Here is a 55,895-nt window from a genome sequence, read left to right as displayed (position 1 = left end):
GGAGGACGAGCTCCTGAACGCCGACGTCGTCACCGACGACTCCTACTCCCTGGTAGTCACCGAGGGCGGCTACGCGAAGCGCACCCGCATGGACGAGTACCGGGTCCAGGGACGCGGCGGACTCGGCATCAAGGTCTCCAAGCAGGCAGACGAGCGCGGCAACCTGGTCGGGGCCGTCGTCGTGAACGAGGACGACGAGGTGCTGGTGGTCATGGAGAGCGGCAAGGTCGTGCGCTCCCGCGTGGACCAGATCCCCGCCAAGGGTCGGGACACCATGGGCGTCATCTTCGCGAAGCCGGACAAGAAGGACCGGATCATCGCCGTGGCCCGGAATACCGAGCGTGGCCTCTCAGGAGTCTCCGGGGATGATGAAGTACCGTTGGACCCGGAATTGAACGACGACGCAGCGCAGAACGACGACGCCCCCCGGGAGGCGCCGGAGGCCGCGGCAGACGCGGGCACGGCAGATGCGCCCGACTCCGCGAGCGAAGCAGCAGAGATTGACGGAGGTAATGCGTGAGCACCCCCAACACCCCGCGCCCGGGCTCGGCCCGGCCCGAAGGTAGCCAGGCTCCACGCACGTCCGGAGACCAGAAGACGGCCAGCGGCGCGGCCGCGAAGCGGCTTGCGTCCGGGACCAAGGAGCCGGCGGCCGGCAAGCAGGCCGGCTCCGGCCGGCCCGGGCCGGCCCAGAGCTCCTCGCCTGCACCGAAGTCGGCTGCCCCCAAGTCCGGCGCAGCGAATGCGGGCCCCGGGAGCGCGGGCGCTGCCAAGAGCGGGCAGCGTCCCGCCCCCCAGTCGGGCCAGCGTCCGGGCCAGCAGCGCCCAGGCCAGCAGCGTCCGGCCCAGCCGGCGGGCCAGCGGCCCGCCGGGCAGCCCGGTCAGCAGGGCGCCGGCCAGCAGAAGCTCGTGCGCCCGGCGCCCAAGGCGAAAGTCCGCAAGGCACGTCTGCTGGTCAGCCGCGTCGACCCGTGGTCGGTGCTGAAGCTGTCCTTCCTCCTGTCCGTCGCGCTCGGCATCGTGACGGTCGTCGCCGCCGTCGTGCTGTGGACGGTCCTGGACCTCACCGGCGTCTTCGACAGCGTCAACAGCCTGCTCGCAGAGATCGCCGGCTCGGAGTCCAGCTTCAGCCTCGCGGACTTCGCGTCGCTGGGCCAGGTCGCCGCCTTCGCGACGATCGTCGCCGTCGTGAACGTCGTGCTGATCACGGCGATCTCGACGCTCGCCTCCGTCCTGTACAACATCTCCTCGTCGCTCGTCGGCGGTATCGGCGTGACGCTGACCGACGACTGACCTGCAAGGATGGTGCCCCGCCGGTAACGTTCCCCACACCGGCGGGGCACGATTTGTTGGACTGCAAATCCATGTTGTAAAGTTTTATCTCGGTCCAAGCGGCCATTGGGGGCGTATAGCTCAGGCGGTTAGAGCGCTTCGCTGATAACGAAGAGGTCCCAGGTTCAAGTCCTGGTACGCCCACGCAATCCCCACCGGCAGGAGTGAGCATGAGACGGATCCTCGTTCTCGTCGCAGCGGCCGCCGGTGCTCTCGCGTTCAAGAAGTGGCGCGAGTCGGAAGCAGAGAAGAAGGTCTGGGATCAGGCGACTGATCGCGTAGACTGACCCGCACGGGGGCATGGCGCAATTGGTAGCGCATCTGCTTTGCAAGCAGAGGGTTAGGGGTTCGAGTCCCCTTGCCTCCACCATCGGGAGATCCCCGGTCCATCTGGACCGGGGATCTCTTCGTTTCCGGGACGGTTCGCTCCCCCGGCCGCCACCGTCCGTCCCCGTGCCGGCAGGCCCGTCGCCCGAGTGCTTCAGCCCTTCGAGGCCGACCGCTCCCCCGCCCCCTGGGCCGTGTGGAGCAGGCGGATGAGCTTGGCCGGGAAGTAGATGGACAGGAAGATCACCATCGGGATCCGCAGCACCGGCTCGCGGACGCTGTGGGCCCGGTAGGTGCGCTCGAAACGGTCCACATAGGAACGGTAGGCGCGTGGCGAGTCGTCGAGCCGACGTGCGGACATGCCGGCGACCAGCTCGGGGACGTAGCGGACGAGCATCCCCCGCTGGGCCATGTGCACTGACAGGTCGATGTCCTCGTGCAGCTCGTCGTCCTCGTCCCGGCACGCCTCCCGGCGGAGGACCGCCCAGGCCGATGCCCGCAGTGCCATGTTGGAGCCGAAGAGGAAGTGGTACCGGCCGGAGGCCGCCCGCAGGGCGAAGCGGCGGAGGCTGTCGTCGGCCTTCAGCCCGAGCCGGCGGAGCGGCATGTCGTAGTAGTGGACGGGGCCCGTGACGCCCATGACCTCCGGATCCGCGAAGCCGGAGACCACGCGCTCGACCCAGTCCGGCTCCAGGATGGAGTCTGCGTCGATGCGGCCGAGGATGTCGCCCGTGGCCGCATCCAGGCCGGCATTGCGCGTCGGCACCAGGCCCTGCTCCGTGTCCTGCCGGAGCAGGCGCAGGGTCCCCTGCGGGCGTTCGGCCATCAGCTGCTCGACGATCGCCCGGGTGCCGTCGGTGGAACGGTTGTCGACGACGATGACCTCGTCGGCGGGGACGGTCTGCTCCAGCGCCGCCGAGACGCAGCGCCGGATGATGCGCTCCTCGTTGTAGGCCGGGATGATGATCGAAACGCTCGGTCCGCAGCTCACAGGGACAATCTACCCAAGACAGCAGAAGGGCAGGTGCCGGACGGTCTCCCGTCCGCCACCTGCCCTGTCGGCCGGTGTGCGGCCTACTTGCTGTTGTCGCCCTTGAGGACGTCGCGGACCTCTTCGACGGCGGCCTCGGTCTCGCCGACCGCCTTGTCAGCGGCCTCGCGCACGGGCGACTCCTCCACGGAGTCGGCCGGGACCGGGGCCGGATCCACCGGGCTGGGGGTCTTCCAGGGGTCCTCGACCGGCTTGGACGCGCGCCAGGCGGCGACGCCCGCGGCGACGGCCGCAGCGACCACGAGGAACACGATGAAGCCCTTGCCCCGGCGCTTCTTCGACTTCTTCAGGTCCTTGGCGGCCTGCCGGGCGGCGGACGCGGCGGCCTTGCGGGCCTTCTTCAGGGACTTCTTGTCCTTGGTCACCGTGGCGACGGCCTCCTGCAGGGGCGCGGCGACCTTCAGGTGCTCGAGCTTGTGGGCCGTGAAATCGGCCGCCTCGCCGAGCTTGGAGCTGGCGGCGGGGAGGTAGCTGCCGACGACGGCGTCACGGGCGTTGTGCAAGGCCGGCGTCGCCTTGTCCAGCGTGCGCTGGAGCTTCGGGGAGGTCTCGTCGACGAAGCGGGAGATCTTCGGTGCGGCCTGCTGGATCGAGTCCTGGAGCTTCGGCGTCACCTTCGCCACGCCGTCGGACAGCTCGACGGCGGCGCGGGCGATGCCCGCCTGGAGCTTCGGCGAGGCGACCTCGATGCCCCGCTCGATCCGCGGGGCGGCCCAGTTCACCGCCGCGTCGACGCGCGGTGCAGCCCACTCGCGCGCGCCATCGACCGTATGCGTGACGGAATCGCCCAACTCACGGGTCACTCGTTCTGTCTTCTTCACAGGTTTCCTCCCGAAGTGCTTGCGGTTCTGGCCCCAGCCTACGCCGTACGCCCGGGCCGGACCACGATTCTCAGGACACTGCCAGAGGCGTCCCCGGGATTTTCACTCACCGCGTAGGAGACTCCCAGATCCGGGCCCCCGCAGCGCGGGAGGCCCGTGGAAGAATGGCGGTATGACTGCTATCCCCACGCACAAGGCAACCATCCACACCAACGAGGGCGACATCCAGGTCGACCTCTTCGGCAACCACGCCCCCAAGACGGTCGACAACTTCGTCGGCCTGGCCACGGGCGAGCGCGAGTGGACGCACCCGGAGACCGGCGAGAAGAAGACCGGCACCCCGCTCTACAACGGCACCATCTTCCACCGCATCATCGCGGACTTCATGATCCAGGGCGGCGACCCGCTCGGCAAGGGCTTCGGCGGCCCCGGCTACCAGTTCGACGACGAGATCCATCCGGAGCTGGACTTCACCGCCCCGTACAAGCTGGCGATGGCCAACGCCGGCCCCGGCACCAACGGATCGCAGTTCTTCATCACCACCATCCCCACCACGTGGCTGCAGGGCAAGCACACCATCTTCGGCGAGGTCGTCGACGAGGCCTCCCGCGCCGTCGTCGACAAGCTGAACCGCGTCTCCACCGACGGCCGTGACAAGCCGCGCGAGGACGTCGTCATCGAGAGCATCGACGTCGTCGCCGCCTAGAGCATCCACGGTGCGCGACCGCCCCGCCCGGCCGGGCCTCCCCGGACACGGCGGGCGGACGCGCTTCCCGGCCGACCGGTCCCGTCGCGAGCCATCGCACGGGACCGGCGCTCGTTAATCGCCCGCCAGGAGCGGGCCAGAACCAGACGCAGCACAGAATCACTGGACCAGAGAGTGGAACCCATGTCCTACGGACTGCCGAACGACCCGCCCCGAGACCCCGCAGGACCGGCCGACCGCCAGGGATCGGGGGCTCCCGTCTGCCCCCGGCACCCGGATCGTCCGAGCTACGTCCGCTGCCAGCGCTGCGGGCGTCCCGCCTGCGCGGAGTGCCAGCGGCCCGCGCCGGTGGGTGTGCAGTGCGTCGACTGCATCCGGGAGTCCAACCGCACGGCCCCCGTGGCCAGGACCGCGTTCGGCGCGCGCCCGAATGATGGCCGGCCGCTGGTCACGTACACCGTGATCGCCCTCTGCGTGCTCACGTTCCTCGCCCAGTGGGCCGTGCCCACGCTCGCGGACCGTCTGCTCTGGGCGGGCGTCTACGTCCTGAACGAGCCGTGGCGCATGATCACGTCGACGTTCCTCCACTCCCAGGGGTTCCTGATGCACATCGCGTTCAACATGTACGCGCTGTGGATCATCGGCCGCGTGCTCGAGCCCATGCTGGGCCGTCTGCGCTTCGCCGCGCTCTACCTGCTCTCCGGCCTCGGCGGCTCCGTCGCCGTGCTGTTGCTCGATCATCCCCTCCAGGGCGTCGTCGGAGCATCCGGTGCGGTGTTCGGGTTGTTCGGCGCCCTGCTCGTCATCACACGCGCCCGCGGCGGCAACTTCATGCCCATCCTGATCATCGTCGGGATCAACCTGGTCATCGGGTTCATCCCCGGCTTCAACGTGTCCTGGCAGGCGCACCTGGGCGGCCTCCTCACGGGCGCGGCGGTGGCGTCCGTGCTCACCTTCTCCGTGCGGCGTCGGGCCATGTCACCGGCGGGCCTCTCCCCCGTCGAGGCGGCCGCTGCGCGCCATCGGCGCCGCTACGCCGTTCAGCTCGCCGGGCTCGTCCTCGTGGCGTTGATCCTCGCGGCCTTGACCCTCTGGGGTGCGGGCACCGTTCCGGAACGGATCTACGCGGTCTGAGCGCCGCATCCACGCCACGGCGTGGGGTGCCCTTCTTGTCCACAGCTGTTTTCCACAGTGTCGATAACTTACAGGCGTGTCATTCGGTCCCGGCACTTCACACTTGTTCTCGGCTGAAGGCCCGGCATCCCGGGCCTCTCAGGACTCGAGGGCACCGCAGTGCGTCATTATTCACATATCTATCCCCACCTGTGGATAACTGTGGTGCACACCTGTGAAGCTGTCAGCGCCACCGTGAGCCTCTGGCAGCAGTCGCGGGTGGGGAGAGGCGCTGATATGGCGCGGCCGGGCGGCTCCGGCGGTTCGGGACGCCTCGTCCGGGCGAGGCCAGGGCACGCGGCGCTGCGTCCTCGGCCCGTATCCACAGGGCTTGTCCACAGTGTTAATAAGTTACAGGCCTGTGATTCGGTGATCAGAAGGCGTCCTCAGGGCCGTCCTCACGGCGAATCGAACACACTTTCCCACAGTTCTATCCCCACCTGTGGAAAACTCGAGTGCACAACTGTGGGCTCAGGAAGCCTCAGGTCGTTGCCCGAGGGACTTCCGCAGGTGGAGCCGACGGCGTAGGCTAGCGGTTGAGAAACATCAATCACTCTCCGGGCGGGCGCAACGCTCCGGATCAGCAGGAAGCAGAGTCATGACCGCACCTCGCCCGGACGGGCCACGGACCGTCGAATCTCCACCCGTCGAGGGCGCCGGCCCCGCCGGGGACGAAGCGCGCGCGACGACGACCGCCGAGCCCGCGGGGGCCCCTCGGCCGATCACCACCGATGACCTCGAGGCGTGGGCCGTGCTGCACAACCTCGTCGGCGCGTACGACGACAGCGGCGAGGTGGCCAATGCCGTGCAGATGGGCGAGGTGCTGACCATCCCGGGAAGGGATCCGGAGCTGGACACCCTCGCCTGGTGGGAGGGCGGCGCCATGATCGCCTACTCCACCGTCAGCGTGCGCGAGGTGGCCAAGGACGGGGTCGCCAAGGCCCATCTCGACGGGGGAGTGCACCCGGACTACCGCGGCCGCGGGCTCGGCCGCGCGATCCTCGCCGCGGGGGAGCAGCGCGTCCGCCGGCTCGCCGCGGAGCGGCACCCGGGGCTACCGGTCCAGATCGACCTCTGGAACACGCTCACGAACACCGGATTCCAGGAGCTGGCCGGCGAGCACGGCTATGCGGCGGCCCGCTACTTCATGGACATGCGGATCGAGTTGGGGGCGTGGACGCCGCCCGAGTCGCCTGCCGCGATCGCCGACCCCGTGCGCATCGACCCCGTGCTGAGCCCCCAGGTGCACCGTGCGCATCTCGACGCCTTCCGGGATCACTGGAACTTCACACCGGGCAGCCTGGAGAAGTGGCAGCACTTCGTCGCCGGCAGCGCGTTCCGGCCCGAGTTCAGCCGGCTCGCCCTGGACCCGGAGGAGGCAGGGGATCCCGTGGACGCCTACGTCCTCAGCGAGGAGTGGGAGGCCGGGGAGATCTACGTGGCGCTCGTCGGGACTCGGCGACGCGCTCGGGGGAGGGGGCTGGCCTCGACGCTGCTCACCGACGTCGTCCGCCAGGCGAAGGCGGCCGGCTACGAGCGGATCGAACTGGGCGTGGACTCGGACAGTCCCACCGGAGCCGTCGGCCTGTACGAGCGCATCGGCTTCCGCCCCATCCGGCGCAGCGTGGAGTACAGCAGGGTCGTCGAGCCGGCCTGAACCGGAGACCACACCGGTCCATGCTCTGCGCGGCATCCTCCAGTAGTGGATGCCGCGCAGGGCATAGACACTAGTCGGAAGGGATCGGCGGACCGATCACCAGGAGGGCTGCCGTGATGGTGGCCACCAGGAGGACGCCGAGGACGAGCGCGGTGAGCGGGCGGGCCAGGCACCAGGCCTGAAGTCGCTCGACGGGGCCGCGCGGGGACTCGGCCGCGCCGGTGGCCGAGGCCGGGGCCAGCCGCCACACCGTCGAGAGGCGCCCGCTGCGCAGCGTCCACCGCTCGAAGGGCAGGGTCGCGAACGGAATCACGGCGGCCACGAGGGCCACCAGGCCGACGCCGGGGCTCCAGCGCTCGTTCACCCACACGAAGACGCTCGTGAGCACGTAGGCGACCGTGGCGATGCCATGCAGCATCCCGAAGACGGAGACCAGCACATCGGTCACGCCGGTGTACTTGAACGCCATGCCGATGAGCAGGAGCGCCCAGGTGATCACCTCGACCAGTGCGACGGTGCCGTAGAGCCGGCGCGGGGACGGCAGGGTCCCGGCCGCCTGCGGTGTCGCGGAGGGCCGGCGGTCCGCGGTGCGGTCGGGGGAGGGGGCGGGGTCAGGCATGCCAGCGCGTGGTCATGAAGAACCCGACCATGGCGATGCCGAAGCCGACGACGATGTTCCAGCCGCCGATCGACATGATGGGGAACAGGCTCTGCGTCACGTAGTAGACGATGATCCACAGCAGGCCCAGGATCATCGAGCCGAACATGATGATCTTGTACCAGAGGGGCAGCGGCATGCGCTCCGTCTCGGCCGCCGGGTCGGCCTGGCGGCGGGCCTTCCGGCGCGTCTTGGACTCGGGCACGGCGGACTCCTGCGGGTCGTGGCGGAACGGTAATCTGGCTACACCATACTAGCTAACCGGTCCCGCCCGGGCCGGGCCCCGACAGGAGCATGCATGCCGGATCGAGTCCGACGCCGGAGTCCGTCGGCGGGTGCCCGCGTGGCCGGAGTCCTCGGCGAGCTCCTCATCACCGTGGGCGCCGTGCTGATGCTCTACGTGGTGTGGGAGCTCTGGTGGACCAATGTGCAGGCGGCCGAGGAGCAGGGGCAGGCCACGAGCCGCCTGCTCGAGGACTTCGGGCCCGCTGTGCCGCTGCCCGAGCCGGGGGAGGTGCTGCTCTCGCCGGAGGAGCAGGCCGCGGCGGACCGGGCCGAGTTCGGCGCTCCGCCGGCCGCGGCGGGCGGAGACGGCACGTTCGGGCTGCTCTACATCCCGCGCTTCGACGCGGACTACGTGCGGCCGGTGAGCCACGGCGTCGGACTCGACGTCCTGAACACCGTGGGCATCGGCCACTACCCGCAGACGCAGCTGCCCGGCGAGGCGGGGAACTTCGCGCTGGCCGGGCACCGCCAGACGCACGGGCAGGTCTTCTACGAGATCGATCGGCTGACGGACGGCGACCGGCTCTACGTCCAGACCCGGGAGGGCTTCTACCAGTACGAGTACTCCGACACAGAGATCGTCAGCCCGGGCGCCACGGACGTCCTGCTCCCCGTGCCCCACCGGCCGGAGGCCGAGCCGCAGCAGAGCATCCTCACCCTGACCAGCTGCCACCCGATCTTCAGCACGGCCCAGCGGATCATCGCCTACGCCGAGCTGGAGTCGTTCCGGCCCGCGGAGGCCGGCCCCCAGGACCAGATCCGCGACGCCTACCGCACGACGACCGCGCGGGCCTCCGGCCCGACGGGCTGACGCACCCGAGTCCGCGACCGCCCGACAACGAGACCGAACCCACCACGAGGAGACGCTGTGTACGCCTGGTTCTTCCGGAGCCTCCCCGGGCCCTTCTGGCTCCGACTTCTCATTGGCCTCGTCCTCATCGCGGGCGTCATACTGGTCCTGTTCGTGTACGTGTTTCCCTGGGTCAGCGGCCGTGTGAGCCTGTGGACCGATTCGACGATTGGCTGGGCCCTCCTGTGACCGCACGCATTCTGGTCATCGACAACTACGACTCTTTCGTCTACACCCTGGTCGGCTACCTCCAGGAGCTGGGCGCCGAGACCACGGTGGTCCGCAACGACGACGTCACCCTCGAGGAGGCGATCGAGCTCGCCGCCGGACGCGACGGCGTCCTCATCTCCCCGGGCCCGGGCAACCCCGCCGAGGCCGGCGTGTGCATCGAGATGGTCCGCTGGTGCGGAGAGGCCGCCAAGCCGATGCTCGGCGTGTGCCTGGGGCACCAGGCGCTCGCGGAGGCGTACGGCGGCGTGGTCACGCACGCGGAGGAGCTCATGCACGGCAAGACCTCGCTCGTGGAGCACGACGGCACGGGGCCGTTCGCCGGCCTGCCGAGCCCGTTCACGGCCACGCGCTACCACTCGCTCGCGGCCGTCCGCGACACCATCAGCGAGGAGCTGGAGATCACCGCGTGGACGACGGCCTCCGAGAACGCGCCGGGCGGCGTGGTCATGGGGCTGTGCCACCGGACCGCACCGCTGTGGGGCGTCCAGTTCCACCCCGAGTCCGTGCTGACCCAGGGCGGCTACCAGATGCTCGGCAACTGGCTGGAGAGCCTCGGCCTCCAGGGCGCCGCCGGACGCGCCGCCACGCTCAGCCCGCTCATCAAGTAGCGCAGCCGCCCGCTCCTCGGGATCCGAGGGCGGCGGCCGGGGCTCAGCCCTCGTCGGGGCGCTTGGTCTGCCCGGGCGCGTCCGAGCGCCCGGGGGCCTCGTCGCTGTTGCCCGCCGAGCCGGAGCCGTCCGCCGCCGACTCGGACGCCTCCGCGGACTCGCTGGGGCTCGGGGACGGCGAGTCGTCGGAGGGGGCCGGCTCGTCCGGGGCCGTCGCCACCGTGATCTGCACGACCCCTCCCTGCTCGATCTCGCCACCGGCCTCGGGCGTCTGCCCGGTGATCGTCCCCGGGGACAGGACGCTGTTGGGCTCCTCGACCACGCGCAGGGACAGGCCGACCGCCGGATCCGACACCAGCGCATCCGCCTCCTCCACCGTGAGGCCCTCGACCATCAGGTCCGGCACGCTGACCATCCCGGTGGACAGCGTGAGCTGGACGGTGCTGCCGGCCTGGACCCGCTCGCCAAACGCCGGGTTGGTGGAGAGCACCCGGTCCTGCGGCACGGTGGCGCTGTTCTCCTCGCGCATCTCCGTGTCCACCGCGAGGCCCAGGTCCTCCAGGGTCGCCCGGGCCGTGGACTCGGTCGTCCCGCCCAGGTCGGGGATCTCCACCGACGCGGGACCCTTGGACACGACCAGCTCGACCGGTGAGTCGACGCGCACGGACTCGCCGGAGCCGGGCCGGCTGGCGACCACGAGGCCCTCGTCGACCTCGTCGCTGAACTCCTCGACGATCCCGCTGACCCGCAGGTTGGCGTCGAGCAGGCGGTTCTGGGCCTCCGTCGGGTCGAGCCCGGCCACCGCCGGGACGGAGACCTCGGCGTTGGCCGCCTGGACCTGCTGCGACCAGTTCCAGAGGTAGGCGCCGCCGCCGGCGAGGACGAGGACGAGCACGATGGTCGCGAACACGATCCAGCCGCGGCCGCGCCGTCGGTCCTCGCCCCGATGGCCGGGCGCGCCGCCGAGGTGCGACCCGTCGTCGTACCGGAGGGCGTCGGCGTGGTGGTCCTCGGCGTCCTCGGGAGTGGCGGCGTGCGCTGCCTGGTGCGCCGGGGCGGCGGCGTACGACGCCGGGATGGCCGCCGTGGCCGCGGACGAGACCGCGAGGGCCTCGGTACGGGTGTCGTCGTCGTGCCCCGCGACCGCGGGATGCAGCTGGGTGGCGTCCGGATCGGCGCCGCGGTGGGCCTGCTCGAGGGCGGCCGCGAAGGCGGCCGCGTCCGGGTAGCGGTCCTCGCGGTTCTTCTGCAGGGCGCGGGCGATGACGGTGTCCAACGCGCGGGGGACGTCGGGATTCAGCGCGCTGGGGGAGGGCGCCGCCTCGCCCACGTGCTGGTAGGCGACGGCGACGGGGCTGTCCCCGACGAACGGCGGGCGGCCCGTCAGCAGCTCGAAGAGCAGGCAGCCGGCGGAGTAGATGTCGCTGCGGACGTCGACGGTCTCACCGCGGGCCTGCTCGGGGGAGAGGTACTGGGCGGTGCCGACCACCGCCTGGGTCTGCGTCATGGTCGCGGAGGCGTCGGCGAGGGCGCGGGCGATCCCGAAGTCCATCACCATGACGCGGCCGTCGTCGGCGACCATGACGTTGGCCGGCTTGATGTCGCGGTGCACGATCGACTTGCCGTGGCTGTAGGTGAGGGCGGCCAGCACCCCGAGGGTGTAGTCGACGGCGTCGTCGACGCCCACCTCATCGGCCTTCAGCAGGTCGCGGAGCGTGCGGCCGTCGACGTACTCCATGACGATGAACGGCACCGTGCTCTGGCCATCGTGCCCGTGCTCGTCCGGGACGCGCTCGTCGCCGGTGTCGTACACGGCGACGATCGCGGGGTGGTTGAGCCCGGCGACGGCCTGCGCCTCGCGGCGGAACCTGGTCTGGAACACCGGGTCCCGGGCCATGTCGCGGCGCAGGAGCTTGATGGCCACCTCGCGTCCGAGCCGGATGTCGCGACCGCGGTAGACGTCGGCCATGCCGCCGCGCCCGATGAGCGAGATGACCTCGTAGCGGTCGTTCAGGACTTTGTTCTGGGTCATCTAGCTGCTGGGAGAAGTCGTGGCGGAGGGATCGGCAGGCTCGCTGGGTCCGGCCGGCTCGCTGGGCGTGGGGGAGGGGGTCGGCTCCGGGCCGCTCGAGACGACGTAGCTGACGTCCGAACCGGGCTCGACGTCGGTCCCGCCGGACGGGCTGACGCCGAGGACGGTGCCGGCCGGCTCGTCGCTGGTCTGCCGCTCGGCGCGGACCGGTCGCAGGCCAGCCTCCTGCAGGGCGCTGCGAACGGCGTCCTCGCTCTTGCCGACGAGGTTCGAGGGCACGGTCACCTGTTCCGGTGCCACCGAGTAGACCAGGGTCACGGTGTCGCCGACCGGGATCTCGCCGGTGGGCGTGACGTCGAGGACGGTGTTCTCGGCCTGGTCGCTCTCCCGGCCCTCCGTGTCGACCCGGAGGCCGCGGTTGATCAGGTCCTGGCGGACGGCCTCCAGCGGCTGGCCGATGTAGTTGTTGGCCCGCACCGTCACGGTCTCCGGCTCGTCCTCGGTCTCGCTGGCCGGCGCCGACGTCGTCTCGGGGGCGGATTCGCTCTCCGAGGGCGACTCCGACGGCGACTCGCTCGCCGACTCGCTCGCCGACGCGGAGACGGACGGCGACGGCGACGGCTCGGGGTCGTCGTCGGATCCGGTCAGCAGGGGGACGAGCCAGGCGCCGAGCAGGGCGAAGACCACCAGGGCGAGCAGGGCCACGAGCGGCCACGTCCAGGGGCTGCGCCGCTCGCGGGCGAGCTGCCGGTCCTGGTCGGCGTCGTCGTGCTCCGTGTCCTCCCAGTCGCGGCTGGCGCCGACGATCGAGTCGAAGTCGCTGCCGGCCGCGGCGGCACCTGCGGCACCGGCTGCGGCGCCGGCACCGACGGCGGGCAGCTCGGAGGTCGACGGCTCGGCCTGGCCGGGGACCAGGCGGGTCTGGGCCTGGGTGGGCGCCTCGTCCGTGCCGATGGCCTGGGTGGCGGCGGTGTCAGTGACGAAGTTGAGCATTCCCGGCACGGCGGCGACCGCGGCGCTCTTGTTGCCGGCGCGCAGGGCGTCGGCGGCCTCGGCCAGCTTGTTCGCGTTGGCCGGGCGGTCCGCCGGGTCCTTGGCGAGCATCGACATCAGCAGTGCGCGGATGTGCGGGTCAACGTTGTCCGGCAGCGGCGGGGGAGTGTCGTTGACCTGGGCGAGGGCGATCGCGATCTGCGATTCGCCGGAGAACGGGCGGCGGCCGGCGACGCACTCGTAGCCGATGACGCCGAGCGAGTAGATGTCGCTGGAGCCCGTGGCCTGCTGTCCGGTCGCCTGCTCGGGCGAGAGGTACTGGGCCGTGCCCATGACCTGCCCCGTGGCCGTGAGGGGGACCTGATCGGCCAGGCGCGCGATGCCGAAGTCGGTGATCTTCACGCGCCCGTCCGGCAGGATCAGCAGGTTGCCGGGCTTGACGTCGCGGTGGACCAGTCCGAGCTCATGGGCGGCGGCGAGGGCGCGGGCGGTCTGGGCGACGATCGAGAGCGTGCGGTCCGTGGACAGGACGCGCTCGCGCTCGATGATGGCGGAGAGCGGTTTGCCGGGCACCAGCTCCATGACGAGGTAGGCGGAGCCCTCCTCCTCGCCGTAGTCGAAGACCGAGGCGATGCCGTTGTGGTTCAGGAGCGCGGTGTGCCGTGCCTCGGCGCGGAAACGACGGAGGAACCCGGGGTCGCCGGTGTACTCCTCCTTGAGGATCTTGATGGCGACGATCCGGCCCAGGACCTGGTCCTGCGCCTTCCAGACCTCGCCCATCCCGCCGATGGCGATCCTGTCCGTCAGCTTGAACCGACCGCCAAGGGTGATACCCGATGTAGGCCTCACTTGTTGAACACCGCCTCTAGGATCTTCTTCATGTTGGGACTGGTCAACGAATGGCCGGTCTCATAGTCAATGTTCGGGACCATGATGGTCACGGCGTACTGGGGGTCGTCGGCCGGGGCGAACCCGGTGATCCACGAGTTCACGGTGTGCGTGGGGTTGCCGTTCTCATCGGTCCGACCCGTCTGTGCCGTACCGGTCTTCGCGGCGATGTCCAGACCCCGGACCTGGGCAGCTGCCGCAGTTCCCCCGTCGAGGGGCTCCCGCATGAGCTCGGTGACCTGGTCCGCCACCTCCTTGGTGGTCGCCGTGCTGAACTCCTCCGGCTGCGGATCCTCGATCACTTTCAGGTCCGGTGCGATGATCTGCTCGATCAGGTTGGGTTTCATGATGACGCCGTCGTTCGCGATCCCCATGGCCACCATGTTCATCTGCAGCGCGGTGGTCCGCACGTCGAACTGGCCGATGGAGGCCTGCGCCAGTTCGGTGGTGCTCAGTTCCTGCGGGAACACGGAGGGCTCTACGCGCTGGGGGATGTTCAGCGGCTGGCCGAAGCCGAACCGCTCGGCGACGTCCCGGAGCGCGTCCTCGCCCACGGCCTCGGCCATCTGCGCGAACGGGGTGTTGCAGCTCTGGGCAACGACGAAACGGAGCGGTGCCTCGTCCGGCTGCCGGGCGCAGATGCCCCGATCGAAGTTGTTGATCGTGTAGTCCGTCCCGGGGAACTCGAGGGACGGCGGGTTCGGGACCGTCGAGTCGACGTCGTACTCGCCGGATTCCGACGCGGCCACCAGATCGAGAACCTTGAACGTGGATCCGGGCGCGTACACGTCCGCGATCGCCGGGTTGCGGTACGGGCTGAACCCGGGACGCTCCTCGATGGCCTGCAGGTTCTCCTGCGCCTGCCCCGTGCTCGGCACGGTAAGCAGATTGGTGTCGTAGGACGGTTTGGAGACCATGGCCTTGATGTTCCCGGTCTCGACCTCGGTGACGACCGCAGTGATGGGGACGTCGTCCGGCAGGATGTCGTAGACCTCCTGCTGGAGCTGGCCGTCGATCGTGAGCTCCACGGAGGCGCCCTCGGTGGACGAACCCGTGAAGAGGTTCAGTAGGCGGTCGAAGGCCTGCTCGTCGCTGCGCCCGGCGAGGTACTCGTCCATGACGGACTCCAGGTGGGTGGAGCCGGCGGCGAGCGAGTAGAAGCCCGTGAGGTGCGAGTAGAGCTGCGCGTCGTGGTAGACGCGCTGGTACTCGAACTGCCCCTGGTCCGTGCGGACGGACTCGGCGATCGGGCTCCCGTCGACGAGGATGGCGCCGCGCGCCATGTCGAAGTCCTGGTAGAGCTGCCGGCGATTGAGCGGATTCGCGTTGAGCTCGTCGGCGGCGAAGAACTGGACATAGGTCAGGGACCCCATGATCGCGAGGAAGAGGACCATGATCGCGATCCACGTGTTCCGGATGGCCTGATTCATGCGTTCCCTCCGTTCTTCGTCAGGACCGCGACGTCCTCCGTGGTGGGCAGCGGCTTGCGGGCGTTGTTGGAGATCAGGAGCAACAGGGCCACGATGATCCAGTTGGACAGCAGCGACGAGCCGCCGGCCGAGATGAAGGGCGTGGTCAGGCCGGTCAGCGGGATCAGACGCGTGACGCCGCCGATGACCACGAAGCACTGCAGGCCGATGATGAAGGAGAAACCGGAGGCCAGCAGCTTCCCGAACGCGTCGCGCGTGCCGAGCGCTGCGCGGAAGCCGCGGCTGACGATCACCACGTAGAGCAGGACGATCGCGATCACGCCGATCAGCCCGAGCTCCTCGCCGAGCGCGGAGATGATCATGTCCGAGTTCGCGTACGGGACGAGGTCCGGCCGGCCGTTGCCCATGCCGGTGCCGAAGAGCCCTCCGTTCGCGAGCCCGAAGAGACCCTGCACGATCTGGTGGGAACCGCCGGCGGCGTTGATCACCTCGGGATCGAAGGCATTGAGCCAGCCGTTGATGCGGCGGGTCACGTGCCCCATGAACTGCGCGGCGAGGACGCCGCCGACGGCGACCAGGCCGAGCCCGATGACGATCCAGCTGATGCGCGCGGTCGCCACGTACACGACGCACATGAACAGGCCGAAGAAGAGGATGGCGGTGCCCAGGTCGCGCTGCAGGATCAGCACGCCGATGCTGATCAGCCAGGCGATCACCATGGGGCCGAGGTCCTTGACCCGCGGCAGCTGCAGCGGACCGATCTTCCGGCCGGCCAGGAGGATCAGGTCCCGGTTGCTCGAGAGGTACCCGGCGAAGAAGATCGCCAGGGTGATCTTGGCGAGCTCGCCCGGCTGGAAGGACATCCGGCCCAGATTGACCCAGATCCGGGCGCCGTTGATCTCGACACCGAGGCCCGGGATGAGCGGCAGGATCATCAGCACGCCCGAGAGCACCAGGAAGATGTAGGTGGCCCGGCGCAGGATCCGGTGATCCCGAATCGCCCAGATCACGGCGATGGCGGCCGCGATGGCGACGCCGGTCCACAGCAGCTGGCGGTTCGCCGCGGTGTCGCCGGAGGCGATGTCGAGCCGGTGGATCATGGCGATGCCGATCCCGTTGAGCGCGACCACGCACGGCAGGATGATCGGGTCCGCGTACTTGGCCCAGATGCGCAGCACGACGTGCATGAGCAGCGCGAGCGTCAGCAGGATGCCGCCCTGCTTCACGAACTCGGGGGAGAGGCCCTCCGGCGCGGTCAGGCCGGCCAGGTAGCCGGCCCCGACGGCGACGCCGGTGGCGAGGAACAGCAGCCACAGCTCGGTGTTGCGGCGGGAGACGGGGGCCGTCCGGAGATCACTCATCGACGTCCTCCACACAGTAGGCGGGAAGGTTGGCGGGCGCCGCGGCCGATTCGTCCTCGGCGGGCACGACGACGGGGCAGGTGCGCCGGGCGGTGACGAGCAGCTCGTCGACCATCGCCTCCGCGTGCGCGAGGTCCCGGGCCGGCAGCGAGTTCTTCAGTCGCTGCTGCGTGTAGGCGGGCAGCGCGTCGAGGGGGATGTCCGTCACGGAGGCGACCTCCGAGAGCTTCACCGGACCGAGGTCCTGCGAGACGCCGTTGAAGATCGCCACGCGCCCGTTCTCGTTGCCGACGTAGTACTGGGTCTGCGTCCAGAGGTAGCCGAACCACAGCACCGCCACCAGGATCAGGGACATGAGGGTCAGGAACGCCGGCATCAGCCACCGGCGTCGGGGCACCAGGTCCTCCTGGTGCTGCTCCAGGACCTCCGCCTCCTGCTGCGGCGTCTTGTGCATCAGCAGGGCCGCGGCCCGCTTCTGGGCCGAGCGGGTGGTGACCATCGGGATGTGGCCGGTCTGCGTGGCCAGGTAGGCCGAGCCGACGAGCACGTGGGGCCGGTTGTTCATCTCGTGCCGGATGATCGCCGCGCTGGCCTCGAGGTCCTCGGACCCCGTGATCCGCTCGAGCATGCCGGTGTCGGGCTCGGACTCCTCGATCGGCGCGGGTGCCACGGGGGCCGCCACGGGTGACCCGTCGTCCTCCGCGACCTCGACGACGACCACGGTCACGTTGTCGGGCGAACCCCGCTCGAGGGTGGTCCGGACCAGGTCGTCGGCGGTCTCCTGGAGGTCCTTGGTTCCGCGCACGATGCGTTCGATGATCGCGTCGGGGACCACGGCGTTGAGCCCGTCGGAGCAGAGCAGCCAGCGCTCGCCCGGAGCGACGGGGAACTGGCGGATGTCGAGCTCGGGGCTGGCGTCCGAGTCGCCCAGAACGCGCAGCAGCACGTTCTTGTGCGGGTGGTGCTCGGCGTCAGCTGCGGAGAGACGTCCCTCCTCGACGAGCCGCTGCACGAAGGTGTGGTCCCGGCTGACCTGCTCGAATGTGCCATTCCGCAGGCGGTATGCACGCGAGTCGCCAATATGTGCGTACTGGAATGTATCGTCGGTCAGCAGGAGCGCGGTCACGGTGGTGCCCATGCCGGAGAGCTTGGGGTTCTGGCTGACCAGCTCGTTCAGGATGGAGTTGGCGGTCTGGATCTCGTCCGGCAGGACCGTCTCCGGGTCCTCGGTGGTCTGCTGGTCCAGGTGCACCAGGTCGAGCACGGTGGAGGCCGATGCGACGTCGCCGCCCACGTGCCCGCCCATGCCGTCGGCGACGACCGCGAGGTAGCGGCCGGCGTAGGCGGAGTCCTGATTGTTGGAGCGCACCTTGCCCACGTCGGAGGCGGCGGCGAACCTGAGGACCAGTGGTTTGGTCTGACTCACGTCAGGGCCTCAGTTCCATGACGGTCTTGCCGATCCGGATCCGCTGGCCGGGATCCACCGGCTGCGCGCGGGTCAGCGGCGACTCGCCGAGGTAGGTGCCGTTGGTCGAGCCGAGGTCCTCGATGAACCACCGGGAGCCCTGCGGGAAGAGACGCGCGTGCCGCGCCGAGGCGTAGTCGTCCACCAGGACGAGCGTCGCCTCCTGCGCACGGCCGAGCAGGATCGGGCTGGCCGCGAGCTCCACCTCGGTCCCGGACTGGGGCCCCTCGATGAGCACGAGCCGGTGGACCGTCTGGCGGGGCGGCGCCTGCGGTGCCGCCGCGGGTGCGTCCGCCTCGGCCGGTGCGTTCGCGGTACGCGCGCGCTTGCCGATCATGAGGTCGCGCCGCAGCGCGCCGAGGACACTGAGGATCAGGATCCACAGCAGGATGAGGAAGCCGAGGCGCAGCGCGGTGAGGGCGAGTTCTGTCACGAGCGTTCTCCAGAGCTTTGGGGCAGCAGTCGGAACGTGATGCGCGAACGGCCCATGGTGATGATGGAGCCGTCGAACAGCTCCGCGCGGCCGTCGATCTTCTGGCCGTTGACGTAGCTCCCGTTGGTGGAGCCGAGGTCCACGGCGTAGGTGCGGCCGTTCTCCTGCCGGATCTCGAGGTGCTTGCGCGAGACGCCCGTGTCGTCCACGGGGATGTCGGCCTGCGAGGAGCGGCCGAGGATGATCGAGTCGGAGTTCAGGCCGTACCGCTTGCCGCCGAACTGGAGGATGGGCTGCACGCGCTGCTGCACGTCGGGTGCGGGGGACGCCGCGGGGGCGGGGGGTGCCGGAGATGCGGCCGACGGCTCGCCCTCCCGTGCGATGGAGGCGGAGACCTGGATCTCGCCGTCGCGCAGCTCCTCGTCCTCGCGGAAGGCGACGGACACATCGCCGGTGAGCGCGTAGTGCTGGCCCTTGGCGTGCTGGACGACGACGTCGCACAGCTCCTCGGCGAGGGCCGTGCCGAACTTCTTGATCCGCTCGAAGTCCGAGCCGGCGAGGGACACCTGGAAGTCATTGGGGGCGATGGTCCGGGTCTGCGACACCGTGAGGGTGCCGTGGTCCATCTCGTTGCGGATCTTGCTGGCGATCTCCACCGGCTGGACCCCGCCGCCGCCGGACCCGCGGAAGACGCTGGTGACCAGTTTCTCGAGGCCGCGCTCAACGTTGTCTACCAAGCCCATTGGCGCTGCTCCTTCCTGCGTTTCCGTCGGTTTCCGTTGCCCGGCGTGGGCCGGTACGCGCCCTCCAACTGTGCGCATGACGCTGGCGCCGCAGGGCGCGGCGTTGGGACGATACTACTTGCCATGCCTGAACCCGGCGTCTGGCCGGGCACGGGGCACCCCCAATCGCAACGAAACCGCAACCCCTCGGGTTCCCGGCGGCGACGGCGGGATATCCGGCCGGGTGGCCCGCGGCAGCCCGGGGACGGAGGCGTCGATTAGGTAGTTCGCTCCGCTCATGCTTATGATTGTTCTCGCTGTTCGGCGAGTGATCGACGAGCACAACTCATGCGCGAGTGGCGGAATTGGCAGACGCGCTGGCTTCAGGTGCCAGTGCCCGCAAGGGCGTGGGGGTTCAAGTCCCCCCTCGCGCACACAGTTTTCATACGGAAGGACCGGTTCTCCTGCGGGAGGGCCGGTCCTTCCTGCATCCCCGGCGCATGAGATCCGCCACGAATCGCGCACCCAGGCCGCACGCTTCCCTAGAATTGAAACGTCTCGGCCCGGTTCCCCGGGCCAGGGGACCAATGACTCGACACCGCCGTCGGACCTATCTGTAGTGTGAATCACATGCATAGACTGGCTCGAGCGGCCGCCTCCACCCGGACGGCCGTGCAGACCACGACCGCCGCGCGGAAGGAGTTCAGTGGCTGAGAAGACCCCGCATCAGAACGTCTCGTTCGAATCGGAGGGCCGCCAGGCCCACGGGTACATCGCGATCCCCCAGGGCGGCAGCGGCCCGGGCGTCATCGTCGTCCAGGAGTGGTGGGGCCTGACCGACCACATCCGCGATGTCGCCGACCGCCTCGCGGCGCAGGGCTTCGTCGCCCTGGCCCCGGACCTCTTCGGGGGCTGGATCACGCACGACGCCGACGAGGCCGGGGACATGATGTCCCGGCTCCCCGCCGAGGAGGGCGCCCGCCTGCTGGCCGGCGCCACCGACTACCTGCTCTCGCGCGACGAGGTCACGAGCCGCACCGTCGGCGCCGTCGGCTTCTGCATGGGCGGCGGGTTCGTCCTGGCCCTTGCCGCGCAGCAGCGCGAGAAGGTCTCGGCGGCCGTCCCGTTCTACGGCGTCGGGCAGGCCGTCCCGGAGAGCTACACGGACCTGACCGCGTCCGTGCAGGGCCACTACGCCCAGCGGGACTCCATGTACCCGGTCGAGCAGGCGCGTGAGCAGGAGGAGCAGATCCGCCGCGAGTCCGGCGCCGACGTCACCTTCCACTACTACGACGCCGACCACGCGTTCCACAACGACGAGAACACCGCCGGCAACTACGACCCCGAGAACGCCCGACTCGCGTGGGACCGCGCCGTCTCATTCCTGCGGGCGAACGTGGAGTAGCCGGCGCCCGCCCAACCGCCACCATTTCGTACCGGAGCCCTCCGGGGCTCGACCACCAAAGGAGAAACACATGTCCGGAACTGTCATCGTCGGTGTCGACGGAAGCACCACGTCCTTCAAGGCGGCCACCCGCGCCGCAACCGTCGCCGCAGGCCTCGGCGCCCCGCTCACCGTGGTGACGGCCTACGCCAAGGACAGCACCGAGGTCGTGGAGATCGGCAACGACACCTGGGTCCTGGACAGCGCCGAGCAGGCCGAGAAGCTCACCAACCAGGTGGCCTTCAAGCTCCGCGAGGTCGTGCCCGGCGCGACCATCCAGACCAAGGCCGTCCGCGGCAAGCCGACCGATGCCCTCGTGACGGCCGCCGAGGACCTCCAGGCGCAGCTGATCGTCGTCGGCAACGTCGGCATGAAGGGTCTGGGCCGCCTGCTCGGCTCCGTCGCCACCTCGGTGGCGCAGAACTCCCCCTGCGACGTCTACATCGTCAAGACCGACCAGTAGCCCCGGCGGGCCCGCCTCGGCGGCGGGTCCACGGAGTACGACGGCGCCGCTCCCCGTGCAGGGGGGCGGCGCCGTCCGCGTCGGCGACGGCGAGCAGGGGCGCCCCGCCGCGGTGCGCTCCCGGGACGTCGTGGCGCCCTGGCCGGGGTGACGCGGCCGCGCGTCACAGAATGTCGGAAACAGGCTTCCGCGTGGCGAGAGGGCCGTGCCCGCCACTACGTTGTGCAGTAACCCAACGCTGCGTGCCGGCGCTTCGCCGTGCACGGGTGCAGCCCCACGATTCATCAGGAGGCCACATGCACAATCTCGAGAACCTGCGTCAGGAGGTGCTCCAGCGGAACCCCGGCGAGACGGAGTTCCACCAGGCCGTAGCGGAGGTCTTCGGAGCCCTGACGCCCGTGGTCGAGCGCCACCCCGAGTACGTCGAGGCGGGCATCCTCCGCCGCATGTGCGAGCCCGAGCGGCAGATCATCTTCCGCGTGCCGTGGACGGACGACGAGGGCAACGTCCAGGTCAACCGGGGTTTCCGGGTGGAGTTCAACTCCGCGCTCGGCCCGTACAAGGGCGGACTGCGGTTCCACCCCACCGTCTACCTCGGCATCGTGAAGTTCCTCGGCTTCGAGCAGATCTTCAAGAACGCGCTCACCGGCATGCCGATCGGCGGCGGCAAGGGCGGCTCCGACTTCAACCCCGCGGGCCGCTCCGAGGGTGAGATCATGCGGTTCTGCCAGTCGTTCATGACGGAGCTCTACCGTCACATCGGCGAGTACACGGACGTGCCGGCGGGCGACGTCGGCGTCGGCTCGCGGGAGATCGGCTTCCTCTTCGGCCAGTACAAGCGGATCACCAACCGCTTCGAGGCCGGCGTCCTCACGGGCAAGGGTGTGAGCTGGGGCGGATCGCTCGTCCGGCCCGAGGCCACGGGCTACGGCACGGTCATGTTCGCCGACCACATGCTCCGCACCCGCGGCCAGGGGATGGAGGGCCAGCGCGTCCTGGTGTCCGGCTCCGGCAACGTGGCGATCAATGCCATCGAGAAGGCGCAGCAGCTCGGCGCCGTGGCGGTGACGGCGTCGGACTCCTCCGGCTTCGTCGTCGACGAGGACGGCATCGACGTCGACCTCCTCCGCCAGGTCAAGGAGGTCCGGCGCGGGCGCATCGGCGAGTACGTGGAGCTGCGCGGCGGCCGTTCGCGCTTCGTCTCCGAGGGCAGCGTCTGGTCCGTGCCCGGCACCATCGCCCTGCCCTCCGCCACGCAGAACGAGCTGGACGAGGCGGACGCCAAGCGGCTCGTCGAGAACGGCGTGCTCGCCGTCGCCGAGGGCGCCAATATGCCGTGCACCCAGCGCGCGGTGGAGCTGTTCGGGGAGGCAGGCGTCCTGTTCGGCCCCGCCAAGGCGGCGAACGCCGGCGGCGTGGCGACGTCCGCCCTGGAGATGCAGCAGAACGCCAGCCGGGACTCGTGGAGCTTCGACTTCACCCACGACCGTCTGGAGCAGATCATGGGCGACATCCACGACCGCTGCCTGGAGACCGCGGACGAGTACGGGTCGCCGGGCAACTACGTGGCGGGCGCGAACATCGCCGGCTTCGTCAAGGTCGCCGACGCGATGCTGGCCCAGGGCCTGGTCTGACCTGAATTAGGCTGAGCGGCGTGGAAGAGAACGGTTTGCGCGTCGCATACGTGCCCGGAGTGACCCCCGGAAAGTGGCTCGGGCGCTGGCGGGACCGCCTCCCGGACGTCCCGCTGGACGCAGTCCTGTACGACGCCGGCGATCCCCGGGCGCTCCTGGACCTGCCGGCCGGGGACCCGGCCCGGGCCGACGTCGTGTTCGTCCGCGCGACCGCCGGGGAGCGGCTCGCCGACGACCTGCACCACGCGATCGCTCTCTACGAGGAACTGCCGGTGGTCTGCGCTCCGCGCGAGCACGACGTGGAGCTCTACGACGACGAGGTGCCGCTCGAGGACCTCGCGGACGAGGCGTTCCTCGACCTCGCCGACTACCCGCCCGAGGTGGGCGGGGCACGGATGGCCCTCGAGGTCGTCGGCACGGGGGCCGGCCTGGCCATCGTGCCGATGTCCGTCGCGCGGCTGTACCACCGCAAGGACGTGGTCCACCGGGTCGTCTCCGGCGCGGATTCGACCGCCGTCTCGATCGTGTGGCTGCGGCCCTCCCTGTCCGACCCGGCCTTCGACGACCCGGAGAGCCCCGAGTCGGAGCGGTTACGTCTCATCGAGGAGTTCGTCGGCGTGGTGCGCGGACGCAGCCCGGAGTCCTCGCGGCAGCCCTCGGTGCGCCAGCGGCAGCAGGAGGAGGCCGCCAAGGCGCAGCGGAAGCGCCAGTCCTCGGACCCCGGGCGCGGCACCGGCGGAGCGGGGAAGACCGGCGGGAGATCCGCTGGCAAGTCCACGGGCGGCAAGTCCCCGGGCGGGAAAGCGGGGGGCGGCCGACCGGGAGGCGGCAGGCCGGCGTCCGGCTCGGGCCGGAAGCCCGGCGGCAAGGGCCGAGGGCGCCGCTGAACATCCGCGCCGCCGCGCGCGGTGAGCACCCCGGGGAGGACATCCGGGGATTGCAGACAGAAAGGGGCGTGCCCCGGCTCTCGCCGGGGCACGCCCCCTCTGTCTCACGCCGAGCCGAATCCGGCGCGGGGTGGGGTTCTCTCGCTACGCGAGGGAGGACACCGCGTAGATGACGGCCGCGATGACGAAGGCCATCAGGGCGATCAGGGTCTCCAGGACGGTCCACGTCTTCAGGGTGGTCTTCACGTCCATGTCGAAGAAGCGGCCCACCAGCCAGAAGCCGGAGTCGTTCACGTGGGACGCGATGACCGAGCCGGCGGCGACCGCGATGACCATCGAGGCCAGCTGCATCTCGTTCAGGTCCGCGGCCAGGACGGCGGAGCTGAGCAGACCGGCCGTGGTGGTCAGGGCGACCGTCGCCGAGCCCTGCGCCACGCGGATGATGCTGGAGATGAGGAACCCGGCCAGGATGAGCGGGATTCCGAGGTCGCCGAGCACGTCCTCCAGCGCCGCTCCGATACCGGAGGTGCGCAGCACGCCACCGAACATGCCGCCGGCGCCCGTGATGAGGATAACCGAGGCGACCGGGCCGAGTGCGCCCTCGAGCGTCTGCTCGATCGCCGTCTTGCCCATGCCGCGGCGGATGCCGATGGCCAGGACTGCGACGAGGAGCGTGATGAGCAGCGCGACCGGTGTGGAGCCGACGGCCAGCAGGAACTGGAACCACCCGGCCTCGGAGGCGGACTCCGAGATCACGCCGGCGGAGGCGAGCGTGCTCAGGCCGGTGTTCATGAAGATCAGGACCAGGGGCAGGAGCAGGAGCGAGACGACCACGCCGAACCGCGGCGGGTTGGCCTCGTGCTCGGCACTGGCCTCGCCGAGGATGTTCGGGATGGGCAGCTGCCACTTCCGGCCAGCCCACTTGCCGAACAGGTAGCACGTCACGTACCACGTCGGCAGGGCGACGATGAGGCCGATGATCAGGACGTAGCCGACGTTCGCCTCGAAGAACGCGGAGGCGGCGACGGGTCCGGGGTGCGGCGGCACGAAGACGTGCATGACCGAGAACGCACCGGCGGCCGGCAGGCCGTAGAGGAGCACCGATCCGCCGAGGCGGCGGGCCACCGCGAAGACCACCGGCAGCATGACCACGAGCCCGGCGTCGAAGAAGATCGGGAAGCCGAACAGGAGCGAGGCGACGCCGAGCGCGAACGGGGCGCGCTTCTCGCCGAAGGTGTTGATCAGCGTGTCCGCGAGGATCTTGGCGCCGCCCGACTTCTCCACCAGCCGGCCCAGCATGGCGCCGAGGCCCACGAGGAGTGCCACGCTGGCCAGTGTCGATCCGAACCCGTCGGTCAGGGTGTCGATCACCGAGCCGGCCGGGATCCCCGTGGCGAACGCGGTGAGGAGGCTGATGAGGATCAGCGCCACGAACGCGTGGACGCGGAGCTTGATGATGAGGAACAGGAGCAGGAGCACTGCGGCGCCGGCGATGGCCAGCAGTGGTCCGGCGCCCAGGGTCTGGGTCCAGCCTTCGATTGTCATGGATTCTCCGTTGATTCTCTGACGTGGTCGCTCAAGCGCTCTGGGCGCTCTCGCGGTGGTTGTTGTCGGTGTGCTCGGCGATGACGGCCAGGGCTCGCTCCACGAGGTCGTCGATGCTGCCGTCGTTGACGATCCGCGCGCCGGCCTCGTCCTCCGTGAGCGGCTCGAGCGTCTTGAGCTGGCTCGGCAGCAGGCTCGGCGGCATGAAGTGGCCGCTGCGCGAGGACACGCGCTCGGTGAGCACCTCGGGATCGCCGTCGACGTGGAGGAAGAGCACGTCGCCGTCCGCCTCCCGCAGGAGGTCGCGGTAGGAGTGCTTGAGAGCGGAGCAGGTCACGACGCTGCCGAGCGCATCGCCGTCCTTCGCCTGGGCGCTCATCCAGTCCCGCATCTCGCGCAGCCACGGCCAGCGGTCCTCGTCGGTGAGCGGCACGCCCTCGGACATCTTGTCGATGTTCGCCTGCGGGTGGAACTCGTCCGCCTCGGCGTAGGGGAGCCCCAATCGCTCCGACAGCTTCTGGGCGAGGGTGGTCTTCCCGGTTCCCGAGACACCCATGACCACGATGTGCGTGGCGATGCCGTTGGGGTTGGAGGTCATGGAAACTCCTTGTGGACGTCGTTGGCCGTGCGGTGGTGCAGGTACGTCGGTCCCCGGGCTCCGGCCCGGCCGCAGCCGGGGATCCCTTGGCACCAACAGTGCCCTCTGGGGCCCGGTGTGACCAGACCCTCAGTGGCGATTCAGAAAAGATAGCATCTTTTCAGCGGTAAGGTAATACCAATCACAGGAATTAGGATGCTCCCATGCCCCTCGACGACGCCGCCGACCTGCTCCAACACCCCATCATCGAGGTGCTCGGACAGGAGATCGTCGACGGCGTGCATGCCCCGGGCGCCCGGCTCACCCTCGAGTCCCTGCAGGACCGCTTCGGCGTCTCGCGCACCGTCGCGCGGGACTGCATGCGCGTCCTGGAGTCGCTGCGCATGGTGTACTCCCGCCGCCGCGTGGGCCTGGTGGTCCGGGAGCCGGCGAACTGGACCAAGTACGACCGCCGCGTCATCCGCTGGCGGCTCTCCGGCCCCGGACGCGAGCGCCAGTACGCCGAGCTGACGGAGCTGCGCATCGCCGTCGAGCCCCTCGCCGCGGCGGGCGCCGCCGTCCGCGCCAGCGCCGAGGTCCGCCACGAGCTCCAGGATCTCGCCCGCCAGCTCCGGGTCCTCGGCGAGTCCGGGCGGCTCGAGGAGTTCCTCGCCGTGGACATCGCCTTCCACCAGCTCCTGCTGGAGGCCAGCGGGAACTCCATGTTCGCCGAGCTCACCGGCGTCATCGCCGAGGTCCTGGCCGGACGCACCCACCAGGGGCTCATGCCGCTGCAGCCGCAGCCGGAGGCCCTCGCGGAGCACGAGGCGGTGGCGGACGCCGTCGGACGCCGCGACCGGGCGGGCGCCGAGACCCACATGCGCTGGCTCGTGGACGAGGTCCGCCGGGCGCTCGCCGACGACCTGCCGCCGCACTGACGCCGCACCGGGGCCGGTGGCCGCGGGAGCGCTAGATTGGGACCCATGCGCGTTCCCGATTCCCAGACTTTCGTCCCCGTCATCCTCGGCGGGGACATCGGCACCTACTCGCTGGCCCGGGAGTTCCACGAGGCCTACGGGGCCGCGAGCGTGGCCGTCCCCGCCGGCACCAACGGCGTGCTGGAGCACTCGGTGGCCGTCGACGTCCGTCCGGCCGGCAGCATGGCCGAGGACGTCGTCGTCGAGCACCTCCGGCGCCTCGGCGCCGAGCTGAAGGGGGACGGGAACCGCCCGCTGCTGCTCTTCGGGTCCCTGGACCTGCACATCACCACCATCACGCGGAACCGGGCGTCGCTGGAGGAGTACTTCGTCATCCCGTACGTCCCGCTGGAGCTGGTGGAGCTGGCGGCGCTGAAGGAGAACTTCTACGAGCTCTGCGCGGAGCTCGGCATCGCGCACCCCCGGACCCACGTGTACGACGCCGGCTCCGGCGCCGTGCCGGACGACCTCCCGTACCCGCTGATCGGCAAGCCGTCCGACTCCTCGGCGTGGGTCGCGGCGAAGTTCGCCGGCAAGCAGAAGGTCCACACGATCCAGACGCCGGAGGAGTTGCACGACCTGCTGGGCCGGATCGACGCCAGCGGCTACGGCGGCCGGTTCATCCTGCAGGAGCTCATCCCCGGGGGCGACTCCAACATGAAGCTTGCGACCTTCTACTGCGACCCGGACGGGAGGGCGCGCTACGCGGCCTACGGCGAGGTGGCGGTGGAGGAGCACGCGCCGATCGTCCTGGGCAACTCCGCCGCGATCGTCTCCGGCATGCCGGACGCCGCGGCGGAGACGTTCGTGCAGCAGGGACGGCGCATCCTGGAGCGGCTCGGCTGGCGCGGCTTCGCGATGTTCGACGCCAAGCTGGACCCGCGCGACGGCGTGGTGAAGTTCTTCGAGCTCAACCCGCGGCTCGGCCGGAACCACTACTACCTCACGGCGGCCGCGGCCGCCGGCGGGCGGGACTGGGCCAACCCGGCGCGCGCGTACGTCCGGGACTTCCTGGGGCCGCGGTTCGAGGCCACGCAGCTCCCGTCCGGGCTGACGGTCTCCCGCGAGGAGATCCTGTACTCGGTGCTGCCCGCGCCGCTGCTGCGCCAGCACCTCGTGGGGCCGGTGGGCGAGCGCGCGGCGGCCCTCCTGAAGTCCGGCGACACCGTCAACCCGCTGGTCTACCGGGCGGAGCGGCACCCGCGCCGCTGGTTCTACGTGGCGGCGGCGCTGGCCAACCAGTTCCGCAAGTTCAAGCAGTACCCGCCCCGGCGCTGAGCTCCACCGTTGAGTGCCACCGCTGAGCTCAACCGCTGAGTGCCACCGTTGAGTTCCGCCACCGGATCGGGGCGCCGTGGCCCGGGGGACGGTTTCCCTCCACCGGCGGCCGGGGGCTGTCTGCGACAGGCCGGATCTGGCAAGCTGGCCATGAGGACCCGACCGCAGCAGAGGAGCCGCAGGATGAGCACACCGTCCGCCCCGGACACCGAGCAGGCGTACCGCCACCTGCGGGTGGAGCAGCAGGGGTCCGCCCTTCTCGTGACGATCGACCGGCCCCAGGCCCTCAACGCGCTCGCCACCGAGCTCGTCGACGAGCTGCAGCACGTCGTCGCGCAGGCCGCGGCAGCGCTCGCCGACGGCTGGCCATTCCGCGGTCTCGTCCTCACCGGGGCCGGCGGCAAGGCGTTCGTCGCCGGCGCCGACATCCGTGAGATGTCCGCGATGAGCCCGGACGAGGCCCAGGCGTACTCGCAGCGCATGCACCGTCTCACGCTGGACCTGGAGCGGCTACCTGTGCCCGTGGTCGCCGCCGTCGACGGCTACGCCCTGGGCGGCGGCTGCGAGCTGGCGCTGGCGTGCGACGTCGTCTTCGCCAGCGAGACGGCGCGTTTCGGGCAGCCCGAGGTCTCCCTGGGCTTGGTCCCCGGCTTCGGCGGATCCGTGCGGCTGCAGCAGCGGGTGGGACCCGGCATGGCCCGCGAGCTGATCTTCACCGGCCGGCAGATCGACTCCGCGGAGGCCCTGCGGATCGGCCTGGTCAACCGGGTCCTGCCGGACCGCGAGAGCCTGTTGGCGGCGGCCCGGGAGACCGTGGAGCTGATCGCCCGGCAGGCGCCCACCGCGGTCGGGAACGCCAAGCTCACCCTCGGGGCCGTCGCGGCCCTGCCCACCGAGGACGGACTCGCGGTGGAGGCCGCGAGCTTCCGCGACGCCTTCACCACCGACGACTCGCGCGCCGGCCGCGCGGCATTTCTGGCCAAGGAGACACCGAGCTTCCCCGGGAGGTAGCAATGTCCAACCGCCCCACCGCCGCATCCGATGTGGCCTACACGCTCCACCACTACGGCGAGGCGCCGAGCCAGTTCCTGGAGCTGGTCCTGCCGAGCCTCGAGCACGGCGAGCACCCGCGCGGGGTGGCCGTGGTGATCCACGGCGGCTACTGGCGGGCCAAGTACGGGGCCGACCTCGGGCTGCCGCTCGCTGCCGACCTCGCCCAGCACGGCTGGGTCGCCGCCAACCTCGAGTACCGCCGGATCGACGGGGACGACCCCGAGGACGCTGGCGGCTGGCCGGCGACCTTCGAGGACGTCGCGGCCGGCATCGATGCCCTGGCGGACCTGCTGCCCGAGTCCTATCGCGGCCTCCCGGTCTACGCCGTCGGCCACTCCGCCGGCGGCCACCTGGCCGTCTGGGCGGCTCACCGCACCGAGTTCGATGCCGGCAGGGTGGGTGCCGAGCCGCGCGTGCCCCTGGCCGGCGTGGTCAGCCAGGCGGGCCTGCTGGACCTCCACCTCGCCCACGAGATGCAGCTGAGCGACGACGCCGCCGGGAGCCTCATGGGCAGCACGCCCGTGGACGCCCCCGAGGACTGGCACCACGCGGACCCGGCGCGCCTGGCCCCGGCACCCGTGGACGTCGTGGTCCTGCACCCGGAGGCGGACGAGGACGTCCCGGCCGCCGTCGCGCACTCCTACTGCGAGGCCGCGGCCGGCAGCGGGGCCAGCCCCCGCTTCCGCCCCGTGCCCGGGGACCACCTGGCGCTGATCGACCCGACGAGCCGGGCCTGGAGGCTGACGGTGCGCGAGCTCGAGCGTCTGGCCGGGCTGGAGGAGGCCGAGCGGGACTGAGCGCGCCGACCGCCCCGCCGGGGCCCGACGGGCACGGGCCGGCCGGTATATTGGGCGCGGAGTCTACGTGAGGATGGAACGTTGCTGACTGTCATGGGCGAGGCCCTGGTTGACGTGCTGTCCGGAGGCATCAGCGCGTCGAAGACCTACGTGGGCGGCAGCCCGCTCAATGTCGCCGTGGCGCTGGCGCGGCTGGGCCACCCGGTGACGTTCGTGAGCCGCTACGGCAACGACGAGCCGGGCCGGATGATCCGCGAGTACCTGCAGGCCAACTCCGTCCGCGAGGCCCTCGGCCCGGACGGGGCCCCGACGTCGACCGCGCGCGGCACCCTGGATCCGGCCGGCGCGGCCACCTACGACTTCGACTTCTCCTGGGAGCTGCCCGGCCTGGACCGGATCCGGCCGGCGCTCGCCGACGCGCAGCTGGTCCACACCGGATCCATCGCCTGCGTGGTGGAGCCGGGCGCGTCCACGGTCCTGCGGGCCGTCGAGTCCGCCCGCCCGCACGCGACCATCAGCTACGACCCCAACCTGCGGCCGACCTTCGTGCGGAACCACGCCGAGGCGGTGGCGCAGGTCGAGCGGTTCGTGCGCCTGTCCGACGTCGTGCGCACGTCCGACGCCGACCTGGACTGGCTCTACCCGCGCCGCAGCGTCACCGAGACCGCCAAGGCGTGGCTGCGGATGGGCCCGGCTGTCGTCGCCGTGACGCACGGGTCCCGTGGCGCCTCGGGGTTCGTCGACGGCGGCGAGGTCAACGTGTCCGGCCGGACCGTGGAGGTCGCCGACCGCGTGGGCTCGGGGGACACGTTCATGGCCGCGCTGCTCTCCGGGATCGCGGACCGGGAGCTCATCGGCTCCGCCCAGCGCCAGCACCTGCGGGAACTGTCCGCCGACCAGCTGCGCCAGATCATCGATTTCGCTTTGCGGGCCTCGGCCGTCACCGTCTCCCGGGCCGGGGCCAACCCGCCGTACCGGGGCGAGGTCGAGTAGTGACCGCCGGCGCCGCGGACCCGGCCGCCGCAGGTGTCGAGGGCACCGATCCGGCGGCGGGCATCCGCCTGATCGCCAGCGACGTCGACGGCACCATCCTGCACCCCGACGGCACCGTCTCCACCCGCACGGTGGAGGCCTTCCGTGCCGCCCGCGCCGCAGGCATCGAGATCGTCTTCGTCACCGGGCGGCCCTTCCGCTGGCTCGAGCCCGTCCAGCGCGCGTTCGGGCACCTCGGCACGGTGATCTGCTCCAACGGCGCGCTCGTCTACGACCAGGAGGATCAGCGCGTCCTGCACTCCTGGACGCTGGATGCCGCCACGGTCGCCGAGGTGCGCCGGCGCATCCTGGCCCTGGAGCCGGAGGCGCTGTTCGCCGCGGAGACCACGGCCGGTCTCTACCTGGAGCCGGGCTTCGTGACGGAGGCGGAGGCCCAGCGGCTGGACGGGGCCCGGCCCGCACCGCTGCCCCAGGACCGTCTGGAACGGGAGGGGACGGTCAAATTCCTCGCCAAGCTCTACGGCGGCACCTCGGAGGACTTCCGCAAGGCCGTGCACCCCGAGGTGTCCGAGCTCGTCGCCGTCACCCACTCGGCGCCCGGCGTGGCGCTGCTGGAGATGTCCCGGCCGGACGTCAACAAGGCCGTCGCCCTCGAGCGGTACGCCGCCGACCTGGGCATCGACCGGCACCAGGTCGCCGCCTTCGGCGACATGCCCAACGACATCGAGATGCTGGCCTGGGCGGGGCTCGGCTGCGCCCTGGGCTCCGGCCACCGCCTGGCGAAGGCCGCCGCGGCAGAGATCACGGCCGGCCTCGAGGACGACGGCGTGGCGCAGCGGATCGAGCGGCTCCTCGCCGCCCGCCCCGGCCACGGGCGCACCCCCGACGGGCGAGCCGGCCGAGCGGCGTCCTCCGAGACCGGGCGGGCCGCCCGGTGAGCGGCCACCGGCGCCCGAAGGCGTACTCCCACCGCGGGTTCTCCACGCACGGCGAGGAGAACACGATGGCCGCGTTCCGCGCCGCCGTCGAGCTGGGCCTCACCCACCTGGAGACGGACGTGCGGACCACCTCCGACGGGCACCTGGTGGTCTTCCACGACGAGGAACTGGACCGCCTGACCGGCGAGACGGGGCGGATCGCGGACCTGACGCTGGACGACCTCGCCCGCGTCCGCGTGGCCGGCGAGCCGATCCCCACGTTCGAGGAACTGCTGACCGCCTGGCCGCACGTGGAGCTGAACGTCGACCTGAAGGACGAGCGCTCGGTGCGGACGCTCGCCGACGCGGTGATCGGGCACGGGGCGCACGGGCGGGTCGTGGCGGCGTCGTTCTCGGACCGGCGCCGGCGCGCCCTGCGGCGCGAGCTCGAACGGCGGGGGAGCCGGCAGGTGCGGGCGACGGCGGGGATGGCGCTGGTCGCCGCGTTCACCCTGCTCGGCAAGGCCAGCCGCGGCGGGTTCCAGCCGTGGCGGCTGCTTCGCCCGTTCCTCCGGCGGATCTTCGCCCTGCAGGTGCCCATCCGGAAGGGCCCGCTGACCGTGGTGGAGCCCGGCTTCCTGGCGCGGGCGCATGAGGCCGGGCTCGAGGTGCACGTGTGGGTGGTCGACGACGCCGAGACCATGCACCGCCTGCTCGATCTGGGCGTGGACGGCATCATGGCCGACCGCGCCGACGTGCTGGTGGACGTCTACCGCGAACGCGGGATCTGGCCTCCCGGCTGACCGGGTCGCTGCGGAGGGCGAAGCGGATCCGGCCGTCAGTCGGTGAGGATCGGCTGCGCCAGTTCGGAGAGTGGCCGCAGGGCCAGGTCGGCATGCTCCAGGAGCTCCTCCTCGCTGGCCCCGGTCAGGACACGCATCGCCATGGCGTGCTGCTGCATCTTTCCTGCGCGCAGGGCGGGCTCCACGTACTCCCAGAGCTCGTCGACAGTCCCGTAGTCAGCCCACTGGGCGAGGTACTCGGAGACGACCTGCCGGATCCGCGGGTCGGTGGGCCGCGTGCAGAGCTCGTCGCACATCACCCGGATCGGCGTCCCCAGCGAGGAGAACGGGTGCGCCCAGTAGGCGTCGCCGAGGTCCATGAATCTCAGCGGCTCGTCCGGGGCGGTGGGCAGGAAGGTGTTCCCGCGGTGCAGGTCGTTGTGCTCGAGCGTCAGCGGGACGGGGCCGGCGGCGAGGAATTCGCACATGCCCTTGACCTCGGCCAGCTGCGCGTCGAGCTCCTCCGCATCCCGGGCGGGCAGGTGCAGCGGGTGCGTGGCGGGCATGGAGGCGTGCAGGACCAGCTGCTCGTCGATGTAGTCGGGCAGCCAGGACGGGTCGAGGTGCAGCAGGCCGGCGTCGAACAGGGTGTCCCCGAAGCCGCTGAGGTGCTGCTGGACCGCGGCGAAGTCGCGGAGCATCCGCGCCCAGATCTGGTGGTCGGTGCTGGGGACCGCGAGCAGCGTCTCCCCGAAGTCCGGGGTGATCATCCAGCCGCGCTGCGGCTCGATGGCCAGCGGCATGACCAGCTGCTCCGGGCACAGATTCGCGGCCGTCGCGGTGACGGAGACCTCCGCCAGCTGGCCCGGGTTGTTGGCCTTGAAGAACAACTGGCCGTGGTCCGTCGGCACGGTCAGCTGCGTCGAGAAGAGACCATTGAATCGCTGCTCCGCAGGGCCGGTGGGCTCGATCCGGTAGGTCTCGAGCACCATGGCGATCCACTCGCCCGCCTGCCGGCGCCATTGCCCGGTCGCCCACTCCTCGTTCCACTCAGCCACCCCACGATTCTAGGGGCCGCAGCGGGGAGCGCGGTGGCAGGTTCAGCCGATCTTGCTGGGCTGGGAACCCTGGTCCTCCGGGGTGTCGATCGGCTCGGTGCCGCGGGCGCGCGCGATCGCCGTCATCACGTGGAAGATCAGCAGGGTCACGATGGTGCCGATCGCGATGCCGCCGAGCTGCAGCTCGCCGATCATGAGCGCACTGGAACCCATGGCGATCGCGACGATCAGTCCCGCGCCGGCCGTCATGAGGTTGATCGGGTTGGAGAAGTTCACCCGGTTCTGCACCCAGAGCCGTGCGCCGATCATGCCGATCATCCCGTACAGGACGATGCCCGCGCCGCCGGTCACGCCGGCGGGGATGGTGTTGATGACGGCCCCGACCTTGGGCGAGAACGCCAGGAGGATGGCGACGGCGCCGGCCACCCAGTACGCCGCCGTCGAGTAGACCCGGGAGGACGCCATGACGCCGATGTTCTCGGCGTAGGTGGTGGTGCCGGAGCCGCCGCCGGCACCGGCCAGCATCGTCGCGGCGCCGTCCGCCATGAGGGCGCGGCCGTAGATGTCGTCCAGGTCCCGCCCGGTCATCAGGCTGACCGTCTTCACGTGGCCGATGTTCTCGGCGATGAGGACGAAGACCACGGGGAGGAAGACCAGCATGATGTCGAGGTGGAATGTCGGGGTCTCGAAGGCGGGTAGGCCGGCCCACGTCGCCTCGCCCACCGAGCTGAAGTCGATCTGCCCCTGCGCAAGGGCCACGAGGTATCCGACGACGATGCCCACCAGGATGGACAGGCGCCCCAGGAGGCCCCTGAACAGGACCGCCGAGACGACGATCGCGCCGACGGTCGCGAACGTGGTCAGCGGGACCTCCTGCATCGGCGTGAGCGTGGTGGCGGCCAGATTCAGGCCGATCAGCGCCACGATAGTGCCCATGACGACCGGCGGCATCAGCGCGTGGATCCATCCGGTGCCGGACTTCTGCACGATCAGCCCGATCAGGAACAGGGCCGCACCGGTGACCAGGATGCCGCCGAGCGCGCCGCCCATGCCGTAGCTGCTGGTCGCGGCCGCCACCGGGGCGAGGAACGCGAACGAGGACCCGAGATAGCTCGGAACCCGACCCGCCGTGACGAGCAGGAACAGGAGCGTGCCCAGGCCGCTGAACAGGAGCGTCGTTGTGGCGGGGAAGCCGGTGATCGCCGGGACCAGGACCGTGGCCCCGAACATGGCCATGACGTGCTGGACGCCGACGCCGACGGTCTGGGGCCAGTTCAGCCGCTCGTCCGGTGCGACGACGGAGCCCGGGCGGATGGTCCGTCCGTCGCCGTGCAGATTCCAGCCGAAGCCGAGGCGGTTGCTCATGGAGAGGCCTTCCGAGTGGGGAGGGGGTCGGTGGCTCCGGACGGACGCTCCAGTGCGGCGCACGCGCGCCGGGCCTCACCGATTTTAGCGGTTCCTCTGGCCGGGCCGGTCCCGGTATGGAAGCGTGGCCAGCGAGAACCGCAGGCCCGCCCGGGCGCCCGAGGGGGAGGCGGTGCAGAGAGGCAGCGCATGAGCATCGAGATGTGGACGCCCGCCGCGACCGAGCTCCCCGCCGTCGTCGACGCGCTTCGCTCCTGGCAGTCGGACGGCCAGCCCATCCAGCTCCATCCCGGGGATCTCGGCTGGGCGTGGCAGATGGGCGCCGAGGGACTCGCCGGCCGGATCCGCCTCTGGTCGCGGCGCGGCGAGATCGCCGCCGTCGGGCTGCTGGATGGGCCCGATGTCCTGCGGCTCGGCATCGCTCCGGGCGCCGCTGAGGACTCCGCGTTCGCCGAGTCGATCGTCGCCGACCTCTCGACGCCTGCGCGCCACGTGCTGCCCGACGGGGAGGTGAGCGTGGAGGCGCGGTTCGGGTCGGCGATCCGCTCCGCCCTGACCGACCGCGGCTGGCAGCCCGGCGAGCTGTGGGCGCCGTTCGTCCTGGGGCCGGACGTCCGCCTCCCCGACGTGGGGCTGCCTGTTGTGAGCATCGGCGCCGGGCGCGACGCCTCCAGCGGTCACGCAACGGACGACGTCGAGCGGATCGCCGCGTGGTCGGGTGTCCACGCCGCCGCCTTCGGCAGCACCCGGTTCACGGTGGCGCGCTGGCGGACGATGGCGGCGGGCTACCCCTACGGATCCGCCCGGTGCCTGCTGGCGGTGGACCCCGAGCTCGGCCCGGTCGCGACCTCGATCGTCTGGTCCGCGGGGCCGGGCCGCCCCGGCCTGATCGAGCCCCTCGGGGTGGAGCCGTCCGCCCGCGGGCGGGGCCTCGGGCGGGCGATCACGCTCGCCTCGGCGCAGGCGCTGCGCAGCATGGGGTCCTCGAGCGTGCTGGTGTGCACCCCGGTGGCGAACTCTCCGGCCCCGGAGGCGTACGCATCCGCCGGGTTCCAACGGCTCCCGGACGCCGCCGACTTCCGCCTCGATCGCGCCTAGCCTTCCTGGAGTCGGCGGGAGCAGGACGGAGCTCGGTGGTCGGGGGCTAAAATGCCTGAGGGGCGCGGCCGGCGTCGGCCGCCCACGGACCGTCGGAGCCGCCGACGGGTACAGGACGCGGAAGGCGGCGAACCGGATGGACGCAGAGGACCCGCTCTCGCTGGAGCGGCAGGTGTGCTTCGCGCTCGCCGTCGCCTCCCGCTCCGTCATCGCGGCCTACCGGCCCGTCCTCGAGCCCCTCAGGCTCACCCACCCCCAGTACCTGGTCATGCTCGCGCTGTGGGAGAGCGAGCCACTGTCCCTGCGGGAGGTCGGGGCACTGCTCCACCTGGACGCCGGGACGGTCTCCCCGCTCGTGAAGCGCCTGGAGTCGCTGGGCTACATCGAGCGCGAGCGCGATCCCGACGACGAGCGCACACTGCGGATCTCGCTCACGCCCGAGGGGCGCGCACTGCGCGCGCAGGCGGAGCGGATCCCGGCGCAGATGATGGCGCGGCTGGACCTGGACGCCGAGGAGCTCGCGGCCCTGCACGCGAGCATGACGAAACTGATCTCGGCCGCCACGCGTCGCCCGTAGACACCGATCACACGGCGTCGTCGACGGCCCTGTGGGCCGGCTGCGGACAGCGTCGGAGACGGCCGGCCCTAGAGTTCGCGGGCCGCTTCGACGACTTCCTGCGGGGCGTCGGTTCCCCGCGCCTCGTGCGCGCGGAGCACCCGGAGGGCGCGTTCGCGCTTCAGGTGCTCCTTGGGGCTCCGGTGGGGCTGCTGGTCGGCGGGACCGAAGATGGCGAACCCCAGGTACTGCATGCGCCACCAGAACCGGTAGTTCAGGCTGAGTCCGGTGGTGTCCCGGACGATCGGGCGTGGCTTGTCGCTCATGGCGTCCCTGTCGAGAGATCCGTCGGCACCGGAGCGGCACCGTAGCGCAGTCGAAGCGCGTCCACCGAGCATATCCAATTAGTTTGCGCACAAACTAATCTCCGGTTCGCCCGCCCGGCGTCGGGACCGGGCGCTACCGGGCGGTCAGATCACCCCGCAGTTGCTCGACCTCCGCTTTCGTGGCCGCCGTGTTCTGCGACGTCCTGATCATCGCGATGTAGAACTCCAGGCTCACGCGGAAGAGCACCACGAAGATGAAGCCGGGGATCCAGCCGAAGACCAGTGCGGCGACGCCGAGCATCGGCTCCGTGGCGAAGCCGATGGCGATGTACATCAGCCAGCCGAGCACCACCAGGGCGATCAGCAGGATGTAGATGATCTTCGCGAACTTCAGCGTGACGAAGCTGCGGAAGCTGAAGTCGAACAGGGCCGCGAAGAACCCCTTGTCGTCGGGGCCGCCGTCGTGCGGCTGGTGCGGCCCCTGGCCGTGCCAGGGCTCGGGACCGCCGCCCGGTCCCCGCGGGGGTTCGTTGGGCGGCTGGGGCGGGTACCCGCCGTGCTGAGGTGGCTGCGGCGGCGGCTGGTTCGGATCTGACATCATCGTTCCTCTCACGAGCGCGGTGGACCGGACGAGCAGTGGATCGCACGATCCCTGTTTCTCAACCTAGTACGGCTGACCGTCCGAGGGAACGCCGGGTCCGGAGAAGTCTCGACTCCTCCGCCCGATGCTTCCCCGCCGACTCGGTCCCCTGCGCCGCCTCAGCAGTCCCCGCGCCGCTTCAGGAGTCCCGGCGCTGCGCGAAGAAGGCCATTTCCTGGCGCGACGACTCCAGGAACGCGTCCAGCATCGCCTCCAGCTCGGCGGGCCGGGCGGTGTCCGCCTGGGTCTGCGTGATCGCGATGGCCCGGCGGGTCGCGGCGTCGAACTCCGGCGACGAGTACATGCCCAGCCAGTCCGCGTACGGGTGGTCCGGGCGGTTCGCGGCCGCGAGCCGGGAGCCGATGTCCTGGTAGAGCCAGTAGCAGGGGAGGACCGCCGCGACGACGACGGGGTAGGAGCCGACCGCCGCTGCCGCGAGCAGGTGGCCGAGGTACGCGCGGGTCTCCGGCGAGGCCGCGGCCTCGCCGGGAGGAGGGGCAGCGACAGGGGACACGGCCTCCGAGGTGCCGCGTCCCGCCGTCGAACCCGGCTCCGTCGCGCCGGGCTCCGTCGCACCCGGGTCAGTCACGCCCGGGGCCTCCGCGTCGGCCAGCCGGGCGCGGTGGAGGGACAGCTCCACCTCCAGGCACTCGTGGGCGCTGTGGGCCCAGAACTCCTGCTCCTCGAGCGTGGGCGCGAGCTGCGCGGCCCGGGAGAGCACCTTGGAGTACGTCCGCAGGTAGAGCGAGTCCTGCGCCAGGTAGTGCTCGAAGTCCGCGCGGTCCAGCGTCCCGTCGGCCAGCCGGCGCACGAACCAGACGTCGTCGATCCTCCCGCGCAGATCGGCGATGAGATCCCACCAGTGGCCCACGTCGGCGCGGGGGTCGGGGACGGTGTGCCCGCCCCAGAGCTGGCCGAGGTGGCTCACCGGACCGTGCCCGCCGCCGACCTCCAGCCGGGCGGAGTCCTCGATGGCCCGGGTCAGCCACCGCTTGGTCAGGCGCAGCGCCGCGGGCCAGTCGCCGAAGCGCGCCTGCAGGGTCGCCAGCGCGGAGGACAGGGAGCAGCCGGTGCCGTGGGTGCTGGTGGTCTCCAGCCTTCGCCCGGGCAGTTCCAGGACGACGCCGTCCGGGCCCACCAGCGCGTCCGGACACCCCAGCGGGCCCCTGCTGCCCGACCGGTCGCCGTTCCGGCCGTCGGCGGATCCCTCCAGCTCGTCGAGGTGGCCGCCCTTGGCGACCACGAGCACGTCCGCCGCCGCGGCGACGCGCCGCGCCTGGTCCAGCGCCTCGGCCCACGTGCGGGCCGGCGGGGCGTCGGCCAGCACCGCCAGCTCGGGCAGGTTCGGCGTCACGACGTCGGCCTCGGCGAGCAGGGAGCGCAGGGCGACGACGGCGTCGTCGTCGGTCAGGCGGTCGCCGCTGGTGGCGATCATGACCGGGTCCAGCACCACGGCGCCCGCCACGCGACCCGCGGCGCGCTCGCGGGACAGCCAAGCGTGCACGGCCCCGATGACCTCGGCGTTGGCGAGCATCCCGATCTTCACGGCATCGATCCGGACGTCGCTGCTCACGGCCTCCAGCTGCTGGGTCAGGAACGCGGGGTCCGGGACGTGCACGCCGGTCACACCCCGGGTGTTCTGGGCCGTCAGGGCCGTGATGGCGGCCATGCCGTAGCCGCCGCACGCGGCGATCGACTTCAGGTCGGCCTGGATGCCAGCGCCGCCCGAGGGGTCGGAGCCGGCGATGGACAGGACGTTGGGGACGCGCACGTCCCCGGGGCCCGCAGCGGCGTCGGCCCGGGCGCTGCGGGGCGCGGCGGAGGTCCGGTCCCCGGCGTGGAGGGTGGTCTCGGCGCTCATGCGGCGGCCTCCCACTCGTCGCGGAGCTGCCGCGCGGCCGCGGCCGGATCCTCGGCCGTGCAGATCGCCCGCACCACGGCGAAGCCCGCCGCGCCGGCGGCCCGCGCGTCGGCGGCGTCGCCGTGACCCACCCCGCCGATCGCCACGCACGGCGGCCCGCCGGCGGCGCGGACGGCTGCGGCGAAGCGGCCGAAGCCGTCCCAGCCGATCGGCGTGGGGTGGTCCTTCTTGGTGGGCGTCGCCCGGACGGCACCGGTGCCGACGTAGTCCACCGTGCCGGCGGGCAGGCGCAGCAGGCGGGTCCGGTCCTCCTCGGTGGAGGCGCTGAGACCGAGGACCGCGTCCGGGCCGATGAGCTGGCGGACCGAGTGCGCCGGAAGGTCCTTCTGCCCGACGTGGACGCCCTGCACGCTCGCTCCCGCGGCGACCGCGGCGAGGTAGACGTCCACTCTGTCGTTCAACAGGAGGTGGGCGCGGCCGGCCGTGATCTCCGCGCAGGCGATCGCGTGACGGAGGAATTCCTTGGCGGGCAGGTCCTTGCAGCGCAACTGGATGGTCCGGACACCGCCGGCCACCGCGGCGGCGACGATGTCCTCGAGCGGGCGCTCGCCGGCCGTGGCCGCATCGGCGACCAGGTAGACGCCCAGGTCGTCGGGGTCGAGCCGCGCGTCCGGGTCGAGCCGCGCGTCCGGGGCGGACCGCGCGTGCGTGCCGATCCGCTCGTGGGCCCCGATCCTCACGCCCGTCGCGGGGACGGCCGGCCCGGCGGCGGCAGCTCCGGGGGAGGACGCTGCCGGGGCTTCGTGGGTGCGGCGCTCCGGATCGCCGGCGGAGGGCGCCTCCGCCGGCGCCTCCGTGATGCGTGCATCGGCCAGGTCCTCCGGCCGGAGGGCGGCCAGCGCGTCCAGGAACGCCACCTGGAAGCTGCCGGTGCCCGCGGCGCCGACGGCGGCCCGCTCGGCGGCCGCCGAGTAGAACGCGTGCGCGGCCACGGTGGCCGCGAGCACGGAGGAGCCCGCAGCGTCGGGCCGGACCGCCGCCGTCGTGCTGCCGACGAGACCGGCGACCAGCGCGCCGAGGGCGCATCCGCCGCCGGTGACCCGGGTGAGCAGCTCGCTGCCGCCGGCGACGCGGACCACGGTGGCCCCGTCGGTGACGACGTCCTCCGGGCCGGACACCGCCACCACCGCGCCGGTGCTGCGGGCCAGGGCGACGGCCGCGCCGGTGGCGGAGTCGACGTCGTCCGTCGCGTCCACGCCGCGACCGCCGGTGCCCGTGCCCGCCAGGGCCAGGACCTCGGAGGCATTCCCGCGGATCACGGAGGGGGAGAACTGGAGGAGCTCGCGGGCGAACTCCGTGCGCAGTTCCAGCGGACCGGCCGCCACCGGGTCCAGCACCCACGGGGTGCCGGCGCCGTGGGCGGCGCGCACGGCCTCGAGCATGCCGTCGCGCTGGCGGTCCATCGGCGTGCCCAGGTTGATCAGCACGCCGGAGGCCAGGGCGGCGAACGGACCGGCCTCGCCGGGGACGTCCACCATGGCCGGTGCGGCGCCCGCGGCGAGCAGCACGTTGGCGGTGAAGTTGGTGACCACCGAGTTGGTGGCGCACTGGACCAGCGGGCTCGCCGCGCGGAACGCCGCGAGGTGCTCCGTGGACCGGTGTGCCCAGTCGCGGGCGGCGCCGGCGGGCGCAGTGGTGGTGGATTCAGACGTATTTTGTGGCGCCATGGACTCCATGAAGCGACATCCCTCCGCTAGTACTAGCTAGATCAGGTGCATGCGGGTGTGATCTCAGTCCTCTGGGGACACCCCGTGCCGTGGGAGCCAGCCTACGCCGCGGCGTGTGCGCCGTCATATCCGGAGCCGTCACATCCGGCGGGGGCGTCTGGGCGGTGTCCCACCGGCCGAGCTGCGAGGTCGCGTTCCAGCACGTTCGACGCCGCGAGGTCGCGTTCCGGCACGTTCGGTCCCGCGAGGTCGCGTTCCGGCACGTTCGATCCCGCGAGGTCGCGTTCTGGCACCTCACCCGGCCGATATGGGTGCTGAAGTGCGATCTCGCGGAGCCCGGGGTGCTGATGCGCGATCTCGCGGACCCCCGGGTGCTGCACCGGCACCTCGCGGCCCCGGCAGCGAGTAGCTTGGAGGAAGCCACGTCCCGCCACCGAAGGAGCGCCCATGAGCACCGCAGACCGTCCCGTCGCCCTCGTCACCGGAGCCACCCGCGGGATCGGCCGCGCCGTCGCCCTCGAGCTCGGGCCCACGCACCACGTCCTGGTCGGCGGCCGCGACGCCGATGCCATCGACGCGCTGGTGCGCGAGCTCCCGTCGGCCGAGCCGTGGGTCGCCGACCTCGAGCACCCGCCCTACGCCGCGCTGCCGGCCCGCCTGGACGTCCTGGTCCACTCTGCCGGGGTGGAGGACGGGAACACGGTGGAGACGACGTCGTACGAGACCTGGGAGCGGGTCTTCCGCCTGAACGTCTTCGCCGTGGCGGAGCTGACCCGGCAGGCGCTGCCGGCCCTGCGCGCCGCCGGCGGCCTGGTGGTCGCGGTGAACAGCGGCTCCGGGTTCAACGCGTCGCCGAAATCCAGCACCTACGCGGCGTCCAAGTTCGCGCTGCGGGCCTTCACCGATGCGCTGCGGGAGGAGGAGCGCGGCCACGGCGTGCGCGTGTCCAGCGTGCACCCGGGACGCGTGGACACCGACATGCAGCACGGCCTGGTCGAGAAGCTGGGCGAGGAGTACGACGCCGCCTACTACCTCGCGCCCGAGGACGTCGCGGCGGCCGTGCGCGCCGCCGTCGAGATGCCCGCGCGGGGAACCCTCGAGACGGTCTCCGTGCGGCCCACCCGCCGCCGGTAGTCTGACGCCATGGGTCTCTTCTCACGCCGCCGCCCCGCCCAGCCCGCGGAGGACGCGTACGACGCCGACGCGCCCCACGTGCCCGGCGTCGCCGAGGTGCACGCCCGGCTGAAGGACGCGAAGTCCACCCGGCTGATGCACCCGCGGCGCATGCGCGCCGGGCAGCTGCGCGCCCTGGAGCGGCTGCTGGAGGAGAACACGCAGGACCTGCTCGCCGCCCTCGAATCGGACCTCGGCAAGCACCCCGCGGAGGCCCGGCTCACGGAGCTCGAACTGCTCAAGGACGAGATCCACCACGCCCAGCTGTACCTGACGGAGTGGATGGAGCCCAAGCACGTCAAGGTGCCGCTGGCCCTCCAGCCGGCGATGGCCAAGACGGAGCCGCAGCCCAAGGGGATGGTGCTGATCCTCGGCGCCTGGAACTACCCGGTGCAACTGCTGCTGAGCCCGCTGGTCGGGGCGCTGGCGGCCGGGAACGCCGTGGCCCTGAAGCCCTCCGAGCTGGCGCCGACCACCTCCGCGCTGCTGTCCCGGCTGGTCCCGCAGTACCTGGACCGGCGGGCCGTCGCGGTCGTCGAGGGCGGACCGGACGTGGCGCAGTCGCTGCTGGAGCAGCCCTGGGACCACATCTTCTTCACCGGCGGCGAGCGGGTCGGGCGGATCGTCGCGCGCGCCGCCGCCGAGCACCTCACCCCGGTGACGCTCGAGCTGGGCGGCAAGTGCCCCGCCGTCGTCGGAGACGGGAACATGGCGGCGGTGGCCCGCCGGCTCGCGCACGGGAAGTTCATCAATGCCGGCCAGACCTGCACGGCGCCGGACTACGCCCTGCTCGTCGGGGCCGACGCGCAACGGCTGCCCGCCCAGCTCACCCGTGCCATCGCCTCCTTCTACGGGAAGAACCCCGCCAAGAGCCGGGACTACGGACGGATCGTGAACCGGGCGGCGTTCGACCGCCTGGTCCGCTACATCGAGGACGCGGAGATCGACCCGAACGTAACCGTGGTGGGCGGCAGCTTCGACGCCGAGTCCCTGTACATCGAGCCGACGCTGCTCGTCGGCGTCTCCCCGGACGACGCCGTGATGCAGGAGGAGGTCTTCGGGCCGATCCTGCCGATGATCTCCGTGGAGTCCCTCGACGCGGCCCTCGAGTTCGTCGCCGCCCGCCCGGAGCCGCTCGCCGCGTACCTGTTCAGCGAGCGGCCCCGCTGGCACACCGCCTTCGAGGACCGTGTGCGGGCGGGGGCCGTCGCCTTCAACGTCTGCAACCTGCACGTGGCGGTGCCGACGCTGCCGTTCGGCGGGATCGGGGCGTCCGGCATGGGCAGCTACCACGGCCGGTACGGCTTCGCGACGTTCAGCCAGCTCCGGCCGGTCTTCTCCAAGACGGCCATGGTGGACACGCTGCGGATCGCCTACCCGCCGTACCGGCAGGGCAAGGCCCACGTCATGCGGACCGTCCGCGCCGGCTCCGCGAAGCAGGCCGCCGCCCGGCACGCGGCCGGGAGCGCCGCGCCGGACGCCAGCGGGGACGCCGCGGAGGAGGCCCGGGACTGACGGTCCGCGTCAGCCGGGACCGCGTGGCCGGGGCTGCGTCAGCCGATGACCGAGTCCACCAGAGCCTTCGCCTCGGCCTGCACCTGCGCCAGGTGCTCGTCGCCGCGGAACGACTCCGCATAGATCTTGTACACGTCCTCCGTGCCGGACGGCCGGGCGGCGAACCAGGCGTTCTCCGTGGTGACCTTCAGCCCGCCGATGGCCGCCCCGTTGCCCGGCGCCTCCGTGAGCTTGGCGGTGATCCCCTCGCCGGCCAGCTCCGTCGCGGTCACGTCCGCGGCCGAGAGCTTCGCCAGCGACGCCTTCTGCTCGCGCGTCGCCGGCGCGTCGATCCGCGCGTACGACGGCGACCCGAACTCCGCGGCGAGACCGCGGTAGTGGTCGCTCGGCGAGGAGCCCGTGACGGCCTGGATCTCGGAGGCGAGCAGGCAGAGCAGGATCCCGTCCTTGTCCGTGCTCCAGGGGCTGCCGTCGAACCGGACGAACGAGGCCCCCGCGGACTCCTCGCCGCCGAAGACCCCCGTGCCGTCCAGCAGTCCGGGCACGAACCACTTGAACCCCACGGGCACCTCCACCAGCTCGCGGCCCAGGGACGCGGCCACGCGGTCGATCATCGACGAGCTCACGAGCGTCTTGCCGACGCCCGCGCTCTGCGGCCAGTCCGGGCGGTTCCGGTACAGGTAGTCGATCGCCACGGACAGGAAGTGGTTCGGGTTCATCAGCCCGGCGTCCGGGGTGACGATCCCGTGGCGGTCCGCGTCGGCGTCGTTCCCGGTGGCGATGTCGAAGCCCGCCCCCTCCTCGACGCGGGCGATGAGCGAGGCCATGGCGTAGGGGGAGGAGCAGTCCATGCGGATCTTGCCGTCCCAGTCCAGGGACATGAAGGACCAGCGGGGGTCCACCGCGTCGTTCACCACGGTGAGGTCGAGGCCGTGGCGCTCGCCGATGGCCGCCCAGTAGTCCACCGAGGCGCCGCCCATGGGGTCCGCGCCGATCCGGACGCCGGCCGAGCGGATGACGTTCAGGTCGATCACGTTGCCGAGATCGCCCACGTACCGGTCCAGGAAGTCGTAGCCGTCCGTGGTCTCGGCCGACTTCGCCGCCTTCAGGGGGACTCGGTTCACCCCGGCGAGCCCGCCGGAGAGGTACTCGTTGGCGCGCCCGGCGATCCACCCGGTCGCGTCCGAGTCCGCGGGCCCGCCGTGCGGCGGGTTGTACTTGAAGCCGCCGTCCTGCGGCGGGTTGTGGCTCGGCGTGATGACGACGCCGTCGGCATGGTGGGCCGGGTTGGTGCGCCCGCGGTTGTGGGCGAGGATCGCGTGGCTGAGCGCCGGCGTCGGGGTGAACCGGTCCCGGGAGTCGATCAGCACGTGCACGCCGTTGGCGGCGAGGACCTCGAGCGCCGTGTCCTGCGCGGGCCCCGAGAGGGCGTGGGTGTCGCGGCCGAGGAACAGCGGTCCGCCGATGCCCTGGCCGTTGCGGTAGTCCACGATCGCCTGCGTGATGGCGGCGATGTGGTTCTCGTTGAACGATCCGTTCAGGGACGTGCCGCGGTGGCCGCTGGTGCCGAACGCGACCTTCTGTCCCGGGTCGTCCGGATCCGGCGCTGTGTCGAAGTACGCGGCGACGAGGGCGTCGACGTCGATCAGGTCCTGGGGTTGAGCGGTGGTGCCTGCGCGTTCGTGAGCCATGCGCCTACCTTGCCACGCAGGGACGGCGCTCGAGTAGGGCTCCACGGTTAAAGTCGGTCTGCTACGCGCCGCCGGCGGCCGTCGGGGCCACACCGTCGGCGCAGCGCAACGGCGCCGGGCCGATCCCGTAGGACCGGCCCGGCGCCGTCGTGCGGTGCGGCGCGAGTTGCGCCGTGGTGCGACTGCCTACTTCACGCCCACCATGAGCTTCTTGATGCCGGGGGTCGCCGCCATGAGCGCGACGCCCAGGACGATCGAGGTCCCGCCGAGCGCGATGAAGTACTGGATCTCGTTGCCCTCGGTGTAGAAGCCGGCGAGGATGCCCGCGAGGGTGGTGCCCAGGGAGATCGACAGGTAGAACAGGGCCAGCATCTGCGTGGTGAACGCGACCGGCGCCAGCTTGGTGGCCACCGACAGGCCGATGGGGCTCAGGAACAGCTCCGCCCACGTGACCAGGAGCAGGATGCCCACCAGGGCCAGCAGCGGGGTCATCTCGAGGGACTCGAGCGGGATGAACACCAGGTAGGCGAGGCCGATGATCACCAGGGCGATGCCGAACTTCAGCGGCGTGGACGGCTGGCGGTTGCCCAGCTTGGTCCAGAAGGCCGCGAAGACCACGGCGAAGATGATGATGAAGACCGGGTTGATGGACTGGACCCAGCTGGCCGGCATCTCCCAGCCGAGGATGCGACGGTCCAGGCGCTCCTCGGAGTACACGGCGATGAAGGTGAACTGCTGCTGGAACAGCGCGAAGAACGCCGCCGACGCGATGTAGAGCGGGATGAAGGCCGTGACGCGCTTGCGCTCCGTGCCCTCGACCTTCTTGGAGGTCAGCAGGACCACGAAGTAGACGACGGAGGCGATGATGGCGGCCACGGCCATGGTGTTCGCGAGGTTGGAGGGGTTCACCAGGCCGGTGACGAACGCGACCATGACGACGGCCAGGGCCAGCAGCGCGATCAGCGCGAACTTGCGGCGGCTCTCGCGCGGCAGCGGGTTCGCGACATGGTGGGAGGACTCCGGCAGGTTCTTGCGGCCGGAGATGTAGACGGCGAGGCCGAGCGCCATGCCGACCGCCGCGGCGCCGAAGCCCCAGTGGAAGCCGATCCGCGTCTGCAGGAAGCCGGTCAGCAGCGGGCCCACGAGGGCGCCGATGTTCACGCCCATGTAGAAGATCGAGAAGCCGGCGTCGCGGCGCGTGTCCTCACGGGTGTAGAGGGAGCCGACGAGCGACCCGGCGGCGGCCTTGACGCCACCCGAGCCGACGGCGACGAGCACCAGGCCGACGGCCAGACCCACGGCGCCGGGCAGGACGGCGAGGGCGATGTGGCCGGCCATGACGACGATGGCCGAGTAGAACAGGACCCGCTCGGAGCCGAGCAGGCGGTCGGCGATCCACGCCGTGAGGATCGTGCTGAGGTAGACGCCGCCGCCGTAGGCGCCGACGAGGCTCAGGGCCAGGCCCTGATCGAGACCGAGGCCGCCCTCGGTCACGGAGAAGTACATGTAGTAGGCCAGGATGGCCTGCATTCCGTAGAAGGAGAAGCGCTCCCAGAGCTCAACCGAGAACAGGTTGAAGAGCATGCTCGGATGCCCGAAGAACGTCTTCTCCACGCGCTGGTTCGCCTCGCCGGGCGACGGCTGTGTAGTGGTCATTTACCCTATGAAACGCCACACATAAACCATTCGCATACTTTTATGACCCGTGTCACATTGTGAGATGGCTCTATGCCGCAGCTCGCATACTGCCTCGTGGGAAACCGCCCGCAGGGCCGGACCGCGCCCCGACCTGCGGCGTTGCGTCAGGCGAGTTCCCGCTCGATCCGGCCCATCAGGGCCAGCAACTGCGCCTCCGCTCCGGCCCGGCCGATCAGGTGCACGCCCATGGAGAGGCCTTCCGGAGTCGTGATGGTCGGGACGACTCCAGCGGGCAGTTGGGAAACGTTCACCATCGAGGTGTAAGGCGTGTACTGGCACTGCAGTCGGTAGTCCAGATCGCCGTCCGCGTGGCGGGGATCGGGGCCGGTGAAGTAGCCGACCGGTCGCGGCGTCTGCGCCATGGCGGGGGTGAGCACCGCGTCGTACCGCCCCCACTGGCCGCGCAGGTCCCGCGCGATCTCGAGGAGTATGCCCGAGGCTGCACGTTTGCTCTCCTCCGTGCGCTCGAGGGCGCGTCGGCGGAACTGGTAGGTCAGTCCGGTCAGGTCGTGCTCGGCGCCCTCGGCCAGGGGCAGATCGGCGAGCCGCGACGTCCAGACACTGTGGAAGGCCTCGGGGTAGCGCGGGTCGTAGCGCAGCCGGGCCTCCTCGACACCGTGGCCTGCTGCCTCGAGGGCGCGGATGCCCGCCTCGAGGGCGTCCCGCGCCGGTGCCGAGAGCCCGATCGGGTAGACGGACTCGAAGGGGCTGGCCAGGCTGACGCCGATCCGCAGCGGGCGCTCGAGGCCCGGCTCCAGCCCCAGCGCCGCGCGCTCGAACGGCCCGGCGGCGGCCGGCCCGTCGCCGAGGCGGCGCGTCCCGTTCCCCGTGCCGCCCCTCGCGCCGGCGACCCCGCCGACCGCGGTGCCCATGAGGGCGTCCATGAGGGCACCGGCGTCGCCGGCGTCCCGGGCGATCGGGCCGGACACCACCAGGCGCGGGGCGCCGTAGCCGTCCACGTACAGCTCGCCGTCCCGGGCCGCGGCGTCGGGATCGCTCGCCGCGAGGGCCGAGCGGTCCGCCGGGACGGTGTTGAAGCCGGGCTTCAGGCCCACCAGGCCGCACGCCGCGGCCGGGATCCGGACGGACCCGCCGCCGTCGTTCCCGATCACCGCCGGGAGCATCCGGTCCGCGACGGCCGCGGCGCTGCCGCCGCTGGACCCGCCCGCGGAGAGCGCCGGGTCCAGCGGGTTGCGCGCCGGCGGGGCCACCAGGTTCTCCGAGTAGGAGTTCAGGCCGAACTCCGGGATCTGCGTCTTGCCGAGGCTGACGGTGCCCGCGGCGCGCAGCTGGGCGACGACGGGGTGGTCGCCCGCGGCGGTCTGCGGCGCGAGCGCCGCGGTGCCGTAGGTCGTGGGGACGCCGGCGACGTCCCAGAGGTCCTTCCAGGCCGCGGGCACCCCGTGGAGCGGTGCGAGACCCGGCCCCGCCTCGGCTCGCCGGGCGGCGGCCCAGCGCTCGTCCAGGGCGGCCGCCTCCTGCAGGGCGGCGTCCTCGGTGACGCGGGTGAAGGCGCCGATGCGCTGGTTCCGCCCGGCGACCCGGGCCAGGAACGCCGCGGCGGTCTCGCGGGCGGACACGGCCCCGGAGCGCAGCGCCTCCCGCAGCTCGCGCAGGCCGAGTGCGGTGACGCCGTCGGTCCCGGCGGGCGTCGGATCCTCTGTCATCTGGCTCCCCGATCTGTGCCGTGGTGTGCCGGCCAATCGCTCCCCACTATAGGCTGGGGGGCACCGTCGAACCGGTGGAAGCGAACGCTGAGGAGCGCAGAATGAGCGAGTTCGAGACCGTCCAGCCGACCCAGATCCCCGAGGGCGCCAAGGTCCTGGATGTGCGCGAGGACTACGAGTGGGAGGCCGGCCACGCTGCCGGCGCCGTGCACATCCCCATGAACGAGATCCCGGAGCGGCTCGACGAGCTGGACCCGGACGAGGACACCTACGTCATCTGCCGGACCGGCGGACGCTCGGCGCAGGTGGCCCAGTACCTCACGGTGAACGGCTACACCGCCTTCAACGTCGCCGGCGGCTCCGGCGCGTGGCTGGAGGCCGGCCTGCCGCTGAAGAGCGAGACCGGCGAGGACCCCGTCATCCGATGATCTACACCTACCTCGGCCCCGCCGGGACGTTCACCGAGTCCGCACTCCTGCAGGTCCCCGGGGCCGCGGACGCCGAGCGGGTCCCCGCAAGCAGCGTGAACAGCGCCTTGGAGCGGGTCCGCTCCGGTGCGGCCGACGCGGCGATGGTGCCGATCGAGAACTCCGTGGAGGGCGGCGTCTCCGCGACGCTCGACGCGATCGCGACCGGCCACTCCTTGCAGATCGTGGCCGAGGCCCTGGTGCCGATCTCCTTCGACCTGGTGGTCCGCGACGGGATCGACGACCCGTCCCGCATCCGGACGGTCGCCACCCACGGCCACGCGTGGGCGCAGTGCCGCGGGTGGGCCGAGGAGAACATGCCGCAGGCGGAATTCATGCTGTCCTCGTCCACCGCTGCGGGCGCCATGCTCCTGCTGGAGGAGAACGACGTCGACGCCGCCATCTGCTCCCCGCTGGTGGCCGAGCAGAACCCGCTGACGGTCCTCCGCCGCGGGATCGAGGACAACGCGGACGCCGTGACCCGGTTCGTGCTGGTGCGCCGGCCGGGCTCCCTGCCCGCGGCGACCGGTGCGGACAAGACCACCGTGGTCATCCCGCTGCCCGAGGACCACCCGGGAGCGCTCATGGGCATCCTGGAGCAGTTCGCCGCCCGCAGCGTGAACCTCTCCCGGATCGAGTCCCGGCCCACCGGCAAGGGGCTGGGCAACTACTTCTTCTCGGTCGACGCGCACGGCCACGTGGACGAGGCCCGGATGGCCGACGCGCTGGCCGGCCTGCACCGGATCAGCCCGGACCTGCGGTTCCTGGGCTCCTACCCGGCCGCCGGGCTGCCCGGCGAGGAGACGGTGGCCGTGGACCGGCCGTCCGTGGAGCGGCACAACACCGACGCGGCGTTCGCCGCCGCGGCCCGGTGGATCGAGGAGCTGCGCGCCCGCCACGCCTGAGGCGGGGCGGCGCGATTCAGCAGCGGACCTCGAGCGCCTTCGGCAGGACCTCGACGTCCATCTGGACGACCTCGCCGTCGGTGTCGCCGTCCAGCTGCGCGGCGATCGCCTCGTCGCCGCGCAGGGTCACCTTGCGGCCCTGGAAGTAGTGGATGATCGGGTCCTTGCGCTTGGAACGGTTCTTCACCATGCCGCGCATGGCGATCCAGCCCCAGCCGATGATGGAGCGCGGGCTCATGACCACCACATCCAGCAGCCCGTCGTCGATCACGGCGTCCGGCGCCAGGACCAGGCCGCCCTGGAGCTTGCCGCAGTTGGCGACCATCACGGAGCGGGTCTTCACCACGGTCTCCTCGCCGTCGTCGATCCGCATGCGCACGGTCTTGCGGTGCCCGGCCATCTGCCGGAAGCCGGCCTCCGCGTAGGCCACGGCGCCGAGGCGCGCCTTGAGCTCGTCGTCGGTCGCCTCGATCATCTCGGCGTCGAACCCGACGCCGGAGATGACGGCGAAGATCTTCTCCTCGACCGTCCCGTCGGCGCGCGTCAGGCGGACCCGCGCCGAGTCCACCCGGCGCACCGTCCCGAACAGGGCCTGCGCCAGGGCGGCGTCGTCATTGTCCACGTCGATGTCCAGATTGCGGGCCAGCAGGTTGCCGGTGCCCAGCGGGAGGACGGACATCGTCCGATCGTGCCCCGTCATGACCTCGACCACCACGCGGACCGTGCCGTCCCCGCCCGCGGCCACGATCGTGTCGAAGTCGCCCTCGAGGGCCTGCCGCGTCATCTCGTAGCCGGGGTCCTCCGGCGTGGTCTCGAAGAACACGGGCGCGGCGAGGTTGGCCTTGGCGCAGACCTCGGTGATCCGCTGCCTGGCGGCGGCCGCGTTGTTCTTGGACGGGTTCATGACGACGGCGATGCGCTGGGCCCCGCGCGGGGCCTCGGGTTCGTCCGGGGTCTCCTCGATGGTGGAGACGCGCCGGCTGACGGAGCGGGTGTAGAGGAGGGCGCCCACGGCGACGATCACGGCGAGGGCCGCGAGCAGGATGACGAGCGTTTCGAGCGGCATGGGCTCAGCCTATAGGCGGCGCCTCGGAACTGCGCCGATTCGCTAGGCTGTACGCGTGATCGACGTTAAAGAACTCGCAGAGAATCCCGACCTCTTCCGTGCCTCGCAGCGCGCCCGCGGGGCGGACGAGTCCCTGGTGGACCGGATCGTGGCCGCGGACGCGTCCCGGCGGGAGTCGATCGCCGAATTCGAGTCCCTGCGCGCCGAGCAGAAGGCGTTCGGCAAGCGGGTGGCGCAGGCCAAGGGCGAGGAGAAGCAGGCGCTCTTGGCCGAGGTGAAGGACCTCGCGGCGCGGGTCAAGGCCGCGGAGGCCGCCGCGGACGCGGCCCAGGAGGAACTGACCGGGCTCCAGCGGTCCTTCCCCAACCTCATCGCCGACGGCGTCCCGGCCGGCGGCGAGGACGACTTCACGGTCCTCAAGCACGTCGGCGAGCCGCGCGACTTCTCCGCCGACGGCTTCGAGCCGCGCGACCACCTGGAGATCGGCGAGCTGATCGGCGCGATCGACATGGAGCGCGGCGCCAAGGTCTCCGGCTCCCGTTTCTACTTCCTCAAGGGCGTCGGCGCCCGGCTCGAGATCGCCCTGATGAACATGGCGCTCGACCTGGCGCTGGAGAACGGGTTCACGCCCATGATCACCCCCACGCTGGTCCGGCCGGAGACCATGCAGGGCACGGGATTCGACGTCGCGCACGACGACGAGATCTACCGGCTCGAGCGCGACGACCTGTACCTGACCGGCACGTCCGAGGTCGCGCTCGCCGGCTACCACGCGGACGAGATCCTGGACCTCGCCGAGAGCCCCCTGCGCTACGCGGGCTGGTCCTCCTGCTACCGGCGCGAGGCCGGATCGGCCGGCAAGGACACCCGCGGCATCATCCGCGTCCACCAGTTCAACAAACTGGAGATGTTCGTCTACACGTCCGTCGAGAACGCCGAGGCCGAGCATGCCCGCATGCTGGCCTGGGAGGAGCAGATGCTCGCGCGGGTGGAGCTGCCCTACCGCGTGATCGACACGGCCGCCGGCGACCTGGGCATGAGCGCCGCCCGCAAGTTCGACTGCGAGGCCTGGGTTCCCACGCAGGGCAAGTACCGCGAGCTGACCTCCACCTCGAACTGCACCACGTTCCAGGCACGCCGGCTGAACATCCGCGAGCGCCAGGTCGACGCCGACGGCAAGCCCGGGCGCACCCGCGCCGTCGCCACGCTCAACGGCACGTTGGCCACCACCCGCTGGATCGTGGCGATCCTCGAGCAGCACCAGAACGCCGACGGCTCCGTGACGGTCCCCGCGGCCCTGCGCCCGTACCTCGGCGGCCTCGAGGTCCTGCCGGTCCTCTAGGGCCCGTCCGCCGGCACCGATTCCGCCGTCCGGCGGCGAGTCGGCAGGTACTACCCGGCGGCCTGGAGCGCCAGCCACACCTCCGCCCGGCCGGCGAACGTGGAGAGGTCCAGGCTCAGGAGGCGCTCGGCCCGGCCGATGCGCGCCTTCAGCGTGTGCCGGTGGATCCCGAGCCCGCGGGCGGCCGGGTCCCACTGCCCGTTGTGCTCCAGCCAGCTGCGCAGCGCCTCCTCCAGCAGATCGCCGTCCTCGTGGCGGGACAGCGGGGCCAGGAGTCGCCGGGCGACCTCCCGGGCCCGCTGCTCGGGCAGCAGCCCCATCATGCCGTTCTCGGAGACATCGGCGATGGCCGCACTGGGTGCGCCGACCAGCTCCGCGTGGTCCCGCGCCTGCTCGGCCTGCCGCAGGGCGGACGGCAGATCGGCGTAGGCGGCGGGGTCGGAGACGCCTGTGTGGGGAGTGGAGCTGCGGCGCGCGGCCCGCAGGGCCTGGCGCGTCTGCGCCTCGGCTGCCACCAGCACGACGCCGTCCCGATGCGAGGCTCCGAACAGCCGGCCGGGGGCGTCGGCGATCGCATCCTCCAGCCAGCCGTGGAGGCGGTCCGGAGGGGTCTCCGGTGCCCGGAAGTACAGGACCCGGACGGGCTCGGCGGGCAGCGGCGAGCCCATCCGCTGGGCGATGTCGCGCACCAGGGCGAGGTCGCCGGCCAGCAGGGCCGTCATGAGGCCGGTGCGCAGGGCGGCGCGTGAGCGGTTGAGCGCCCGGTTCTGCTCCAGTGCCAGACCCACGAGGGCGATGACGCTGGCCACGACGGACCGGGCCGCCTGGTCCAGGGCCCCGCTTCCCCCGTCGCCGTCCCCGCCCTCGCGCGCCCCGCCGTCGTCTCGGGCGCCCGCCTCCTCGCCCCGACGGGTGCCGCCGGCCGGGTGGCCGCCCCGCTCGGCGCCGATGACCAGCACGCCGCGGAGCTCGCCGCGGCGGCCGATGGTCTGGAACTCGAGGGCGTCGCCGTCGCAGGCCACCGTGGAGCCCGAGCGCTGCCCGCGCCCCAGCAGGCGGGAGACCTCGTCCGCGAGGGGCTCGAGAACGCGGGGGTCCTCCGCCCGCTCCGACCCGGGGCCGACCAGGTGGGTCCGGCGACCGTCCGCGTCGTGGAGGGCCACCCAGCGGTCCAGTTGACGGGCGAGCTCGGCGAGGCTCGCCTCCACGCCGTCGGCCCGGAGCGAGGCGAAGGAGATGGCGCGCTGGGCGCCGAGGGCCCAGCTCTCGCGGGCGTGCCGGTCCGCCGCGACGCTGTCCGCGACACGGCGGATCACGGCCAGGAAGGGGATGCGGTACGGGACCTCGAACAGCGGCAGGTCCGCGGCGCGGCAGGCGGCCACGAGCTCGGCGGGCACGTCCGGGCGCAGGACGCCGGTCCCGAAGCCGAGTCCCACGATCCCGCCGTCCCGCAGCCGCGCCGTGTAGTCCGCGAACCGGGCCGGCGAGGCGTCGCCGGACGGGTCGCTGAACTGGGCGCCGGTGGTGAGGACGGCGTTGCCGGCGCCGAGGAAGGGGGTCGGATCCGCCAGATCGCTTCCCGCGACCCAGGTCAGCGGCGTGTCGAGGCATCCGCCGTCCTCCGGGACGGCGAGGGGGCGGAGTCCCAGGTCGGGATCCGCCAGGAGGCTGCGCAGGGTCGCGGTCACGATGGCTCCGTCCGGGGTCAGGCCATTCTGTAAATAGTCAGTCGTTCATTTCGACACATTGGCAGAGCCGGTGTGTTCCGCACAACTCTACGCTCGTCCCTGTGCCCCGCGCGGTGCGCCCGATCACCGGGTGCCGGCAGGGGCCATGCACAGACCCCCCGGGCCGGGCATCCGCCCGTCCGGGTGCGAACGAGGAAGAGGACAGGCGGCTCCATGAAGATCCTGGTGGGCTACACCCATACCGCGGGCGGAGGCGACGCCGTGCGACTCGGCGTCCGGCTGGCCCGGGCGCTCGACGCGACGCTCGAGCTGGTCATGGTGCTCACGTCGGAGCGGGGCGCCCTGGTCCCCCGCGACGCCGGCTACACGCAACACGTCCGCACCGCCGCCGAGTCGTGGCTCGGCGAGGCGGCGGGCACGGTGCCGGACGACGTCGTGGTCCGCACCCACCTGGAGCACGCCGACTCGGCCGCCGGGGGGCTCCTCGCCGCCAGTCGCCGGCTCGGCACCACGCTGATCGTCGTGGGCGGGCGCGAGCGCACCGGGAGCGTCGCGAACTCCCTCCTGCACGCGTCCCGCGTCCCCGTGGCCGTGGCCCCGTCCGCCGGGATCGACGTCGGCGTCGACGCCGCCGGCGAGGCGCTCACCCGCGTGACGGCCGCCGTCGGACTCCGCCCGGGCGCGGAGGAGGTCATGCGGGCGGCCGCCGCGGCCGCCGCCCGGACCGGCACCGACCTGCGCGTCCTGTCGCTCGTGTCGCTGGACGCCAGGGACCCCCGCGGCCCGGAGGCCGCCGCCGCGGCCGCCGAGCACGCCGAGCGCGTCCGCTCCTCCATCCAGGCGGCCTCGCCGCACGTCGCGGTGGAGGACGTCGCCGTCGCCACCGGCCGCGGCATCGAGGACGCCGTCCGCCGTGCCGAGTGGCAGCCGGGCGACATCGTGGTCGTCGGCTCGTCCCGCCTGGCCTCCCGGGGCCGCATCTTCCTCGGCAGCACGGCCGGCAAGATGCTGCGCGCCCTGCCCGTCCCGCTGGTGATCGTCCCGCGGGAGACCGAACTGACCTTCGACGACGAGGAAACCACAGCATGAGCACCGAAACGCAGCAGGCCGACGCCGCACGGGCGGAGGAGAGCGGCGGCCTGAGCAAGAAGGGCCTGAGCGCGGGATCGGTGGGCCTCATCGGCGCCATCGTCATCGGCATCTCCTGCATCGCCCCGGCCTACACGTTCACGGCCGCGATCGGCCCGACGGCCTCCGCCGTGGGGCTGCAGGTCCCGGCCATCATCCTGGTGGGCTTCATCCCGATGCTGCTCGTCGCGTTCGGCTACCGGGAGCTCAACCGCTCCATGCCGGACAGCGGCACCTCCTTCACGTGGGCGACGCGCGCCTTCGGCCCGTGGATCGGCTGGCTGGGCGGCTGGGGCCTCATCGCCGCGACCATCCTGGTCCTCTCCAACCTCGCCGGCGTGGCCGTGGACTTCCTGTACCTGCTGATCGCCCAGATCACCGGCGACGCCGGCATCGCGGACCTGACCAGCAACCCGGTCATCAACGTCGCGACCTGCCTGGCGTTCATGGCGGCCGCCACCGCCATCTCCTACCGCGACATGCAGACCACGCAGCGGGTCCAGTACCTGCTGGTCGGCTTCCAGATCGCTGTCCTGGTGGTCTTCGCGGTCGCC

General features: G+C 71.7%; 52 protein-coding genes, 3 tRNA genes, 1 pseudogene and 1 riboswitch (2 of these 57 running past the window's edge). Of the genes and pseudogenes, 31 read left to right on the top strand and 25 right to left on the bottom strand.

All coding sequences use genetic code 11. The features are described 5' to 3' along the window. The 5 genes from gyrA to ABD784_RS10100 all read left to right on the top strand — a co-directional run. Window positions 1-520, top strand: partial view of a DNA gyrase subunit A gene (gene gyrA / locus ABD784_RS10120; RefSeq protein ID WP_344883847.1) — the 3' portion only. The gene continues 2,186 nt to the left of window position 1, outside the view; only the last 520 of its 2,706 coding nucleotides appear in the window; its start codon lies beyond the left edge, outside the window; the stop codon is at window positions 518-520. Then, window positions 517-1,293 carry a DUF3566 domain-containing protein gene (locus tag ABD784_RS10115; protein WP_344883844.1) on the top strand — a complete coding sequence of 259 codons (777 nt, stop codon included), beginning with the start codon at window positions 517-519 and terminating at the stop codon, window positions 1,291-1,293. The genes gyrA and ABD784_RS10115 overlap by 4 nt, the downstream gene beginning before the upstream one ends. Before the next feature lie 109 nt (window positions 1,294-1,402). Beyond that, a tRNA-Ile gene (locus tag ABD784_RS10110) sits at window positions 1,403-1,476 on the top strand. A 26-nt stretch (window positions 1,477-1,502) separates the two neighbouring features. Further along, the gene (locus tag ABD784_RS10105; protein ID WP_344883841.1) at window positions 1,503-1,619 is read left to right on the top strand and encodes a DLW-39 family protein; all 117 of its coding nucleotides are present in this window, start codon (window positions 1,503-1,505) and stop codon (window positions 1,617-1,619) included. Between the two features lie 7 nt (window positions 1,620-1,626). Then, window positions 1,627-1,702 (top strand) — tRNA-Ala (locus ABD784_RS10100). 111 nt (window positions 1,703-1,813) lie between these two features. Here ABD784_RS10100 and ABD784_RS10095 read toward each other — a convergent pair. Both ABD784_RS10095 and ABD784_RS10090 read right to left on the bottom strand, forming a co-directional pair. Then, window positions 1,814-2,650, bottom strand: coding sequence for a glycosyltransferase family 2 protein (locus ABD784_RS10095; RefSeq protein WP_344883838.1), 837 nt, complete (start codon window positions 2,648-2,650; stop codon window positions 1,814-1,816). An 83-nt stretch (window positions 2,651-2,733) separates the two neighbouring features. Continuing rightward, window positions 2,734-3,531 (bottom strand): hypothetical protein, encoded by a 798-nt coding sequence (locus ABD784_RS10090; protein ID WP_344883834.1) that lies wholly within the window; start codon window positions 3,529-3,531, stop codon window positions 2,734-2,736. Window positions 3,532-3,703: 172 nt separating this feature from the next. Between ABD784_RS10090 and ABD784_RS10085 the strand changes: the two genes are divergently transcribed. From ABD784_RS10085 to ABD784_RS10075, 3 genes are all read left to right on the top strand, one after another. Then, window positions 3,704-4,237, top strand: coding sequence for a peptidylprolyl isomerase (locus ABD784_RS10085; RefSeq protein ID WP_344883831.1), 534 nt, complete (start codon window positions 3,704-3,706; stop codon window positions 4,235-4,237). Window positions 4,238-4,420: 183 nt separating this feature from the next. Further along, window positions 4,421-5,371, top strand: coding sequence for a rhomboid family intramembrane serine protease (locus tag ABD784_RS10080; protein ID WP_344883828.1), 951 nt, complete (start codon window positions 4,421-4,423; stop codon window positions 5,369-5,371). Window positions 5,372-6,008: 637 nt separating this feature from the next. Next, window positions 6,009-7,067 carry a GNAT family N-acetyltransferase gene (locus ABD784_RS10075; protein WP_344883825.1) on the top strand — a complete coding sequence of 353 codons (1,059 nt, stop codon included), beginning with the start codon at window positions 6,009-6,011 and terminating at the stop codon, window positions 7,065-7,067. A gap of 70 nt (window positions 7,068-7,137) precedes the next feature. On the opposite strand, the gene ABD784_RS10070 is transcribed toward ABD784_RS10075, so the two are convergent. Beyond that, a complete protein-coding gene (locus ABD784_RS10070) occupies window positions 7,138-7,686 on the bottom strand; it encodes a DUF3817 domain-containing protein (protein WP_344883822.1) in 549 nt (182 codons plus the stop codon). Beyond that, window positions 7,679-7,930: a cell division protein CrgA gene (locus ABD784_RS10065; protein ID WP_344883819.1), complete on the bottom strand. Its 252-nt coding sequence runs from the start codon at window positions 7,928-7,930 to the stop codon at window positions 7,679-7,681. Before ABD784_RS10065 ends, ABD784_RS10070 begins: the two co-directional genes overlap by 8 nt. 93 nt (window positions 7,931-8,023) lie before the next feature. On the opposite strand from ABD784_RS10065, the gene ABD784_RS10060 reads away from it, so the two are divergent. Continuing rightward, window positions 8,024-8,821 carry a class E sortase gene (locus tag ABD784_RS10060; RefSeq protein WP_344883816.1) on the top strand — a complete coding sequence of 266 codons (798 nt, stop codon included), beginning with the start codon at window positions 8,024-8,026 and terminating at the stop codon, window positions 8,819-8,821. 224 nt (window positions 8,822-9,045) lie between these two features. Then, on the top strand, window positions 9,046-9,699 hold the full coding sequence (locus ABD784_RS10055) for an anthranilate synthase component II (protein ID WP_344883813.1): 654 nt from the start codon (window positions 9,046-9,048) through the stop codon (window positions 9,697-9,699). 43 nt (window positions 9,700-9,742) lie between these two features. Here the strand turns inward: ABD784_RS10055 and pknB are convergent, their stop codons facing one another. From pknB to ABD784_RS10020, 7 genes are read right to left on the bottom strand one after another with little or no spacing between them, the layout of a single operon-like run. Beyond that, the gene (gene pknB / locus ABD784_RS10050) at window positions 9,743-11,731 is read right to left on the bottom strand and encodes a Stk1 family PASTA domain-containing Ser/Thr kinase (RefSeq protein WP_344883811.1); all 1,989 of its coding nucleotides are present in this window, start codon (window positions 11,729-11,731) and stop codon (window positions 9,743-9,745) included. Beyond that, window positions 11,732-13,573: a protein kinase domain-containing protein gene (locus tag ABD784_RS10045; protein ID WP_344883808.1), complete on the bottom strand. Its 1,842-nt coding sequence runs from the start codon at window positions 13,571-13,573 to the stop codon at window positions 11,732-11,734. Beyond that, the gene (locus tag ABD784_RS10040) at window positions 13,570-15,042 is read right to left on the bottom strand and encodes a peptidoglycan D,D-transpeptidase FtsI family protein (RefSeq protein WP_344883805.1); all 1,473 of its coding nucleotides are present in this window, start codon (window positions 15,040-15,042) and stop codon (window positions 13,570-13,572) included. The genes ABD784_RS10045 and ABD784_RS10040 overlap by 4 nt, the downstream gene beginning before the upstream one ends. After that, complete coding sequence (locus tag ABD784_RS10035) at window positions 15,039-16,403, bottom strand: FtsW/RodA/SpoVE family cell cycle protein (RefSeq protein ID WP_344883802.1); 1,365 nt, start codon at window positions 16,401-16,403, stop codon at window positions 15,039-15,041. The genes ABD784_RS10040 and ABD784_RS10035 overlap by 4 nt, the downstream gene beginning before the upstream one ends. Further along, complete coding sequence (locus ABD784_RS10030; RefSeq protein WP_344883799.1) at window positions 16,396-17,829, bottom strand: PP2C family protein-serine/threonine phosphatase; 1,434 nt, start codon at window positions 17,827-17,829, stop codon at window positions 16,396-16,398. The genes ABD784_RS10035 and ABD784_RS10030 overlap by 8 nt, the downstream gene beginning before the upstream one ends. 1 nt (window position 17,830) lies before the next feature. Next, a complete protein-coding gene (locus ABD784_RS10025) occupies window positions 17,831-18,301 on the bottom strand; it encodes an FHA domain-containing protein FhaB/FipA (RefSeq protein WP_344883796.1) in 471 nt (156 codons plus the stop codon). Continuing rightward, complete coding sequence (locus ABD784_RS10020) at window positions 18,298-19,044, bottom strand: DUF3662 and FHA domain-containing protein (RefSeq protein ID WP_344883793.1); 747 nt, start codon at window positions 19,042-19,044, stop codon at window positions 18,298-18,300. Before ABD784_RS10020 ends, ABD784_RS10025 begins: the two co-directional genes overlap by 4 nt. Before the next feature lie 329 nt (window positions 19,045-19,373). Between ABD784_RS10020 and ABD784_RS10015 the strand changes: the two genes are divergently transcribed. The 5 genes from ABD784_RS10015 (at window position 19,374) to ABD784_RS09995 (ending at window position 23,451) form a co-directional block, all read left to right on the top strand. Next, window positions 19,374-19,457 (top strand) — tRNA-Leu (locus ABD784_RS10015). A 272-nt stretch (window positions 19,458-19,729) separates the two neighbouring features. Further along, window positions 19,730-20,428, top strand: coding sequence for a dienelactone hydrolase family protein (locus tag ABD784_RS10010; protein ID WP_344883790.1), 699 nt, complete (start codon window positions 19,730-19,732; stop codon window positions 20,426-20,428). Between the two features lie 70 nt (window positions 20,429-20,498). After that, window positions 20,499-20,930: a universal stress protein gene (locus ABD784_RS10005; RefSeq protein ID WP_344883787.1), complete on the top strand. Its 432-nt coding sequence runs from the start codon at window positions 20,499-20,501 to the stop codon at window positions 20,928-20,930. 296 nt (window positions 20,931-21,226) lie between these two features. After that, window positions 21,227-22,564, top strand: coding sequence for an NADP-specific glutamate dehydrogenase (gene gdhA, locus ABD784_RS10000; RefSeq protein ID WP_344883784.1), 1,338 nt, complete (start codon window positions 21,227-21,229; stop codon window positions 22,562-22,564). A 20-nt stretch (window positions 22,565-22,584) separates the two neighbouring features. Continuing rightward, on the top strand, window positions 22,585-23,451 hold the full coding sequence (locus ABD784_RS09995) for a LysR family transcriptional regulator (protein ID WP_344883781.1): 867 nt from the start codon (window positions 22,585-22,587) through the stop codon (window positions 23,449-23,451). Between the two features lie 144 nt (window positions 23,452-23,595). On the opposite strand, the gene ABD784_RS09990 is transcribed toward ABD784_RS09995, so the two are convergent. Together ABD784_RS09990 and ABD784_RS09985 are read right to left on the bottom strand one after the other, a co-directional pair. Further along, window positions 23,596-24,996 (bottom strand): GntP family permease, encoded by a 1,401-nt coding sequence (locus tag ABD784_RS09990; protein WP_344883778.1) that lies wholly within the window; start codon window positions 24,994-24,996, stop codon window positions 23,596-23,598. A gap of 31 nt (window positions 24,997-25,027) precedes the next feature. Further along, window positions 25,028-25,594 (bottom strand): gluconokinase, encoded by a 567-nt coding sequence (locus tag ABD784_RS09985; RefSeq protein ID WP_344883775.1) that lies wholly within the window; start codon window positions 25,592-25,594, stop codon window positions 25,028-25,030. A gap of 203 nt (window positions 25,595-25,797) precedes the next feature. Here ABD784_RS09985 and ABD784_RS09980 point away from each other — a divergent pair, with 203 nt between their 5' ends. From ABD784_RS09980 to ABD784_RS09950, 7 genes are all read left to right on the top strand, one after another. After that, on the top strand, window positions 25,798-26,511 hold the full coding sequence (locus ABD784_RS09980; RefSeq protein WP_344883773.1) for a FadR/GntR family transcriptional regulator: 714 nt from the start codon (window positions 25,798-25,800) through the stop codon (window positions 26,509-26,511). 45 nt (window positions 26,512-26,556) lie between these two features. Continuing rightward, window positions 26,557-27,828 (top strand): carboxylate--amine ligase, encoded by a 1,272-nt coding sequence (locus ABD784_RS09975; RefSeq protein WP_344883770.1) that lies wholly within the window; start codon window positions 26,557-26,559, stop codon window positions 27,826-27,828. Window positions 27,829-28,011: 183 nt separating this feature from the next. Next, window positions 28,012-28,839: an enoyl-CoA hydratase/isomerase family protein gene (locus ABD784_RS09970; protein ID WP_344883767.1), complete on the top strand. Its 828-nt coding sequence runs from the start codon at window positions 28,012-28,014 to the stop codon at window positions 28,837-28,839. A 2-nt stretch (window positions 28,840-28,841) separates the two neighbouring features. After that, on the top strand, window positions 28,842-29,678 hold the full coding sequence (locus ABD784_RS09965) for an alpha/beta hydrolase (protein WP_344883764.1): 837 nt from the start codon (window positions 28,842-28,844) through the stop codon (window positions 29,676-29,678). Window positions 29,679-29,759: 81 nt separating this feature from the next. Continuing rightward, a complete protein-coding gene (locus tag ABD784_RS09960; protein WP_344883761.1) occupies window positions 29,760-30,671 on the top strand; it encodes a carbohydrate kinase family protein in 912 nt (303 codons plus the stop codon). Next, entirely contained in the window at window positions 30,671-31,609 is a 939-nt protein-coding gene (locus ABD784_RS09955) for an HAD family hydrolase (protein ID WP_344883758.1), read from the top strand. Before ABD784_RS09960 ends, ABD784_RS09955 begins: the two co-directional genes overlap by 1 nt. Continuing rightward, window positions 31,606-32,391, top strand: coding sequence for a glycerophosphodiester phosphodiesterase family protein (locus ABD784_RS09950; RefSeq protein WP_344883755.1), 786 nt, complete (start codon window positions 31,606-31,608; stop codon window positions 32,389-32,391). The genes ABD784_RS09955 and ABD784_RS09950 overlap by 4 nt, the downstream gene beginning before the upstream one ends. A 35-nt stretch (window positions 32,392-32,426) precedes the next feature. Here the strand turns inward: ABD784_RS09950 and ABD784_RS09945 are convergent, their stop codons facing one another. After that, window positions 32,427-33,428: an aminoglycoside phosphotransferase family protein gene (locus tag ABD784_RS09945; RefSeq protein ID WP_344883752.1), complete on the bottom strand. Its 1,002-nt coding sequence runs from the start codon at window positions 33,426-33,428 to the stop codon at window positions 32,427-32,429. A 42-nt stretch (window positions 33,429-33,470) separates the two neighbouring features. Next, window positions 33,471-34,793, bottom strand: a complete 1,323-nt coding sequence (locus tag ABD784_RS09940; RefSeq protein ID WP_344883749.1) for a uracil-xanthine permease family protein — start codon at window positions 34,791-34,793, stop codon at window positions 33,471-33,473. Between the two features lie 189 nt (window positions 34,794-34,982). Here ABD784_RS09940 and ABD784_RS09935 point away from each other — a divergent pair, with 189 nt between their 5' ends. Together ABD784_RS09935 and ABD784_RS09930 are read left to right on the top strand one after the other, a co-directional pair. Continuing rightward, window positions 34,983-35,891, top strand: coding sequence for a GNAT family N-acetyltransferase (locus ABD784_RS09935; RefSeq protein WP_344883746.1), 909 nt, complete (start codon window positions 34,983-34,985; stop codon window positions 35,889-35,891). 136 nt (window positions 35,892-36,027) lie between these two features. Beyond that, on the top strand, window positions 36,028-36,468 hold the full coding sequence (locus ABD784_RS09930; RefSeq protein WP_344883743.1) for a MarR family winged helix-turn-helix transcriptional regulator: 441 nt from the start codon (window positions 36,028-36,030) through the stop codon (window positions 36,466-36,468). A gap of 68 nt (window positions 36,469-36,536) precedes the next feature. On the opposite strand, the gene ABD784_RS09925 is transcribed toward ABD784_RS09930, so the two are convergent. The 5 genes and pseudogenes from ABD784_RS09925 to thiM form a co-directional block, all read right to left on the bottom strand. After that, window positions 36,537-36,773 (bottom strand): hypothetical protein, encoded by a 237-nt coding sequence (locus tag ABD784_RS09925; RefSeq protein ID WP_344883740.1) that lies wholly within the window; start codon window positions 36,771-36,773, stop codon window positions 36,537-36,539. A gap of 133 nt (window positions 36,774-36,906) precedes the next feature. Next, window positions 36,907-37,371 (bottom strand): DUF4282 domain-containing protein, encoded by a 465-nt coding sequence (locus tag ABD784_RS09920; protein WP_344883739.1) that lies wholly within the window; start codon window positions 37,369-37,371, stop codon window positions 36,907-36,909. Between the two features lie 181 nt (window positions 37,372-37,552). After that, a complete protein-coding gene (locus ABD784_RS09915; RefSeq protein WP_344883737.1) occupies window positions 37,553-39,274 on the bottom strand; it encodes a bifunctional hydroxymethylpyrimidine kinase/phosphomethylpyrimidine kinase in 1,722 nt (573 codons plus the stop codon). Further along, on the bottom strand, window positions 39,271-40,014 hold the full coding sequence (thiE, locus tag ABD784_RS09910; protein WP_344884614.1) for a thiamine phosphate synthase: 744 nt from the start codon (window positions 40,012-40,014) through the stop codon (window positions 39,271-39,273). The genes ABD784_RS09915 and thiE overlap by 4 nt, the downstream gene beginning before the upstream one ends. Before the next feature lie 123 nt (window positions 40,015-40,137). Continuing rightward, window positions 40,138-41,001, bottom strand: a pseudogene (gene thiM / locus ABD784_RS09905) (hydroxyethylthiazole kinase); the annotation flags it as partial. Between the two features lies 1 nt (window position 41,002). Continuing rightward, window positions 41,003-41,096, bottom strand: a riboswitch (TPP riboswitch). A 352-nt stretch (window positions 41,097-41,448) separates the two neighbouring features. On the opposite strand from thiM, the gene ABD784_RS09900 reads away from it, so the two are divergent. Continuing rightward, on the top strand, window positions 41,449-42,135 hold the full coding sequence (locus tag ABD784_RS09900; RefSeq protein ID WP_344883736.1) for an SDR family oxidoreductase: 687 nt from the start codon (window positions 41,449-41,451) through the stop codon (window positions 42,133-42,135). A 9-nt stretch (window positions 42,136-42,144) separates the two neighbouring features. Further along, window positions 42,145-43,689, top strand: a complete 1,545-nt coding sequence (locus tag ABD784_RS09895) for an aldehyde dehydrogenase family protein (RefSeq protein ID WP_344883734.1) — start codon at window positions 42,145-42,147, stop codon at window positions 43,687-43,689. A 38-nt stretch (window positions 43,690-43,727) separates the two neighbouring features. Here the strand turns inward: ABD784_RS09895 and pgm are convergent, their stop codons facing one another. The 3 genes from pgm to ABD784_RS09880 all read right to left on the bottom strand — a co-directional run bounded on the left by pgm (window position 43,728) and on the right by ABD784_RS09880 (window position 48,745). After that, window positions 43,728-45,380, bottom strand: coding sequence for a phosphoglucomutase (alpha-D-glucose-1,6-bisphosphate-dependent) (gene pgm / locus ABD784_RS09890; protein WP_344883732.1), 1,653 nt, complete (start codon window positions 45,378-45,380; stop codon window positions 43,728-43,730). 186 nt (window positions 45,381-45,566) lie between these two features. Further along, on the bottom strand, window positions 45,567-47,036 hold the full coding sequence (locus tag ABD784_RS09885; protein ID WP_344883730.1) for a peptide MFS transporter: 1,470 nt from the start codon (window positions 47,034-47,036) through the stop codon (window positions 45,567-45,569). A 146-nt stretch (window positions 47,037-47,182) separates the two neighbouring features. Next, the gene (locus ABD784_RS09880) at window positions 47,183-48,745 is read right to left on the bottom strand and encodes an amidase (protein ID WP_344883728.1); all 1,563 of its coding nucleotides are present in this window, start codon (window positions 48,743-48,745) and stop codon (window positions 47,183-47,185) included. 101 nt (window positions 48,746-48,846) lie between these two features. Between ABD784_RS09880 and ABD784_RS09875 the strand changes: the two genes are divergently transcribed. Further along, window positions 48,847-49,173: a rhodanese-like domain-containing protein gene (locus ABD784_RS09875; protein ID WP_344883726.1), complete on the top strand. Its 327-nt coding sequence runs from the start codon at window positions 48,847-48,849 to the stop codon at window positions 49,171-49,173. Then, complete coding sequence (gene pheA / locus ABD784_RS09870) at window positions 49,170-50,117, top strand: prephenate dehydratase (RefSeq protein WP_344883724.1); 948 nt, start codon at window positions 49,170-49,172, stop codon at window positions 50,115-50,117. The genes ABD784_RS09875 and pheA overlap by 4 nt, the downstream gene beginning before the upstream one ends. 16 nt (window positions 50,118-50,133) lie before the next feature. Here the strand turns inward: pheA and ABD784_RS09865 are convergent, their stop codons facing one another. Next, window positions 50,134-51,183: a diacylglycerol/lipid kinase family protein gene (locus tag ABD784_RS09865; protein WP_344883721.1), complete on the bottom strand. Its 1,050-nt coding sequence runs from the start codon at window positions 51,181-51,183 to the stop codon at window positions 50,134-50,136. A gap of 55 nt (window positions 51,184-51,238) precedes the next feature. Here ABD784_RS09865 and serS point away from each other — a divergent pair, with 55 nt between their 5' ends. After that, entirely contained in the window at window positions 51,239-52,525 is a 1,287-nt protein-coding gene (gene serS / locus ABD784_RS09860) for a serine--tRNA ligase (protein WP_344883717.1), read from the top strand. 50 nt (window positions 52,526-52,575) lie between these two features. Here serS and ABD784_RS09855 read toward each other — a convergent pair whose 3' ends face one another. Further along, window positions 52,576-54,213, bottom strand: coding sequence for a PucR family transcriptional regulator (locus ABD784_RS09855; protein ID WP_344883714.1), 1,638 nt, complete (start codon window positions 54,211-54,213; stop codon window positions 52,576-52,578). A 213-nt stretch (window positions 54,214-54,426) separates the two neighbouring features. Between ABD784_RS09855 and ABD784_RS09850 the strand changes: the two genes are divergently transcribed. Further along, a complete protein-coding gene (locus ABD784_RS09850) occupies window positions 54,427-55,302 on the top strand; it encodes a universal stress protein (protein WP_344883711.1) in 876 nt (291 codons plus the stop codon). Beyond that, a protein-coding gene (locus tag ABD784_RS09845; RefSeq protein WP_344883708.1) for an APC family permease crosses the window boundary here: on the top strand, window positions 55,299-55,895 show its beginning. 939 nt of this gene lie beyond the right edge of the window; only the first 597 of its 1,536 coding nucleotides appear in the window; it begins with the start codon at window positions 55,299-55,301; its stop codon lies beyond the right edge, outside the window. The genes ABD784_RS09850 and ABD784_RS09845 overlap by 4 nt, the downstream gene beginning before the upstream one ends.

Origin of the sequence: Zhihengliuella alba (assembly GCF_039538765.1) — a bacterium.
GTDB lineage: Bacteria > Actinomycetota > Actinomycetes > Actinomycetales > Micrococcaceae > Zhihengliuella > Zhihengliuella alba.
The sequence above is the reverse complement of the archived record's forward strand: the minus strand, read 5'-3'. Positions and strand labels throughout refer to the sequence as shown.

What these genes read in the sequence shown, in the direction of transcription:
- pknB (WP_344883811.1), bottom strand. Translation starts at nt 11,731, where the DNA reads ATGACCCAGAACAAAGTCCTGAACGACCGCTACGAGGTCATCTCGCTC.
- ABD784_RS10085 (WP_344883831.1), top strand. Translation starts at nt 3,704, where the DNA reads ATGACTGCTATCCCCACGCACAAGGCAACCATCCACACCAACGAGGGC.
- ABD784_RS10060 (WP_344883816.1), top strand. Translation starts at nt 8,024, where the DNA reads ATGCCGGATCGAGTCCGACGCCGGAGTCCGTCGGCGGGTGCCCGCGTG.
- ABD784_RS09915 (WP_344883737.1), bottom strand. Translation starts at nt 39,274, where the DNA reads ATGAGCGCCGAGACCACCCTCCACGCCGGGGACCGGACCTCCGCCGCG.
- ABD784_RS09875 (WP_344883726.1), top strand. Translation starts at nt 48,847, where the DNA reads ATGAGCGAGTTCGAGACCGTCCAGCCGACCCAGATCCCCGAGGGCGCC.
- ABD784_RS09850 (WP_344883711.1), top strand. Translation starts at nt 54,427, where the DNA reads ATGAAGATCCTGGTGGGCTACACCCATACCGCGGGCGGAGGCGACGCC.
- ABD784_RS09980 (WP_344883773.1), top strand. Translation starts at nt 25,798, where the DNA reads ATGCCCCTCGACGACGCCGCCGACCTGCTCCAACACCCCATCATCGAG.
- gdhA (WP_344883784.1), top strand. Translation starts at nt 21,227, where the DNA reads ATGCACAATCTCGAGAACCTGCGTCAGGAGGTGCTCCAGCGGAACCCC.
- ABD784_RS10005 (WP_344883787.1), top strand. Translation starts at nt 20,499, where the DNA reads ATGTCCGGAACTGTCATCGTCGGTGTCGACGGAAGCACCACGTCCTTC.
- ABD784_RS09975 (WP_344883770.1), top strand. Translation starts at nt 26,557, where the DNA reads ATGCGCGTTCCCGATTCCCAGACTTTCGTCCCCGTCATCCTCGGCGGG.
- ABD784_RS09930 (WP_344883743.1), top strand. Translation starts at nt 36,028, where the DNA reads ATGGACGCAGAGGACCCGCTCTCGCTGGAGCGGCAGGTGTGCTTCGCG.
- pgm (WP_344883732.1), bottom strand. Translation starts at nt 45,380, where the DNA reads ATGGCTCACGAACGCGCAGGCACCACCGCTCAACCCCAGGACCTGATC.
- ABD784_RS09920 (WP_344883739.1), bottom strand. Translation starts at nt 37,371, where the DNA reads ATGTCAGATCCGAACCAGCCGCCGCCGCAGCCACCTCAGCACGGCGGG.
- ABD784_RS09925 (WP_344883740.1), bottom strand. Translation starts at nt 36,773, where the DNA reads ATGAGCGACAAGCCACGCCCGATCGTCCGGGACACCACCGGACTCAGC.
- ABD784_RS09880 (WP_344883728.1), bottom strand. Translation starts at nt 48,745, where the DNA reads ATGACAGAGGATCCGACGCCCGCCGGGACCGACGGCGTCACCGCACTC.
- ABD784_RS10040 (WP_344883805.1), bottom strand. Translation starts at nt 15,042, where the DNA reads ATGAATCAGGCCATCCGGAACACGTGGATCGCGATCATGGTCCTCTTC.
- ABD784_RS09885 (WP_344883730.1), bottom strand. Translation starts at nt 47,036, where the DNA reads ATGACCACTACACAGCCGTCGCCCGGCGAGGCGAACCAGCGCGTGGAG.
- ABD784_RS09990 (WP_344883778.1), bottom strand. Translation starts at nt 24,996, where the DNA reads ATGACAATCGAAGGCTGGACCCAGACCCTGGGCGCCGGACCACTGCTG.
- ABD784_RS10105 (WP_344883841.1), top strand. Translation starts at nt 1,503, where the DNA reads ATGAGACGGATCCTCGTTCTCGTCGCAGCGGCCGCCGGTGCTCTCGCG.
- ABD784_RS10020 (WP_344883793.1), bottom strand. Translation starts at nt 19,044, where the DNA reads ATGGGCTTGGTAGACAACGTTGAGCGCGGCCTCGAGAAACTGGTCACC.
- ABD784_RS09900 (WP_344883736.1), top strand. Translation starts at nt 41,449, where the DNA reads ATGAGCACCGCAGACCGTCCCGTCGCCCTCGTCACCGGAGCCACCCGC.
- ABD784_RS10035 (WP_344883802.1), bottom strand. Translation starts at nt 16,403, where the DNA reads ATGAGTGATCTCCGGACGGCCCCCGTCTCCCGCCGCAACACCGAGCTG.
- ABD784_RS09965 (WP_344883764.1), top strand. Translation starts at nt 28,842, where the DNA reads ATGTCCAACCGCCCCACCGCCGCATCCGATGTGGCCTACACGCTCCAC.
- ABD784_RS10070 (WP_344883822.1), bottom strand. Translation starts at nt 7,686, where the DNA reads ATGCCTGACCCCGCCCCCTCCCCCGACCGCACCGCGGACCGCCGGCCC.
- ABD784_RS09970 (WP_344883767.1), top strand. Translation starts at nt 28,012, where the DNA reads ATGAGCACACCGTCCGCCCCGGACACCGAGCAGGCGTACCGCCACCTG.
- ABD784_RS09935 (WP_344883746.1), top strand. Translation starts at nt 34,983, where the DNA reads ATGAGCATCGAGATGTGGACGCCCGCCGCGACCGAGCTCCCCGCCGTC.
- pheA (WP_344883724.1), top strand. Translation starts at nt 49,170, where the DNA reads ATGATCTACACCTACCTCGGCCCCGCCGGGACGTTCACCGAGTCCGCA.
- ABD784_RS10080 (WP_344883828.1), top strand. Translation starts at nt 4,421, where the DNA reads ATGTCCTACGGACTGCCGAACGACCCGCCCCGAGACCCCGCAGGACCG.
- ABD784_RS09940 (WP_344883749.1), bottom strand. Translation starts at nt 34,793, where the DNA reads ATGAGCAACCGCCTCGGCTTCGGCTGGAATCTGCACGGCGACGGACGG.
- ABD784_RS10075 (WP_344883825.1), top strand. Translation starts at nt 6,009, where the DNA reads ATGACCGCACCTCGCCCGGACGGGCCACGGACCGTCGAATCTCCACCC.
- ABD784_RS09985 (WP_344883775.1), bottom strand. Translation starts at nt 25,594, where the DNA reads ATGACCTCCAACCCCAACGGCATCGCCACGCACATCGTGGTCATGGGT.
- ABD784_RS09895 (WP_344883734.1), top strand. Translation starts at nt 42,145, where the DNA reads ATGGGTCTCTTCTCACGCCGCCGCCCCGCCCAGCCCGCGGAGGACGCG.
- ABD784_RS09865 (WP_344883721.1), bottom strand. Translation starts at nt 51,183, where the DNA reads ATGCCGCTCGAAACGCTCGTCATCCTGCTCGCGGCCCTCGCCGTGATC.